The organism is Paenibacillus sp. YIM B09110 (genome assembly GCF_037167145.1).
Taxonomy (GTDB): Bacteria; Bacillota; Bacilli; order Paenibacillales; family Paenibacillaceae; genus Pristimantibacillus.
Map to the genome: position 1 here is coordinate 115,344 of NZ_JBANSP010000015.1, position 50,217 is coordinate 165,560.

66 protein-coding genes (1 of these 66 cut by a window edge) are annotated in these 50,217 nt (G+C 51.6%); 14 read left to right on the plus strand and 52 right to left on the minus strand.

Annotated elements, in window-relative coordinates; all coding sequences use genetic code 11:
- The 7 genes in view from nrdE to V8F51_RS20860 are tightly spaced (each overlapping or abutting the next) and all read right to left on the minus strand, a layout consistent with a single transcriptional unit that may run on beyond the window.
- Positions 1 to 333: the beginning of a class 1b ribonucleoside-diphosphate reductase subunit alpha gene (gene nrdE / locus V8F51_RS20830; RefSeq protein ID WP_337102362.1), read on the minus strand. It extends 1,758 nt beyond the left edge of the window; the window shows 333 of its 2,091 coding nt (coding positions 1-333); its start codon is at positions 331 to 333; the stop codon falls past the left edge of the window.
- Positions 308 to 679, minus strand: coding sequence for a class Ib ribonucleoside-diphosphate reductase assembly flavoprotein NrdI (gene nrdI, locus V8F51_RS20835; RefSeq protein ID WP_337102458.1), 372 nt, complete (start codon positions 677 to 679; stop codon positions 308 to 310). Before nrdI ends, nrdE begins: the two co-directional genes overlap by 26 nt.
- Positions 673 to 825 carry a hypothetical protein gene (locus tag V8F51_RS20840; protein ID WP_337102363.1) on the minus strand — a complete coding sequence of 51 codons (153 nt, stop codon included), beginning with the start codon at positions 823 to 825 and terminating at the stop codon, positions 673 to 675. Before V8F51_RS20840 ends, nrdI begins: the two co-directional genes overlap by 7 nt.
- Positions 822 to 1,346: a crossover junction endodeoxyribonuclease RuvC gene (locus V8F51_RS20845; protein ID WP_337102364.1), complete on the minus strand. Its 525-nt coding sequence runs from the start codon at positions 1,344 to 1,346 to the stop codon at positions 822 to 824. The genes V8F51_RS20840 and V8F51_RS20845 overlap by 4 nt, the downstream gene beginning before the upstream one ends.
- Positions 1,327 to 1,524 (minus strand): hypothetical protein, encoded by a 198-nt coding sequence (locus tag V8F51_RS20850; protein ID WP_337102365.1) that lies wholly within the window; start codon positions 1,522 to 1,524, stop codon positions 1,327 to 1,329. The genes V8F51_RS20845 and V8F51_RS20850 overlap by 20 nt, the downstream gene beginning before the upstream one ends.
- On the minus strand, positions 1,524 to 1,775 hold the full coding sequence (locus V8F51_RS20855) for a hypothetical protein (protein WP_337102366.1): 252 nt from the start codon (positions 1,773 to 1,775) through the stop codon (positions 1,524 to 1,526). The genes V8F51_RS20850 and V8F51_RS20855 overlap by 1 nt, the downstream gene beginning before the upstream one ends.
- Positions 1,775 to 2,365, minus strand: a complete 591-nt coding sequence (locus tag V8F51_RS20860; protein ID WP_337102367.1) for a hypothetical protein — start codon at positions 2,363 to 2,365, stop codon at positions 1,775 to 1,777. Before V8F51_RS20860 ends, V8F51_RS20855 begins: the two co-directional genes overlap by 1 nt.
- A gap of 84 nt (positions 2,366 to 2,449) precedes the next feature.
- On the opposite strand from V8F51_RS20860, the gene V8F51_RS20865 reads away from it, so the two are divergent.
- On the plus strand, positions 2,450 to 2,776 hold the full coding sequence (locus tag V8F51_RS20865) for a hypothetical protein (protein WP_337102368.1): 327 nt from the start codon (positions 2,450 to 2,452) through the stop codon (positions 2,774 to 2,776).
- A 42-nt stretch (positions 2,777 to 2,818) separates the two neighbouring features.
- On the opposite strand, the gene V8F51_RS20870 is transcribed toward V8F51_RS20865, so the two are convergent.
- From V8F51_RS20870 to V8F51_RS20935, 14 genes are all read right to left on the minus strand, one after another.
- The gene (locus V8F51_RS20870) at positions 2,819 to 3,160 is read right to left on the minus strand and encodes a hypothetical protein (protein ID WP_337102370.1); all 342 of its coding nucleotides are present in this window, start codon (positions 3,158 to 3,160) and stop codon (positions 2,819 to 2,821) included.
- A complete protein-coding gene (locus tag V8F51_RS20875; RefSeq protein ID WP_337102371.1) occupies positions 3,157 to 3,429 on the minus strand; it encodes a hypothetical protein in 273 nt (90 codons plus the stop codon). Before V8F51_RS20875 ends, V8F51_RS20870 begins: the two co-directional genes overlap by 4 nt.
- Positions 3,429 to 4,082 (minus strand): hypothetical protein, encoded by a 654-nt coding sequence (locus tag V8F51_RS20880; RefSeq protein WP_337102372.1) that lies wholly within the window; start codon positions 4,080 to 4,082, stop codon positions 3,429 to 3,431. Before V8F51_RS20880 ends, V8F51_RS20875 begins: the two co-directional genes overlap by 1 nt.
- A gap of 17 nt (positions 4,083 to 4,099) precedes the next feature.
- Positions 4,100 to 5,185, minus strand: a complete 1,086-nt coding sequence (locus V8F51_RS20885) for a DNA polymerase (protein ID WP_337102374.1) — start codon at positions 5,183 to 5,185, stop codon at positions 4,100 to 4,102.
- Positions 5,185 to 5,346, minus strand: a complete 162-nt coding sequence (locus V8F51_RS20890) for a hypothetical protein (protein ID WP_337102376.1) — start codon at positions 5,344 to 5,346, stop codon at positions 5,185 to 5,187. The genes V8F51_RS20885 and V8F51_RS20890 overlap by 1 nt, the downstream gene beginning before the upstream one ends.
- 1 nt (position 5,347) lies before the next feature.
- A complete protein-coding gene (locus V8F51_RS20895) occupies positions 5,348 to 7,021 on the minus strand; it encodes a DNA polymerase (protein WP_337102378.1) in 1,674 nt (557 codons plus the stop codon).
- Positions 7,022 to 7,168: 147 nt separating this feature from the next.
- The gene (locus V8F51_RS20900; RefSeq protein WP_337102379.1) at positions 7,169 to 8,437 is read right to left on the minus strand and encodes a hypothetical protein; all 1,269 of its coding nucleotides are present in this window, start codon (positions 8,435 to 8,437) and stop codon (positions 7,169 to 7,171) included.
- 32 nt (positions 8,438 to 8,469) lie between these two features.
- Complete coding sequence (locus tag V8F51_RS20905) at positions 8,470 to 8,667, minus strand: hypothetical protein (RefSeq protein WP_337102381.1); 198 nt, start codon at positions 8,665 to 8,667, stop codon at positions 8,470 to 8,472.
- Entirely contained in the window at positions 8,660 to 9,049 is a 390-nt protein-coding gene (locus V8F51_RS20910) for a hypothetical protein (RefSeq protein ID WP_337102382.1), read from the minus strand. The genes V8F51_RS20905 and V8F51_RS20910 overlap by 8 nt, the downstream gene beginning before the upstream one ends.
- Before the next feature lie 19 nt (positions 9,050 to 9,068).
- The gene (locus V8F51_RS20915; RefSeq protein WP_337102383.1) at positions 9,069 to 9,323 is read right to left on the minus strand and encodes a hypothetical protein; all 255 of its coding nucleotides are present in this window, start codon (positions 9,321 to 9,323) and stop codon (positions 9,069 to 9,071) included.
- A gap of 20 nt (positions 9,324 to 9,343) precedes the next feature.
- Positions 9,344 to 10,138, minus strand: a complete 795-nt coding sequence (locus tag V8F51_RS20920) for a hypothetical protein (protein WP_337102459.1) — start codon at positions 10,136 to 10,138, stop codon at positions 9,344 to 9,346.
- 171 nt (positions 10,139 to 10,309) lie between these two features.
- Entirely contained in the window at positions 10,310 to 10,876 is a 567-nt protein-coding gene (locus V8F51_RS20925) for a hypothetical protein (RefSeq protein WP_337102384.1), read from the minus strand.
- The gene (locus tag V8F51_RS20930; RefSeq protein WP_337102386.1) at positions 10,873 to 11,034 is read right to left on the minus strand and encodes a hypothetical protein; all 162 of its coding nucleotides are present in this window, start codon (positions 11,032 to 11,034) and stop codon (positions 10,873 to 10,875) included. The genes V8F51_RS20925 and V8F51_RS20930 overlap by 4 nt, the downstream gene beginning before the upstream one ends.
- A gap of 195 nt (positions 11,035 to 11,229) precedes the next feature.
- Positions 11,230 to 11,829, minus strand: a complete 600-nt coding sequence (locus V8F51_RS20935) for a hypothetical protein (protein WP_337102388.1) — start codon at positions 11,827 to 11,829, stop codon at positions 11,230 to 11,232.
- Between the two features lie 93 nt (positions 11,830 to 11,922).
- Between V8F51_RS20935 and V8F51_RS20940 the strand changes: the two genes are divergently transcribed.
- Positions 11,923 to 12,141 (plus strand): helix-turn-helix transcriptional regulator, encoded by a 219-nt coding sequence (locus V8F51_RS20940; RefSeq protein ID WP_337102390.1) that lies wholly within the window; start codon positions 11,923 to 11,925, stop codon positions 12,139 to 12,141.
- An 80-nt stretch (positions 12,142 to 12,221) separates the two neighbouring features.
- Here the strand turns inward: V8F51_RS20940 and V8F51_RS20945 are convergent, their stop codons facing one another.
- The 9 genes from V8F51_RS20945 to V8F51_RS20985 form a co-directional block, all read right to left on the minus strand.
- On the minus strand, positions 12,222 to 13,166 hold the full coding sequence (locus tag V8F51_RS20945) for a toprim domain-containing protein (protein WP_337102391.1): 945 nt from the start codon (positions 13,164 to 13,166) through the stop codon (positions 12,222 to 12,224).
- Positions 13,167 to 13,169: 3 nt separating this feature from the next.
- The gene (locus tag V8F51_RS20950; RefSeq protein ID WP_337102392.1) at positions 13,170 to 13,553 is read right to left on the minus strand and encodes a hypothetical protein; all 384 of its coding nucleotides are present in this window, start codon (positions 13,551 to 13,553) and stop codon (positions 13,170 to 13,172) included.
- 247 nt (positions 13,554 to 13,800) lie between these two features.
- Positions 13,801 to 15,168, minus strand: coding sequence for a DNA helicase (locus V8F51_RS20955; RefSeq protein ID WP_337102393.1), 1,368 nt, complete (start codon positions 15,166 to 15,168; stop codon positions 13,801 to 13,803).
- 721 nt (positions 15,169 to 15,889) lie between these two features.
- Complete coding sequence (locus tag V8F51_RS20960; protein WP_337102394.1) at positions 15,890 to 16,666, minus strand: DNA replication protein; 777 nt, start codon at positions 16,664 to 16,666, stop codon at positions 15,890 to 15,892.
- Between the two features lie 2 nt (positions 16,667 to 16,668).
- Positions 16,669 to 16,857, minus strand: coding sequence for a hypothetical protein (locus V8F51_RS20965; protein ID WP_337102395.1), 189 nt, complete (start codon positions 16,855 to 16,857; stop codon positions 16,669 to 16,671).
- Positions 16,857 to 17,042, minus strand: coding sequence for a hypothetical protein (locus V8F51_RS20970; protein WP_337102397.1), 186 nt, complete (start codon positions 17,040 to 17,042; stop codon positions 16,857 to 16,859). Before V8F51_RS20970 ends, V8F51_RS20965 begins: the two co-directional genes overlap by 1 nt.
- A 154-nt stretch (positions 17,043 to 17,196) precedes the next feature.
- Positions 17,197 to 17,355: a hypothetical protein gene (locus V8F51_RS20975; protein ID WP_337102399.1), complete on the minus strand. Its 159-nt coding sequence runs from the start codon at positions 17,353 to 17,355 to the stop codon at positions 17,197 to 17,199.
- A gap of 154 nt (positions 17,356 to 17,509) precedes the next feature.
- Positions 17,510 to 17,707 (minus strand): hypothetical protein, encoded by a 198-nt coding sequence (locus V8F51_RS20980; RefSeq protein WP_337102400.1) that lies wholly within the window; start codon positions 17,705 to 17,707, stop codon positions 17,510 to 17,512.
- 64 nt (positions 17,708 to 17,771) lie between these two features.
- A complete protein-coding gene (locus tag V8F51_RS20985) occupies positions 17,772 to 17,963 on the minus strand; it encodes a hypothetical protein (protein WP_337102401.1) in 192 nt (63 codons plus the stop codon).
- Positions 17,964 to 18,415: 452 nt separating this feature from the next.
- Here V8F51_RS20985 and V8F51_RS20990 point away from each other — a divergent pair, with 452 nt between their 5' ends.
- Positions 18,416 to 18,613: a helix-turn-helix domain-containing protein gene (locus tag V8F51_RS20990; RefSeq protein ID WP_337102402.1), complete on the plus strand. Its 198-nt coding sequence runs from the start codon at positions 18,416 to 18,418 to the stop codon at positions 18,611 to 18,613.
- Here the strand turns inward: V8F51_RS20990 and V8F51_RS20995 are convergent.
- From V8F51_RS20995 to V8F51_RS21045, 11 genes are all read right to left on the minus strand, one after another.
- A complete protein-coding gene (locus V8F51_RS20995) occupies positions 18,610 to 18,789 on the minus strand; it encodes a hypothetical protein (RefSeq protein WP_337102404.1) in 180 nt (59 codons plus the stop codon). The genes V8F51_RS20990 and V8F51_RS20995 overlap by 4 nt on opposite strands.
- Positions 18,790 to 18,804: 15 nt before the next feature.
- Entirely contained in the window at positions 18,805 to 19,248 is a 444-nt protein-coding gene (locus tag V8F51_RS21000) for a hypothetical protein (protein ID WP_337102405.1), read from the minus strand.
- A gap of 194 nt (positions 19,249 to 19,442) precedes the next feature.
- Positions 19,443 to 19,781: a hypothetical protein gene (locus tag V8F51_RS21005; protein WP_337102406.1), complete on the minus strand. Its 339-nt coding sequence runs from the start codon at positions 19,779 to 19,781 to the stop codon at positions 19,443 to 19,445.
- Positions 19,768 to 19,986, minus strand: a complete 219-nt coding sequence (locus tag V8F51_RS21010) for a hypothetical protein (RefSeq protein ID WP_337102407.1) — start codon at positions 19,984 to 19,986, stop codon at positions 19,768 to 19,770. Before V8F51_RS21010 ends, V8F51_RS21005 begins: the two co-directional genes overlap by 14 nt.
- Positions 19,983 to 20,270, minus strand: coding sequence for a hypothetical protein (locus V8F51_RS21015; protein WP_337102408.1), 288 nt, complete (start codon positions 20,268 to 20,270; stop codon positions 19,983 to 19,985). The genes V8F51_RS21010 and V8F51_RS21015 overlap by 4 nt, the downstream gene beginning before the upstream one ends.
- A complete protein-coding gene (yyaC, locus tag V8F51_RS21020) occupies positions 20,270 to 20,926 on the minus strand; it encodes a spore protease YyaC (protein ID WP_337102409.1) in 657 nt (218 codons plus the stop codon). The genes V8F51_RS21015 and yyaC overlap by 1 nt, the downstream gene beginning before the upstream one ends.
- 62 nt (positions 20,927 to 20,988) lie before the next feature.
- The gene (locus tag V8F51_RS21025) at positions 20,989 to 21,390 is read right to left on the minus strand and encodes a hypothetical protein (protein ID WP_337102410.1); all 402 of its coding nucleotides are present in this window, start codon (positions 21,388 to 21,390) and stop codon (positions 20,989 to 20,991) included.
- Positions 21,391 to 21,408: 18 nt separating this feature from the next.
- Entirely contained in the window at positions 21,409 to 21,981 is a 573-nt protein-coding gene (locus tag V8F51_RS21030; protein WP_337102412.1) for a hypothetical protein, read from the minus strand.
- A gap of 18 nt (positions 21,982 to 21,999) precedes the next feature.
- Positions 22,000 to 22,794: a hypothetical protein gene (locus V8F51_RS21035; protein ID WP_337102414.1), complete on the minus strand. Its 795-nt coding sequence runs from the start codon at positions 22,792 to 22,794 to the stop codon at positions 22,000 to 22,002.
- A gap of 145 nt (positions 22,795 to 22,939) precedes the next feature.
- Entirely contained in the window at positions 22,940 to 23,290 is a 351-nt protein-coding gene (locus tag V8F51_RS21040) for a helix-turn-helix domain-containing protein (RefSeq protein ID WP_337102415.1), read from the minus strand.
- A gap of 133 nt (positions 23,291 to 23,423) precedes the next feature.
- Positions 23,424 to 24,005, minus strand: a complete 582-nt coding sequence (locus tag V8F51_RS21045) for a DUF4352 domain-containing protein (protein ID WP_337102416.1) — start codon at positions 24,003 to 24,005, stop codon at positions 23,424 to 23,426.
- A 451-nt stretch (positions 24,006 to 24,456) separates the two neighbouring features.
- Between V8F51_RS21045 and V8F51_RS21050 the strand changes: the two genes are divergently transcribed.
- The 5 genes from V8F51_RS21050 (at position 24,457) to V8F51_RS21070 (ending at position 30,957) form a co-directional block, all read left to right on the plus strand.
- Positions 24,457 to 26,229, plus strand: a complete 1,773-nt coding sequence (locus V8F51_RS21050; RefSeq protein WP_337102418.1) for a sensor histidine kinase — start codon at positions 24,457 to 24,459, stop codon at positions 26,227 to 26,229.
- Positions 26,226 to 27,761, plus strand: coding sequence for a response regulator transcription factor (locus tag V8F51_RS21055; RefSeq protein WP_337102419.1), 1,536 nt, complete (start codon positions 26,226 to 26,228; stop codon positions 27,759 to 27,761). The genes V8F51_RS21050 and V8F51_RS21055 overlap by 4 nt, the downstream gene beginning before the upstream one ends.
- Before the next feature lie 105 nt (positions 27,762 to 27,866).
- Entirely contained in the window at positions 27,867 to 29,147 is a 1,281-nt protein-coding gene (locus V8F51_RS21060) for an ABC transporter substrate-binding protein (protein ID WP_337102421.1), read from the plus strand.
- 86 nt (positions 29,148 to 29,233) lie between these two features.
- Positions 29,234 to 30,118 (plus strand): carbohydrate ABC transporter permease, encoded by an 885-nt coding sequence (locus V8F51_RS21065; RefSeq protein ID WP_337102423.1) that lies wholly within the window; start codon positions 29,234 to 29,236, stop codon positions 30,116 to 30,118.
- A complete protein-coding gene (locus V8F51_RS21070; RefSeq protein ID WP_337102424.1) occupies positions 30,115 to 30,957 on the plus strand; it encodes a carbohydrate ABC transporter permease in 843 nt (280 codons plus the stop codon). The genes V8F51_RS21065 and V8F51_RS21070 overlap by 4 nt, the downstream gene beginning before the upstream one ends.
- Before the next feature lie 111 nt (positions 30,958 to 31,068).
- On the opposite strand, the gene V8F51_RS21075 is transcribed toward V8F51_RS21070, so the two are convergent.
- The 3 genes from V8F51_RS21075 to V8F51_RS21085 all read right to left on the minus strand — a co-directional run bounded on the left by V8F51_RS21075 (position 31,069) and on the right by V8F51_RS21085 (position 38,910).
- Complete coding sequence (locus tag V8F51_RS21075) at positions 31,069 to 35,349, minus strand: fibronectin type III domain-containing protein (RefSeq protein ID WP_337102426.1); 4,281 nt, start codon at positions 35,347 to 35,349, stop codon at positions 31,069 to 31,071.
- A 42-nt stretch (positions 35,350 to 35,391) separates the two neighbouring features.
- Positions 35,392 to 37,803, minus strand: coding sequence for a hypothetical protein (locus tag V8F51_RS21080; protein WP_337102427.1), 2,412 nt, complete (start codon positions 37,801 to 37,803; stop codon positions 35,392 to 35,394).
- A 213-nt stretch (positions 37,804 to 38,016) separates the two neighbouring features.
- The gene (locus tag V8F51_RS21085) at positions 38,017 to 38,910 is read right to left on the minus strand and encodes a LysR family transcriptional regulator (RefSeq protein WP_337102428.1); all 894 of its coding nucleotides are present in this window, start codon (positions 38,908 to 38,910) and stop codon (positions 38,017 to 38,019) included.
- 275 nt (positions 38,911 to 39,185) lie between these two features.
- Here V8F51_RS21085 and V8F51_RS21090 point away from each other — a divergent pair, with 275 nt between their 5' ends.
- Positions 39,186 to 39,527 carry a hypothetical protein gene (locus tag V8F51_RS21090; RefSeq protein WP_337102430.1) on the plus strand — a complete coding sequence of 114 codons (342 nt, stop codon included), beginning with the start codon at positions 39,186 to 39,188 and terminating at the stop codon, positions 39,525 to 39,527.
- A 91-nt stretch (positions 39,528 to 39,618) separates the two neighbouring features.
- Here the strand turns inward: V8F51_RS21090 and V8F51_RS21095 are convergent, their stop codons facing one another.
- The 3 genes from V8F51_RS21095 to V8F51_RS21105 form a co-directional block, all read right to left on the minus strand.
- Complete coding sequence (locus tag V8F51_RS21095) at positions 39,619 to 40,968, minus strand: FtsW/RodA/SpoVE family cell cycle protein (RefSeq protein ID WP_337102432.1); 1,350 nt, start codon at positions 40,966 to 40,968, stop codon at positions 39,619 to 39,621.
- Entirely contained in the window at positions 40,965 to 41,297 is a 333-nt protein-coding gene (locus V8F51_RS21100; protein WP_337102434.1) for a PadR family transcriptional regulator, read from the minus strand. The genes V8F51_RS21095 and V8F51_RS21100 overlap by 4 nt, the downstream gene beginning before the upstream one ends.
- A gap of 67 nt (positions 41,298 to 41,364) precedes the next feature.
- Positions 41,365 to 41,553: a hypothetical protein gene (locus V8F51_RS21105; protein ID WP_337102436.1), complete on the minus strand. Its 189-nt coding sequence runs from the start codon at positions 41,551 to 41,553 to the stop codon at positions 41,365 to 41,367.
- Positions 41,554 to 41,780: 227 nt separating this feature from the next.
- Here V8F51_RS21105 and V8F51_RS21110 point away from each other — a divergent pair, with 227 nt between their 5' ends.
- Positions 41,781 to 42,137 (plus strand): DUF4870 domain-containing protein, encoded by a 357-nt coding sequence (locus V8F51_RS21110; protein ID WP_337102437.1) that lies wholly within the window; start codon positions 41,781 to 41,783, stop codon positions 42,135 to 42,137.
- A gap of 53 nt (positions 42,138 to 42,190) precedes the next feature.
- Here the strand turns inward: V8F51_RS21110 and V8F51_RS21115 are convergent, their stop codons facing one another.
- On the minus strand, positions 42,191 to 43,039 hold the full coding sequence (locus tag V8F51_RS21115) for a MurR/RpiR family transcriptional regulator (RefSeq protein WP_337102439.1): 849 nt from the start codon (positions 43,037 to 43,039) through the stop codon (positions 42,191 to 42,193).
- 181 nt (positions 43,040 to 43,220) lie between these two features.
- Between V8F51_RS21115 and V8F51_RS21120 the strand changes: the two genes are divergently transcribed.
- The 4 genes from V8F51_RS21120 to V8F51_RS21135 are packed head-to-tail and all read left to right on the plus strand — an operon-like array spanning position 43,221 to position 47,538.
- On the plus strand, positions 43,221 to 44,102 hold the full coding sequence (locus V8F51_RS21120) for a cell division protein FtsQ (RefSeq protein WP_337102440.1): 882 nt from the start codon (positions 43,221 to 43,223) through the stop codon (positions 44,100 to 44,102).
- Positions 44,099 to 45,925 (plus strand): ABC transporter ATP-binding protein, encoded by a 1,827-nt coding sequence (locus tag V8F51_RS21125; RefSeq protein ID WP_337102442.1) that lies wholly within the window; start codon positions 44,099 to 44,101, stop codon positions 45,923 to 45,925. The genes V8F51_RS21120 and V8F51_RS21125 overlap by 4 nt, the downstream gene beginning before the upstream one ends.
- Positions 45,906 to 46,739, plus strand: coding sequence for an energy-coupling factor transporter transmembrane component T family protein (locus tag V8F51_RS21130; RefSeq protein ID WP_337102443.1), 834 nt, complete (start codon positions 45,906 to 45,908; stop codon positions 46,737 to 46,739). The genes V8F51_RS21125 and V8F51_RS21130 overlap by 20 nt, the downstream gene beginning before the upstream one ends.
- Before the next feature lie 43 nt (positions 46,740 to 46,782).
- Positions 46,783 to 47,538 carry a PHP domain-containing protein gene (locus tag V8F51_RS21135; protein WP_337102444.1) on the plus strand — a complete coding sequence of 252 codons (756 nt, stop codon included), beginning with the start codon at positions 46,783 to 46,785 and terminating at the stop codon, positions 47,536 to 47,538.
- Positions 47,539 to 47,591: 53 nt separating this feature from the next.
- Here the strand turns inward: V8F51_RS21135 and V8F51_RS21140 are convergent, their stop codons facing one another.
- The 4 genes from V8F51_RS21140 to V8F51_RS21155 form a co-directional block, all read right to left on the minus strand.
- Positions 47,592 to 48,659 carry a hypothetical protein gene (locus V8F51_RS21140; RefSeq protein ID WP_337102445.1) on the minus strand — a complete coding sequence of 356 codons (1,068 nt, stop codon included), beginning with the start codon at positions 48,657 to 48,659 and terminating at the stop codon, positions 47,592 to 47,594.
- Positions 48,660 to 48,834: 175 nt separating this feature from the next.
- Positions 48,835 to 48,981, minus strand: coding sequence for a small acid-soluble spore protein P (locus V8F51_RS21145; protein WP_337102446.1), 147 nt, complete (start codon positions 48,979 to 48,981; stop codon positions 48,835 to 48,837).
- Positions 48,982 to 49,008: 27 nt separating this feature from the next.
- The gene (locus V8F51_RS21150) at positions 49,009 to 49,185 is read right to left on the minus strand and encodes a hypothetical protein (protein ID WP_337102447.1); all 177 of its coding nucleotides are present in this window, start codon (positions 49,183 to 49,185) and stop codon (positions 49,009 to 49,011) included.
- A gap of 15 nt (positions 49,186 to 49,200) precedes the next feature.
- Positions 49,201 to 49,548: a hypothetical protein gene (locus V8F51_RS21155; protein WP_337102448.1), complete on the minus strand. Its 348-nt coding sequence runs from the start codon at positions 49,546 to 49,548 to the stop codon at positions 49,201 to 49,203.
- Positions 49,549 to 50,217 lie beyond the last annotated feature (669 nt).

Genomic DNA, 50,217 nt, shown 5'->3' on the forward strand with positions numbered 1-50,217 from the left:
GTCTTCGAGGTATTGCGCCTTATCGTCCGTCTTCAACGCGTAGTCCGTATAAAATTTCGACGCGGCCATGTATGAGGCGAAACGGAAGCCGCACGAATAGCAGACGTCATGTAGCTCGATAACGTCGATCTCGGAGTATTGCGTATAAACGTCGTAATAGAAATCGTTATCGATAAGCCAGCGGATACGTGTAATTTCGTCGTGAAATCGGCGCGTCTTCGCGGCCACATCCGCCAGGAATGCGTCGACCGCCTCCGCGTCCTTTTCTAGTCGGAACCATCCGGATTCGTCGCGCTGCATGATTTCGTTATTGAGTTCGATATATTGCGTCAAGTCGCGTCACCTCTTCGTTAAATTTGCGAACGTCTTCGTCTGTGCCCGCGAGTTCGAAGCGGTGTAATATCGGTACGTTATATTTTTCGCAAATTCTATCGGCAGCCCTCGAATAGTTGGCGCCCCAATTACGGTTACCCGACGCAGTTACTCCGCGAAGGAGAGCTCCGTTAATGCGTAAGAATTTCCCTACTGCCGGCGGAACTTCTCCGAATCCATTCGTCGGCGTAACGATAATAAACGGTTCTGTTACGTATTTCTCGAGTGTAATCTCTTGCGCCGGACGCCCCGTTTTCTCAACGAAGCGCCGTACGTTTCCGGTCAGCGAATAGTATACGATTAGGATTGCGCATCACCTTCCGCTGCTTCCGCTAATCTGCGCTCAAGGTCCGCGCGCCTTTTGTACATTTTCGCGAGGAAGCCTTCGCGCAGCTCAATCGCGTAAATGAGCTCGTCCAGTTCACGTTGTAACAGCGCGGTCAACGGCGTCATGTATCGATCAGTCCTTCCCGTATCAGATACGCTAGAATTACGGCACACGCGTCCGAGTCGTCATAGCCCGCCTTGAACGGATAATCATCGCCTAAACGTAAGAACCTCCGTACAGCCGCCGCTACTTCGTCCTTTTCCGCGCGTCCATTACCCGTTACGAGCTTCTTAACGGACGTTGGACTTAGTGGAGGCTTCGTATCAAACACGGTCAGGCCGTACGTATGGAGTGCCCGATCAGCCGCCGACCACGCGCTAAATATCGTTTGTGTCGCGCGCTTATTTCGGCCTGCCGTAAAGTCCTCGCGTAATACGAGGTTAAACGGTCTGTGTGCGTAGACGTGCTGCGCGATGAACGATTCGACTACGGAAGAGCGGATGGCGTCGTTATCGGCGGTCGACGTTGCGATCGATTCCGCTGCGATTAGGTACGCGCGTCTGTTACGGACCTCTATCGTTGCGATGCCGGGACTTAACGAGAGGTCTAATCCGAGGTAACGTTGCTTATCGGATGCCTTTGTCATCAGCACGCTCCTTCGGTAGACTTCCGATAACGACCGCGATGAATGCCGCAGCGGCGAGTAACTGCGCCCATAACGGGATACTCACTATAACCGCGTAAGTGACGATGAGACCGACGCCGACCGAGGCGCATACAGCGATATAGACGATCGCTTTTAAAATAGCGTCAACATAGCGCATTAGGACGTCGCCTCCTTCCGGAATGTGTAAATCGTATTTCGCGTCTTAACCGTGTCGCAGTCCGTACCTTTTCCGTCGTAAGCTATTACGTTCGACGTTTGGAGCACCGCGTCGCCGTCGTCAACGTAAACGGCTAGTAACGGAGAAAACAGCCCTAATTTAACGATAATTATGCGTTGACCCTTCCGTCTGAGTTCGCGTTCGTGTACGCTGCCGTCGTGGTTGCGTACGGATTCGATAACGTAGGTCATTAAACCGCTCCCCTCAACGTTTTCACTTGTTCGTAAGCCTCCGCAAACTGGCGCTTCTTAAAGTCCGGCAGTCCCGAACGTTGCATCGCGGCCACTTCGCGTTCCAATTGCGTCATTTCTTCGTCAGAAAGTCCGGCAGCACATGCGCGCTTAAAGTTGTTGAACGTCCAGTTAGCGATATCAAGCGCTGGCGGTTCGCCACTTTTCGCAGCCTTAACGATATTCGCGAAGTTATCGAGTACGTCGCGCCGCATATCGTCCGTAATTTCGATCCCGAACGCTTTGATATCCGGATTCTTCGCGAATTCGTCCGCGCTCATCTCCCACGATTTCTTCGACGCGTTAACGTAGAGGATGACGTAGTAATCGATCGGCTCGGCGGCCGTCCCGTACATGAGCGAATAACAGACGCATTGCTTAACGTGGTCTTCCTTCGGACCATTACGCGTCGAGTACTCGGATGTCTGCGCCGACGTGGTTTGCTTCGATTTCACCTCGAGGCCGACGCGTAGGACTTCGCCGTCTTCGGACACGTAACGCATGATACCGTCGCATGTTCCGAATAGCGCGAACTGGACGCCATTGTGCATTAGGATCGCGGACGTCTTCGCGAAATCTTCGAATACCGGTTCGCCGCGGTCGTTACGCTCGAATTTGAAACGTGGCTTGTCCGCATGTTTCTCCGCGAAAAGGATATCGCGCTGGATGACATCGCCGATCGCCGTCCCGATTCGCGTCCAGCGTCCTTGGTGCGCAGGCTGACCGCCGCCGTCCTTCTTCGCGCCGCGCAGCTTTTCGTAGAGACTGCGCTTATCCGCGTTGGCGCTCGACGGCGAGAAGTACGGAATGTTCCGCGGCGGCCATACTTGACGTTGCCTATTCGTCAGTACGTCCGCGTACCATCGGTGAATCTGCGCGTCGAGATCGTTGTCGTACGTCTCCGGCTGCGAATGCCATGCGTTGAGGAATGCGGTAAAGTCGGCCGCAATTTGTTCGTGTAGCGGACGTTGGACTGTCGCGCCAATTCGTGTGAATACGCTAATTTAGACCGCCTCCTTTTTCGTGACGTATTGGATGACCGTTACCTCTTTCGGAACTACCTCGGTAAGCTCGTACGAAAAATCTCCGCCGTCTTGCATCTCAGTCGCGGGCAACTCGCGCCACAACGAGAAGTACGCAACTTCTCCGGCTTCTTCTACGCGATAGACCTTCGTACGGTAATTCGTCCAGCGACCACCGTCTTCGTATTCCTCGTCTACTTGTTCGACCGAGTATTCGACGCCTTCACAATATCCGTCAAAGGCAACGTCGATTTCTTCGTAAGCCGCGTCCCACACTTCGCCTTGTCTGCCTACGTGTTTACGCAATAACGTAATCGCGCTCATATATCCGCCTCCTTCGTTTTCTCTTCGTCAATAAGCCGTTGTATCTCGCGCCCAGGTACGCCGTCATAGCGCGGACTCGCCAGTAACGCGAAGCTAAACGCGTCCCAACCGCCGCCTTTTACGTATTCGCGGATATCGGTGCGGAGTTGGGCCAAATCTACCGACATCCATCCGCATTGGCATCCGTGGTCGCCGACCTCGTCCGCTAGTGTGCGGATTTGACGGCGGCATTGCGGACATCTGTACGTTGCTATCTCACGGTCACTCATTACACCGGCCTCCTATACGGAAGAACAATCGCGTCGATTTCGTTTTCTTCGTCACGAAGGACGATCGGAGACATTGCGCCGGTCAGACCGATAATTACGCGCTTGCTGCCGGCATCTTTGAATACGTTGAGTGCCGCGAGGAACAATTCCGCGTTGAACGCGACGGTCATGTCTGAACCGCTTATGTCCGCACCGATACCGACGGTTAGTTTAACGCGTGGGAAGTCGCTGTCAACGGTTAATGTGACCGATGAGCCGACGTAAGCCAGTTCCGCACAGAACGCTACGCCTCCGGCCACTTTCGCAGCTTCAACCGCTAGCTTAACGCGGGCAATTGCGTCCTTAAGGTCATCGCGTTTGAGGCCGTCGTTAATTAACGTAATCTGCGATGGCAACTCCATCGGAATAATACGCGACGTGTCCGGGAATTGACCGTCAATTGGCGCACCAGTTACAGCATGCGACGTGAACGGTTCTGCAAAGCTATGTGCGCCGCCTATGCGGAGTAATTTATGTCGGTCCGTTACGATAAGCGAACCGTCCGCAGCGTAATGTACGCCCTCTAATACCGGAGTACTTCCGTTCTGCTTGGCGGCAAACTTTCGTCCGTGCTTCGTGATTAATTCGAGTTTCTTCGCTTGCGAAATTGCCATGTGTATACTCACGCTCCCTATTCGTATTTATTCGCATACTCCGGCAGCGGACGACAGTTAACGAAGTCCCATTCGGACGGCGCGTACTCCTGCATCCATCGCGGCTCAATTACGATGTCCGTCACGAGCGGCACCGACAATTCGCACGTCTTCGTCATGATATCGTCGATTAGTGTAATGGTATCCGGCGTCAAATCCGCGTTCGGTACGCTGTTCTTAATTTCATCGTGGATCGACGCGTTAAACTCCCAACCGCGGTCCATACAGACGCGGGCGTTGCGGTTACCGTTCATCTTAAGGATGTCGGCGCCAGTCCCTTGGATGACCGCGTTAAATGCCGCGCGCTCCCAATATCCGATGAGGCCGCGTTTTTCCGCCAGTACGTCGATTTCGTCTTGGACCGCGAGTAGCCGCTGTTGGTCTCGCGCCGTCAGCGTAGTTTTACCGCGTAATTGCTTGCGTTCGGTATACAGCCGGATCAGCCGTTGCTCATTACGTTGTTGGGCCGCCGCGACCGAAGCATAGTCAGGAAAACGCCGCTTGCGTCCGTACAGCGTTTCGACGTATCCGTGGCGCTTCATAAACTCGCGGATTTCCGCCACCATAACGGTAAAGGACGGAAATGCACGGTCAAAGTTTTCGAAGAACATCGCGGCTACGTCTTCCGTTACGTTCATTTTCTTCGCGAACGCCTTCGGAGACTGATCGTAAGCTTTCGCGAGTACGCCCGTTTTCATCATTGAACGTGGCTTAAACGTGCCGGTCGGATCATACGCCTTGTCGACGCAATATTCCTCCGCGAGTCCGAACGTCATTTTCGCTTGTGTCGTGTAGAGGTCAACGCCGTCTACGAAAATCTGCCGCATGGAGTTATCGCCGTATCGCGTCCACATGATATGCGCCATGATGCGCGGCTCTATCTGACCCAAATCGGCGCCGACGAACGTATAGCCTGCGCGTGGTACGAACTGGTTACGTACGAGGACGCCGCCGCCTTTGCTCGGCATGTTCTGCAGATTCGTCCCTTTCGGCACCTTGCGTTCGTCGGCGATGAGTTTACGGACGATTGCGTGGTAATTGGCGTCAGTTACAGTCAGCGCCATCAAACATACGTCCTTGCGTTATAAGTTTCTTTTAGGTAATCGCGTACAGATACGTACTCTTCCCACGTAATCCCCCAGCTCTCTAAGAAGTCAACGAAGCTGTCTTGCGCTGCATGCTTCGTCAACGCGTAGAACAATTGCCCTAACGCCTCTTTTTCCACGCTACCCCTCCGTTTCAAATTCCGCTAGAATATAGATCGGCCGTCCGTTATATCCCGCGCTACTATACCGGCCTGTCGACGTTCCGCCCGCCTTGAACTCCGTATGCAGTCGTCCGTCACCTTCGAGCGCATTCGGTATCTTCGTCACGTACGTATTCAGCAACTTCTCGTACGCGGCTACGGTCGCTAACGGTCGCAACGCCTCTTCTTCTTCGTAGTACGCGTCCAGGACGTCGGCCGCCGTTGACCGCGTTTTTCCGCGCTTAAATTGACCTGTCCGATCACGAACGCCGAGGTAATCGTAGATCAGATACGCGAGGTGATTACCGTTCGTAATCGTAAACTCGTCCGTAAATACTGGCGCGTGTTCTTCATCGGCCGCCGCCAATACTTCCGCCTCGAGCGCCTTCAAACGTTCGACTGCGTCAGCATAACGTTTCAGCCCCGTTTTGCCCGCCGCTTCGTCCGTTGCTACTTGCACGCGCCACTTCGTCAGAGCTTCGTCACGTTTCGCAATCTTACGTTGCTGTGCCGCGATCCAATCCGCTACTTTTTTCGCGTGGAGCGACCGGTCCATCTTCCGTACGAACGCCGCGTCTATTCCGTACGATTCGAATACCGCCGCACGCGCCGCTTCCAACTTCGGTTTAAACTCGGTCGCCAAACGCGCTAGTCCTGCGCGGTCAATCTCGAAGCCGCAGCGCGCCATGAATACGTCGGTTTCCGGCAGCTTCGAATCGATTAGCGCGTAGCATTCGAGTAACTTGCCGCGTCCGTTTGCCGAAGGTGCTGCCGCCATCTGCGCGAACTGCCATTCGAATAGTCGCCAGCCGTATTTAACGTCGTTGATCGCGTAGATTCCGACGAGCTCCGTATTAAATGGCGCCGGACTACGATTGCCGAACAGGTCCTCGAACGTAAATACCTCACTGTCGATGCCGAAATAGCGTCCATACTTCGCGATTAGCGGTTTCAAACCGTAAGCCGGTTCGTGCTCGTTCAGCGTATTCATCGCGTCGAGTGTGTCCCAAACGCAGCCGCGGATTTCGTAACCGTCCTTTACCGCAACGTGGAGGTCGTAACGCGCCGATCCCATATGAAACGTCTTTCCGTGCTCCGGACGCGATAAGTACGGTGAGATTGCCGCGAGCACTTTGGACCGCGTCAACTGCGGGTCAGACGCCTTAAACGCGCTATCGTCCGTTAGAAACTCGAAGCCAACAACGCTTCTCATATCAACGTGTCCGTACGGTAAGTAGTAGCCCTCGTTAAGTAACGGCAGCCACACGGAAAAGCCGATCGACAAGTCAATGTACGTATCGACACCCGTACCCTCGAAGTCGCCCGCGGTCATCGTATCGACGCCGAGAACGCGGAATTTATCCGTCCACTCCGCCATTTGACGCGCACACTCGGTACGGAGACGACTAACGAACGCCGGTAATTCGGAATCGCGTGTCAGGACGTAGTAGTTGGCGGGCTTCGAGGAGAGAACGGACTGAATCCGCGCTCCCCTTTCCGCTTCTTTCTGCGTCGCCAATACGCGAAGCCCCGCACCTACAACGTCAGCCTTCGTCCATTTGCCACCGTCAGAGCGGACGTTGCCTATTCGTCCGTCTGCGTGTGCCTGGCGTGCTGCGTTAAAGGCCGCGCGCTCCTTATCCGTTAGTGACATCGCGCCAATTCGCGCAAATGCTTCGGCGGCTGTTTCCGGCTCGGCGGCCTGCTTACGTTTGGCGGCGGCAACTACGGCTTCGTTCGCGCGCTTATCGTCGTCGCTGCGTGCGTTTAACGTTAGCTTAATTTCGATAACGGCCGCCTCCTAACGGTCGAAACGTTGCTCTACCGGCGTTACGAGTTTTACACGCGTGTACAAGTTAATAATTCTATCACCGTAAGGCGCACGCACTGACGGAAAGCCGTCACGATCATCGTCCCGTACGTCATAAACTACTTCGCCGATAACGTCCGCCTTGTGTCCGTTACATGTTCCGAGCGACTTAACGATATCGCCACGTTTGTATTCGTTCACCTTACGGCCGATCGCGGACCATTTTGCGGTAACGGCTTCCTCCGCTTCCTTGCGTTCGAGCTCGGCGCGGACTTCGGCAACTTCTGCGTCAGTGGTGCGAGCGATATCCGCCACCTTAAACCATTGTCCGCCTGCTTTGGAGATGCCGACCGGTTCTCCGTAGAACGGAGCGGTACCGTTATCATCCTCAGTGATTAAGTAAATATCGCCTACCTTTACGGAATCATCGTTGAATCCCGAAATATTCACAACTTTCGCGTACTCTCCGACTTTCAAACGCACCGGCTTAGCGGGTTCAAGCGGTTCGAGAACAACGTACGTTCCTTCCTCCGCAGTAGCGGCGTCACCTACGCTATCCGTTACGGTGATATCTGCGCCAGTGTAATCCGCGTGGCCCGGATCAACTACACATTTTGTTACGAGTCCATTCGTGACATCTCGCGCGAATACCTTCGTCGAGGCTTCTGTAATCAGCACAACCTCGCCTACGTTAGCCTTGCGCGCCACTTTACGGTAACGACGGCCTTCGTGGACAATTACGTCATCTGCGGACGCGACCGGCTGCTTCTGCGCAAGGAACTCCGCTTCGGTTGCGCGGACAACTTGATAATCGCGTAGGTAATTACCCTTTGTTCCGTCAGCTCTTTCCGCCTCGTATAATTGCCGGCTTCCTCTCCCTTGATTATCGTAAACGATCCTAACGAAACTGCCGATTTCGTAATTATTGGTGTTGTCATTTGGGCCGATGACTCTCGCGTAATCCCCAACGGTCAGACGCATAGGTTTCGGTGCTTCAACCGGAACCCTTTCGTACACTTCGAAGCGCTCCGGATGCTTGTCCAGCGGAATTCTGCGCTCGTCACTGTCATTATCAATAAACGCAGGCCTACCGTCACTGCCCGTATATACCGCGTAAAAATCACCGATCTTATACCCGATTCCGCCGGATTTCCCTACCTTAACGACATCGCCCGCCTGAGCCTTACGGTCAACTTTGCGGTACTCAATGCCGTCTACCAATACGTCTACCGCCGGAATTACTACGTTCAATTTCGCCATCTACAAATCGCTCCCTTTTCGTATAAATTCGTTTAATTTACGTCACCGTTCGCGTCTATTACGCCATCGTGGTCATACACGCGCTCCATTGCGTACTCAGCCGCGCAATTCGTTCCTGTGCCGGTCCATCCGTTGTGCACGAATGCTTCACCATCGTCTATCCGCTTAACCTCGTCGCCAACGTATACCTCGCCGCGGCAATACGCACACGTTGCTACTTCGTTACTCAACGTTAGCGCTCCGGTTCAACGCGATCGACAGCTCGATCCACCGCTCCGACGCGCGGGCTTCAGACGCCCAATATTCGCCGAGCATACGGTTTTCGAACATGAACACGCGCGGTATCTCGCCGTCGGCCGCCCACACGCCAACGATATAGTCAGCGTCGGCGCGGTCGTAGGTGCTTCCGTTCCCTTTCTTCGCGTAAACTACGAGGTCGCCGCCGCGGTCCAAACGTTGCCTAATCGTTTTGACCTGCAGTTTAACGTGGTCGCCGCTCAGCGGATCGGTCGCGAGAATATCGTATGGCTCGTCCGTTGTGGGATTGTGCGGTATCCAACCGTTAGCCAAAAGCGCGAGCCGAGCCGCCATTTCCGAATACTTACCGGTCACTTCCGTTATATGTGCGATGTTATACGCCCTCCCCTTCGTGGTCGCCCCGCTGATCCGGAACGAACACGATTTCGATATCGCGTTCTTCTTTCGGATACTCAATCGGCCCAATCGCGGCGGAATCCGTAGGGTTTACGGAAACCGCCAGACTAACGTCGAACGGGCCGACTTCGGGCTCTAGCGCTCGGAAGAACGCAGCCAGCCGCTCCCCTAATTGCGGGAGACTGGCCGGACTCTTAACGTTGATGCCTACGGTGATCTTGCGTTCGTTCATGGCGCGTCCTCCCTTCGTTATTAAAAGTTAAGCGGCGGCGGTGCGTCCCCGTCAGAAATCGGCGTAGACTCTTCCGTAGTTGCTGGCGTATTCCCCGTCGTTGCACCGATCGAGAGACCGAGGCGCCCGATGTCGAAGCCGGCGATTACGAGATTCTTTGTTTGCTCAACACCGTCGGCTACGTACAAGCACGTTTCGAACGATTCGAGATCGAACGGAGCCTCGGACAACTTCGCGTAATTCGCGCGTTCGGCGTCCGTCAGGTCCTCGTCCATATCAATGATCGGACTAAGCGCGACTGCCGCGTTCGTGGACGTGCCGGTTTTACCGAGTTCGAACGCGATTGTGCCGAGCTTCTTCGCGTATTTCGCGATGACCGCTTTAATCTGCGTTTCCTGCTTCGGACTCAGGTCGACGACGATATCCTTACCGGTCGCCAGGTCGAAGAAAGCGCGCAGGTAACGTTTTTTGCCGCGGAACAAGTACGCTTCGTCCCTAATCGGTTTGACGTCCGCCTCACTCGCGCCGCCTTCTTCCGCAGCTTTTGCGTCTGCGTACAACAGGTCAGCCGCGCGATCCCATACGGTCGGTGCCGAATCAATAAAACCGCGGCTATTACGTACGGCCGGATTCTTCGGTACGAACGTGTTCACCTTTTTGTAGATTCCGTAACCGTAGTACTCCGCGACATCGTTAACGGACTTAACGCCTACCTTCAACGATGTGCCGGACTTAAACGATACGATCGGACTCTCCTTCGCGCCTCCTTCGTTATTACTTGCTTCCGCAGCTGCCGCGCCAACCTTCGTAAACATTGACAATCCGCAACACTCCTCGATTTATATTCGGACTTCTTGCGTCCGCTAGACGGCATTAGCCGTGGCCCTCTCGTACGTTCACCTCTACTAACGAAGCGGAGCGTTACTAATACGGACAGCTAACACCGCCTAGCCGACGCAGGAAATAATCCCGCGGGCCTTACGTATTTACACGAACACAATTACGCTATTTGCCAAATTCGTCGTCTCACGTTTGATCTCGAGCAATTCGCGTTCCATTTCGTTAATACTTCGTCCGATTTCCGCCTGACGTTCGGTAAGCGACGCGATAAGACTGATCGAATTCGACCGTACCTTACGCAGCTCACACTCCGCGCTCTCAACGTTAAGCTGCGCGATTGCGACTTTGATGCGTTTTTCGGCCGCGTGCTCCTTACGTGTAGCGGCCTTGAGTGCGCGGATCAGGACGCGTTGAACCGATTCCATGAGCGTCGGATTCGAGTTGTGGCGCGGATATACCGTAATAACCGTGTCGGACTCCGGCGCGACTACGAATGCCATGCGTCGGTATCCGAACAGGCGACCAGGGCGTCCGTCCTCGTTGACTATGTTAGAAATAAACGCAGCCTTACGTAGATGGTCCATCACGTACATTGGCGCTTTTGCACGTTCGACGCCGAAGTCTTTGACCGCTTCGTCGAGAGCGTGTGGTGTCACGAATATTTTACCGGTGAAATGCGTGCCGGCCTTCGGATCAATCGCGGTTACCGTCATGCGAGCCGCACCCCCTTTCCGATTAAATTGCGCGGAACTAAGTCGGCTGCGTCGTAGTCGCCGGGAAGAGTACCGTTATATTGCGAAATAATTCGGGACAAGTGCGTATGATTAGCGTTCGTTCTGCGTATACTGTTACGAGTAAGTTCGTTAGACATGCGTCAGACCTCCGTTAAATTTCTATTGACAATAGTCAATGAATGATGTTATTATCGGAATTGTAATTATAAGCCAGTACATCAATGGGCAGACTTGTAGTAGGACTTTTTCGCCGATCTTTTCGACTCAATGCCTAAGAGCCGGAAACACCGTGAAAATTTACTAATTTTTCAAGTTTCGCTTATGTGCTATACTTAAGATGTTAAAGGGTATGCCAATGCCTTTTGACAGGTGGTTCTGAAACGGTTAATGAACTTTCGGTGTGATTCGGAATTACCACCGTATCGTTTCGCCAAAAACGACGCGGTATCTGAATCGTTATACTCACCGTTAGACCATGCGTTGAGGATCGCCAATTTCCGGGAATCGTCCTCCGCCAAGAGGGCGATTTTTTCATGTACGAGAATGCTGTCGTCTATAACCGCCAAGTTATCTTCGACCTCGTAGTTGTTGCTTCGTTCATCTTCTACGTCAGAGCTGCTTACATCGAGCGAGTCAATTTCGTAGCCGCGTCGGCGCTTCTTGAGCCTCGTTGTTGATCGCCATAACGCTTGACGAAAACGGTAGTTAACTTGTGTAGAGAACGCGCCTTTTTCTGGATCGAAACGTTTGATAGCGTCTTGAATCCCGACTAAACAGCTTTGTTCGAAGTGCGTCTCATTGACCACCGAGTGCCAAATGTTTTGAGACATTCGGTAAATTTTCGGTAAGAAGTGCTGCAGAATCTCGTGATAGGAAACTTCACTGCCTTCTCGCGCTTTAACTGCTAGAATATTTAGTTGTTCGTTATTCAACATTTATCACTCCTCATATTAGTAAGTACATACTCTAACCAAATTGGGACATTGTTCTAATAAAAACTTAATTCTTTTTCGGAGGGCTCCGCGATGCCGTCGATTTCGTACGGTCGCTGCCTTATTCCGGACCTTCTCGCAGCTCGCGGCTGGACTCAACGCCAACTGGCGGAACACTCCGGCGTCAACGAAAAGGTTATCTCGTTCTATACGACGAGAACACGCGGACGTATGTCGTTAGTCCTCGCCGTACAGTTAGCGGATGCCTTAGAAGTTAGTCCACGCGATCTATACGAGTGGCCTCAGGAATGAGCGCTCGACCGGTCGAAAATTCTACGGATTGTTAGAAAAATGTGCCGTTCTAATATTGTACATGCCCGCGCCTTCCGACTTCAACGTATATTAAACGTCATCGTTCGACATTTTCGTTCTCGTCCGTGTCGAATCGGTCCTTCTTCGCAATGCCACTCGTTTACGTCCTTGTATGGCCGCCGCACTAACGCCAGCTTTACGTCCATTTCGCCGCCCAATTCCGCAACAATACGGTTTCGCCAGGCGCGGCCAGCAGCGTCATTATCACGGTAAAGCGTAACCTCTTCGATCGGTGACCGTAGTAAGAGCTCCGCTTTCGTCCGATTAAACGCCGAGCCGCCCGTTGCTATTGCGAATATACCCGCTGTACAAAGACTATGCGCGTCTACTTCCGCCTCGACCAACGCAGCCTTACGTATTTTCCGCTGATACGCGATGTGGATTCCGTAGAGCATTTCGCGTATAGGCCGCGCGCCCCGTTCGTACCAAAACGTCTTACTATCGACGCGCCGGTACTTTACGTTGCCGAGCGAGCCGTCCGCGTTGTACCACGGAATAGTGACCGCTTGCCTAGTGCGGTCATATCCGATGTTAAATAAGCGTTGCACTGCTTCCGATATGCCTCGTTGCCCTAAATACGGATGCCTGTACGTGTATGTATCGAGGATAGCGGAATCAATTCGTGTTACGCGCGGCTTGTCCACGTTTAATCGCGGCATGTTCAGTACGATCTCGTCCGTGTCGTTCGGCAGCTCGCCGTACCTAGCGCGCAAATAGTCGGCCGCCTCTTCGTACGTTTCGTCGCGTAGGAATGCGAGTAGCTGAGTGAAGCCGCCGCGTTCGCCAGTTCCGCTATCGCCCCAACAACCGTAGCCTTCGTCGAGCTCGTCCAATATAACGTAGAACGACGGGTGCCGATCGTACCGGAACGGGCTGGCTGCGATTAGGCGCGTTTCTGTCCACGTCGCGTTGATCCACGGGAACGGCTCGAGTTCGGCTCGTATGTCTATAACTTGCCTCAACATAGCCTAGTCCTCGTCTGTTTTTTCGTAGTCTGAATACGGAAGCAATCCACGTACAACAGCAGCATAGGTAGGTTTCAGTGAGGCGCCTTTAGTTTCTTCAGCAGTCTTCGGTAATTCTGCATCCGTTAATATTTCCCAACCTGTAATGCCAAGTAATTTTTCTGCGTCACTCAAAGCTGCGGATATTAATTCACGGGCCATTGCAGCACGTTTTTGTCTCATAATTACTGATATAAAGTCTAATCTTCGCATATCCACCTCTGACAATATAACCGTGAATCTCGCGTCTTGATAATTCTTTCTAACACCATCTTTAAGCGCATCAACGTAAAGTTTTTTCAATGTAGCTTCTGTGCCCTTTAGGTCTTCAATCTCTCTGATATCCATAGCACACCTCCCATTACAATATAAACCAATTAATTTGCCTTGTAAATAGAGTCGTAATACTTTTTCGTAATTTGAATTTGATTTTTGTAACAGAATTCAAAATTAGTATTACAATACTGTTACCACACTAACTGTATTGACTTATCGACACCTATCCACTGTGCTTTAGGCATTGAATGCTATAGGTATTTTAGATACCTATTTAGTATAGTATCATTTTATTATAGTATTTTAAATACCTTCGCAATTAATATTTTCCCGCAAACTTCGCCGCCACATCCGCCGTGTCCGGTTCGCGCACGATGCCCCAATTCGGTAAGTATACGATTTCAACGCGCGTATCCTCGCCGCCGCTGCGCCCTTTGCCGATTTCGATTACGCCACGTCCTTCGTGTGCTAACGTATCGAGTCCGATGAGAGCCGCGCCATCTTCGAGTAGCTGCTTCGTTTTCTTAACCTCGGCGCGCTTCGGCGGCTTCAACTCGCGAATACCGTCGTCACTCTTTTCGGATTCGTCCTCGTCGGCCTGCGTAATGGCTAACTTGAGTACGCCGAGTGAGCCCGTCATGATCCGGAGTTTCTTGGACGTTGCCGCTGCGTCGCCGCCCGCAGTCTTCGACGTGTTCGTTTCGTAATCAAGGTAGTAGAACGGATCGACTACGACGACGTCCGCGCCAGTTTCGATGATGTCCGACTTCAACGCGGCCAAGTTGCGTTCGGCAAAGCCTTCGTCATCAGTCGCGCGTAGGATGATCTTGCCTGGGATAATCGCGTTGAGCTCCGCAATGAACTTACGGAAGGCTGCTTCGTAGTCGTCCGGTAATTTCGCCGACTGCAGCGCGCGGTTATCGAAGCCGGCCGCGTAATCAACTCCGTCAATGGTTGCACTAGCTAATCCGCTTCGAGCGCTAATTGACGAGAACGAACGCGCCATCCATTCGAACCATCCCATTTCGAGTGCCCATACGAGGACGACCGCACCTTGGAACGCGAACTCAATCGCCTCTTCCATCGTTAGTATCGATTTGCCGCGACCCGATCGCGCATAGAACACGTACATGTTCGACGAATAGTAGCCGCCGCCGAGCGCTTCGTTAATGGACGGAAACTTCGACCGCCATATCCGATGTGACTGACCGGCTGCGCGCGCTTCGTATTCCGCGAGAAACTTTTCGCCACTCTCCGCTATGTTCGCACCTGACATACGAACACTTGTTCGCATTTTAAGTTTAATCTCCGCGAGCCTGTTCGTCAATCCCGTAAAAAATTCGTCTACGCTCGCTGTCTTACCGATCGCGTCGAACATGTCCGGAATCGCCTTACCGCTGAACAATTCCGCGATCTGACGTTTGCCATACGTCTCTTTCAGCGTGCGGGCCAAGTACTCGTACGAGTCCGATACCGCGGGTATGTACGTAAAGTCCGGCACGTTCGCTACGAGCGTCGCGTATGACGGAGCTTGTCCGCCGTTCTCTTCGGCATGTTTGCGTGTGAATTCGTACGCACTTCGTTCAACTTGCGTCTGAAAATGGTCCGCTACGATGCCGAATCGGTCGAACGCCGAGATATCGTTCGCGTCGATCACCTTCGATATTAACGTTTCAGCTACGCTCAATTACTGCTCACCTCCGATTATATTCACTTCCGCTGTTTACGGCAAAGACCGTTTATGGCCGGTTTCACATAACCGTGTCAGGTTACGTTGTCGAGTTCGTGTTATACCGACGTCGGCGCCTGCGTGCTTCGCGTTTATACTGTTACGTAGAAAACCGTATTGAAAGCGATGTTTTCTCGCGATTTCTCCGTTTTTCTCCGTTTTTCAAAACCGACTATCTAGTCGTAGTATATACGCAATAGGGCGATTGCTCAAACGTCATATTCCGCCGAAAAACCTGTAAGATAATATTAGAAATTTCGTTTGTTCCCTTGGTAATTTTTAGTTACTTTTGTATCATTTGATTAAATATATGATAACTGAGGTCTTATTTGAGGTGTTATTTCTGTCTTATATTTTATCTTACAAAAGCAAACTCAGAATACCGCGATCTCACGAATACTCCCGTTTTCTCCGTTTTTCATTTCGTAAATTTATACTTGAAGTATACTTGCTACATGCGAAACTCATCAAACGTCAAATTCAGCGATTAGCAAAAAATCCCGACAGTTTTCAATTAGTACACTAGGTCTGTTTTTGAGAACAATAGATACCTTTAGATTACTTTAAGGTCTTTTAAGTGTTCATTAGTTCCCGTTATGAGTAACACAGACATACGCACATTTTTAGTGCGATCTCCGTAATTCTCACTCACGCTCACTCTTACGCAGTTTTCCGTATTTTACCGCATTCCGCGCTTGCTCTCGCCCTTAAACGTAAGCTCACCGCATAGCTCGCGCATCCGATCCGCCAGCCTTCGATCAAACAGCGCGCCGATCTCGTTAAGCGGAATGTTTGACGTATACACCGTAGGCAAGCCCGCCGCCACCCGCGAATTAATCACCGTATGAAGGTCGGCCCGGAACGCTTCGGATGCGTCACGTACTCCGATATCGTCCGCGACCAGGAACGGTACAGTCTGCGCAATCCGTTGAGCTGCGTAGTAACGAGCGGCTGCTGGCTCCGCTATCTCCTCCGGTATTCGCGGCCGATTGAATCCGTTATAGTCCGTCTGCCACGCGTTAACATCGAGGAAGTACGCCGGTCTCTCTAACGGCTGCCGTCCGCGTCTGATGCTGCCGATATAATGTACAGTTATATACGCGTTCAGTAACGCAGCCGCTGTCGTTGTCTTACCCGTGCCGGGCTCGCGCGAGTAAAGGTACAGCGATTTAATCTGCGATTTACCTTCCGCTCCGCCTTCGTCAAACTGGCGCGTAAACGTCGCCGCGTACTGTTCGGCTAGCCCGTATATTTGCGGCTGGCCTTCGCGCGCTGGCGAGTTGTCCAACGTAATTAGTCGGTAAACGTCCGGTACATTGGCCGCGCCTGACCGTCCGCCCGCGCCATTCAGACCGTGAAGCGCAATGTAAGACGCGCAGAGCTTCGTGCAGGCTTCGGTATCGGCCGCTGAGCACGGTCCGCGTAGGAGACAGCGGTCCGCGTGCGTTTTCGTCATCGTCAATTAGCGTCACTCCCCGTCATTTCAATCACGCGAGCAGCCGCTTGGAACTCCGTCCTTTTTACACGCAGCTCACGATCGCCAACGTAAACTCTAACTTCGTCTCCATCGCCTTCTAGCCGAAGCTGATCGCGATTGTACGAATTGTTGCTATCGTACGTTGGGTATAACGTAACAGCTACGTTCATCAGCGCACCTCCGTATCCTGTACGAGAATGGCTTCGGTCGCTCCGTCATGCGCGCCGAATATGGCCGTCCCTTTTGCGTGAGCTACCATCACGTCGTCAGCGCGAACAAATCCGATAGTCGTCCGACCTCGCATAATAGCGAATATCCGCGGCGGCAAATACGCGATCTTCTTCGTTACCATCATATGCGCGCCTCCTTCAACCTTCTGACAATGCGCTTGGTAGCCGAAAGAGACATGATGCCTGCAGTTTTAAAGTAACGATAATCACCATTCGTTAACTGGACCACGATGAAATGCGTAAGATTACAGAAGTAAAACGTACTAATATGGATCTTTTTCATACGTGCGCTCCCCTTTCGTCCGTCAGCCGTAAATACTGGCGCTGCCACATCCGCCGCAACCGGTCATTACCGCGAGCCTCCGCTATGTCAACGAGCTCGAGCAACATTGCCGCCGGTCGCCCTACGTAATCAATCGCGCGTTTCATATGCCCCATCCGCGTCCTACCTCCCGTTTTAAATACGCACGATACCCTAATAACCGTTCGTACCGCCGCGGCTTCGCTTTGCCCGTCGCCAACTGCCACGTGGTATGTTCGTTTACCTTACGATAAAAATACGTCAGCCGATCCGTTAATGTCCTCCGCCGCGTCATCGTTTCTTACGTTCAGCCAACGCGATAAGCCGGTCGGCCTGTTGCCGCGTGTAGCCGCAAAGTGCGATCCACTCCGCCCAGCCTCCGATCGAATCCGCGAGGCCCGTCCGTTTGACGTGCGCCAAGTGGCGACCGATTGCGAGCGCGTTGGTTACGTTTGGCTTCGCGTTTTTCTTCGTTAATACTGCGTTCATATTGCGTCAACTCCTTCGTGGAAAAGCATTGTGTACGCTGATCCTGCGTAATGTACTTCCGCATTCAAAATGTTGTATCGTCGGTTAGTGTGATGTTGTCTTTACCGGTGCAAGTAATACGGGCAATTTTCATGTCTCGATCTCTGATCTTCACGGTATGTCTATCCACTAGCTTTATCTCCAACTTCTCTGTAATGAATCTTGCTTCCAGCCATTTCAAAATATAATACTGTTCAATTGTTTCAGCTTCCATCATCACAAACACCGCCTAGTCGTTTATTATGCTTCGATAATCGTAGTATAGCACGGAATCTAAACGTAATTTGTTCCATAATTGTTCCCTTGTTTCAACGCGAAAAGCCTCGCGCATAGTTACGGACCGGTGGGCGATCCATTACCGTCAGGCCAGCGTAAGGGGTACGCCGAGACTGCGATATTCTTTGCGGAGGTTTCGTTACGTAGCGGACGGTGAGGGTGTCCGTGTGATGTGCGGGGCGTTCGTTGTGCGCGAGGTGGGTGCGCCGTGTTCGTGGAATAAATCTACGCTATGTGCTATAATATACGTTATGGAATAACTTTCTAATACGCGATTCGCGTACCACTTATTTCCTAATACTAATACGCGTTTTGCGTATTGTCAAGGAGTGTTTTACGTTGTCCAACGTTTATTTTGCAGCTCGCGTAAACCTAATTCTTGACGGGCTCGGTATGACACAAAAGGAACTGGCACTAGCGATCGATGTCCGCCCGCAAACGTTTAACGGCTATATGACTTCTTATCGCGATGTTCCCGTTGAAATCCTCGTTAAAGTCGCTGATTTCTTTGGCGTTACTACGGATTATCTCCTAGGACGCACCGACAGCACAGTAGACAAAGACGGTAAGCTAATCGTCGATCCTCGTTAGTTTGCCGCTCTCCGCCGCGGCTTCCTACGCTCCAATTCCGCGCCCCACTCGTTTAGCTTCGTATTCAATCGCGTATATCTAGCGCTGCTGATTTCGCCCTCCGCCATCTTATCGAATATCCGCTGGCCGTACATCGCAATCCTACGCGCACATTTATCGTAATCTTCTCGATTCATACCGTAGCCTCCTCGTTATAGTAGCGCCCCTAACGCGCCATAGTCCGTTTCACCATCCGCCTGCAACTCCGCAGTTCTCCGTTCATCATCCGCACGCCGCGCCATTATCGCCGGTATCAGCGCGTTAATCCGATAGCTCACCGCGAAGCCAGCCGTCAGTAACGGATAGTCACGCGTTGGCCGATACGATTCGAACGCAGCTTCGCATGCCTCGCGTAGAACGTCCGGACGATGCGCGGCGATTGCGCGTTTTAATACGCCCTGCTCGAACGACCAATTACGCATTGGCACGTACGTTTCGGCGCCGTATAGCTCCGCGTTCCGATCGGTGAAGAACGCAAGGAAGGTCATAACGTTCCAGTCGCGCGTCGGTAAATTGCGCCAGTCACGGCGCTGCTCGGCGGTGATGCGCGGCTGCTTCGGAGGTTTTGGCGGCTTGTCCGTTTTCTTACGTGGCATCCCCTAACGCCTCCCTCGCGACTCTTTTCATATAACGGATCATATCGTCCTTCGACGCGAACATCGACATGGTAGCGGTTTGGATACGCTCAAGTTCCGACTGTAGACGTTTAATATCCGCGTTTAATTCGTTTACTTCGTCAGAATGCCGACAGTCAACGCAATGTCTACGCCAAGCTTCGGGGTATCCGTGGCTACACTCGGTCATCTTCCGTCACCTTCCCGTCCCATCGCTCAAATTCCGCCCATTCGCGAATTTTATATTCCGCTCGATCATGTTCCGCTACGGTTTCTGCATAACAACGTCTTACCGCAATAGAGGCCGCTTTTGTAACGTTGCCAACGTTGTCTTGTCCGGTGTAGGTACGTAGAAGGCGGAACGGAAACCACCGCGCGAGCTTACCCGTTCGCTTTTCGTAGACCTTTACGCTAATGGACGGTATATAATAATAGCCGATCGATTCTACGGATTTTCTGACGGTTACGCGATACTCTTGCCCGCGATAGGTTACCGGAAACTTACTCGCTTTCATTGCGCGCCTCCTTCCGTAATTCCGCCACCCTCGCGTCTATTTTCTCGCGCAATTCGGCGGGCATATTCTCGGTCGATCCGAATGATCTACGCCACATCATCGAAAAGTAGCGTAGTGTGAACATGCCGGCAACGTTTAAGCGCCGTTCAATCCACGCGGTAAGCGACGCAATCTCACTCGCGTCATCTTCGTACATACGCGTCATACTACCGACTCCTCCGTTTTCACTTCGAACACGCCACCGTAAACCTGCGCTGCAGCGGTCGCCATTACCTCGTACGCATCGGCCACCCCCGTATTGTACAGCGCCATAAACGGCGGACCTGCGAGCGCAATCACCTTACGTTGACGCGCGAAGTCACCTAGCGCGATTATGTTCGAGCGCAGACGCTTAACCTCCGCGTGGAGTTCCGCAATCCGCTGCGCGTTGTAGTCTTCGGCCGCTTGCGTTGTCTCTACGAGTTGTTGCCGCCGGTACTCCGAGCACACTACGCCGACACTCCTTCCGTTTTAACCTTGCGTGGGCGGCCGCGTTTCTTCTTAATCGGCGCAGGTGAGACCGTGTTTTCTTCCGCAACCTTACGCGACTCTCCGCTAAGTGGGAACGTATTTACGAGAGCCGACGTAATGTCCTTCGCGATTTTGATTACGAGTGACAAGCGCGTATTCTGCAGCACGAAATATTCCATGAAGCCGCTAACGTTGACGGTCGCGTTAATCGAATAATCGCCGACATACGGAAGGTCTTTGTTAACGCCCGCGCCGGGCTTGAGTGGTCCGTTAATTACGCCCATAGTTCCGATATTATGAATCGCGCCAAGACACGCGTCGATTGCGATAACCGTTTTGTCCGCCGGCAGCGACGTAATTGTTACTTCGAGATTCATCGCGTGCACCGGTTCGTCAATCGTACCGTAGACGTTCGTATAGCCGAGTCCGGACAGGTACGTTCCTACAAACGGTCCTACCGCATCGCCCGTACTACGGTCAGTTCCGATACATACGAACACTATGTCGGCCACCGTAAGGCCCGCCGGAATCAACGCGGAAAGCGCCGTCGTCAATTCCTCTACCGTTCTGACGCGGCCAATCTTCGCGCCTTTGTATACGTCCTCATGTGCCGCCGCATCTTTTACGTTATTCATTTACACCGTCTCCTCTACGTTAAATTAACGGTCGGAACGCCGACCCTTCCGATATTCCGATACTACTCCGCGACTATTAGCGCGCCTATTTCGTGTGGAATTTGCGTGGATGAGACGTGCTTATGTGCGGACTCAATAAGCACGCTCAGCCGTTCTGTCTCCGCCTTGTATTCCGCGAGTAATGCCGCGATGGTTCGCGCCTCGGTTACGCTATTAACGTCACGTACAATAGCACTGCGTACTGCAGACGCGAATCCGTCCGGTGTTAGCGAATAGTAACCGGCTGGCCGCCATTCCTCACGTATAGTTACGTCGTCGCCCGGCTTAAGCCACGGTGAACGCATCGGATCAACCGTATGGCGGCGTTGTAGCGTGTACTCGCGGTCGTTAAAGGTGAGAGCGTAATTTTGCGTGATGATGACCGGTTGCTTGGCGGATTTTTGTTGCGTGTTTTCTTCGTTCATGCTGCGTCACTCCTTCGTTTATTTTTTCGATGCTTTAGCTTTGCGAGGACGTCCGGGCTTTTTGCGACGCGGTGCCGGTTTCTCACTTACATTGATGACTCCGTTGTAATTCACAACGTGTTCCCGTAATTTCTCTCCGTACCCAAGACGTATGTAAGCGTCAATTTTTATCTCTGACTCTAGTAACATCTCGTTAGTTACGATAAATCCATGATCCGCCAAGAAGTCGTTATAAATAGCGGTGTAAACAAGTGCTCGGTGGTACGCATTACTATAGCTGAGACTTACTTTTTTCATATAATCAGCAATCGCCGCTTTGATAATTAACGCAAGTGTTCCGGAATCCACCGTCCTTTTATTAGAGGATGTAGTCTGCCTTTCTCGAACCAATAGCGCGTCCATCTTACGTTCCATTTCATCTAATCGTAACATCACTGCTGCTCCAATAGATTCAGTCGATAGCTTTTTTACAAGCAAGAGTATAGGCCCGATTATTGCAATTTCATCCATCGAAAGCGGTGAGTTAAACTGATAGGTACCGTCTCCGATAGGTGTTACTCCTGGAATAACTGCGTGTCTTTGAACTGTCATGATTATCACTTCTCCTTTTTAATGGTCGATTATTATGTTACTCCCGCTTAAAGCTCGGCTGACAGAACGTGTAAACTTTTCAAGCGCATCAACAACGGTTTTTAACTCCTCCGTAGACTTCTCGTTTAACTCCGCAACTTGACGGTCATAGTACGCGAAGTATCCGTAGCTCTCGATGAGATCGCCGACTGCCTCCGATAATTGCTGAACGTTTCCGTTAATACGTACGTTACTCGTCACCTTTAACGGATCGTTATCCTCCGTCTGTACATAGACGTACTCAACCTGCGGAGGCTTCTCCGTTACTGATTCGAGCGTATCACGTATTGTTTCGTAGTCCGCCTCCGCTTTTTCCGCGCGTGACTCTGCGGCCTTCAACGCCGCTTTAACTTCGCGCAACTCCCGTACAGTCATTTCGTCTACCGTTTTGACTGCGCCGGATGATGGGATTGTGTGCGGGCGTTCGCGTTCTTCGGGCGAGAGCGTAGATATGTGATATAACGCATCTAACGTGTGTCTTGTCGACAAGACGCTGGGCCTTAAGCGCTCAAACACTTTAATGAACCTATCCGCATGACCTCGCGTGAAGTCGACGTGATCCAAAAGCCAGCGAATCCAACCACCGGCTTCTTCACGTTGTAACGCAAGCGCCTTCTCTTCTGCTTTACCCGAATCAGTCTGCGCATCTCTAACCGCCTTCAACCTACGTCCAATCTCGAATATCGCTTCTCCCGCGATTCTCTTATACGTGTTGATCTCCGCGGTAATAACGTGAATATCCGAAGATAACGTTGTATCTATTTGCGTTGTCATTTATCACGTATCCTCCTTTCACGTTTAACTTTGTTCGGTGTGATTTATCGCGCCGATAATGTTTATGGTTCTTCTTACGTATGGTTCTCGTTATTATAGTTCTACTTAGTGTGACGTTTGCCGTGTGACGGTAGCCATGTGACGTTTACGACGTACCGAATATGCCAACGTTACTCACCGGATGAACCGTATAAACCGTATTCGCCCAGGACTGCGTAGTTGGGTCGCGTTGCTTTTCCGCGGTTACTAGTGGCTGCCCTCGCCAATGATACCGGAGTAACGATTTGACGCGCCTATTTGCCGTCTCACGCGCCACGCCTAACGCTTCGGCAATTGCGTATTGTGTCGGATAGCAGCGGCCGTTAGCATCCATATATGAGGCGAGAACGAGTAGCGTCTGCAAGCGTTCGGCACCTATATCCGCGACCATACCGGAGCGCACGGCATCAACGTAAAATTTTACGAATATGCGCTTGTCGGCGGTCAATCGCGTCATCCCCTTCCGTTAACTTTTCGCTTTATATTGTAGTAAGTACACGTTATCCGCAGATTGGGACATACACGCAAAAAAAAAATAACGGCCACCCGACGGAGGTTAATCCGTTAAGTGACCGTTATCGATTCGTATTCTATTTTAACGTAAACTCTACCGCTGTTTCCGCCGCGAACGCCACTCCGTCCTTTAACCGCAGCTTCAATCCGCTAATGCCCGCCGGCGTCTCGAACGCGATCTTATATGAACGTGTGAGCCCCGGATTTACCGTCTCGTAATATAAGAAGCCATCGCGCAGAAAATCGGACGCTTTATATTCAACTCCACTACCGTCGATGAGCGTCGCTATACTGTGGCTCAAGTCTCGCGCGCGTGTATCGTTATTTTTAAACGTGAGGTCGACAACTACGAATTGATCTACCGTCGTATTGCCGGCGACTTCCTGCGTAATAGACGAAGCTCCAACGGTTACAGCGAATTGTCCTAACGCAGTTTCAACGCCAGCCTGCGCCGTCTGTATCGGTGCTTCCGTCGGTACTACCGTTGTTGGTGCCGGCTTGACTGCGGATTCCTGCGCCACGGTGTCCGTACCTTCCGGAGCGAACAAGTAAATCAGCGCGAACACTACGACGACTGCTCCGAGCAATATGAGGCTATTACGTTTTGTTTGCTGACCGTATGTCATTTCGTTAGATCGCGGTGTTTGTCTATCGTCCATTAGCGCGTATCCCCCTGCGTATATTTCCGTTATATGGATATACGTCTATTATCGCAGAGGGTAGCAAATTCTTCAATTAGAACATCGCTTGTTTACACGTTAAATTTACGGTAAAATCGGTATAACGTAAGCAGGTCGCTTACACTATAGGTCTACGTCAGATTGTCCGTTATAGGCACCGTAAGGGCTACGGAGTCCTACCGATACCCGTTGCGTTTCCTAAACGATGGGTCGGGGGTTCGAATCCCCCCGCGGCGCGCCATCATATTTCTGCCATTTTACAATCCACAAAACCTCGCCGCGGCGAGGTTTTTTTGTTTTTTTGAGACGGACCGCAATTTTACACCTTCTCCAAATGCCAGCCATCGTTTATGCTACGAAACAGAACCCCTTATGATAGTCACCGTTCTTTGCAGCAACAATACTCCAGTGAAGGAGGCTTCACGAATCAATGAAATGGCATTTCAGCTATCGAAATAAACTAATCCTTTCTTTCATGCTCGTCAGCCTGCTGCCCGTCATCGTCGTACAGATTGTCTCTTACTACGTCTCGACGGACGCCATGAAGCAGAAGACGGATGTGCTCGTTCAAGCGAACCTGCTCCAGACATCCAAAAATTTAGACACGTCGCTGAAAGCCTACGACGATTTGTTGTTCCAAATTATTACGAACGACGAAATCGTCGGTCTTCTGCGTGAAATAAACAATCCAACAGACAGCCTCGAGCTAAGCAAGCGCAAACTTATTAACCTTCTTGTCTCCTACTCCTATGCCAAGGAGGGCATACGAAGCGTCGCCATTCTCACCAAGAACGGAACCCAGATCAGCTATGATCGGCAAACAGGCTCGCCTTACGGCAATCTGTGGACGAACGTGCCTGACGTTACGCACCTTCCCTTCTACGAGAAAGCCGTGAACAACCGAACCGGCAGCATCATGACCGTCCCGGAGAAGATGGGTTCGATTAACCCCGAGGACGAATACAGCTTCCATCTGGCCCGCAAGCTGACCGACTATCAAGCGCTTAGCCTGGAGAGCATGGGTGTGGCCGTTATTACGGTTTACGAATCCATGCTTGCTCAAGCTATTAATCTAGACGTGCAATCCCCTGGTGATAACGGACAGGCCAGCCAGATCGACAACCGCAACTTTCTTACGGACAAGAATGGAATCATTATTTCTGCCGCCGAGAAGAGCTATATCGGCAAGTCGATGAGCGAGGTAAAGAACAGCTCGACGATCAGCAACCGCTACGTGAACGGCCAGAGCGGCTGGACGATATACAACTTGATCGACGAGAACAAGCTATTCGGCGAAATGTATACGATGCAGCGGTTGACGTTAACCGTCGGAGTCATCGCGATTGTGTTGTCCACCCTGTTCATTCTGTATTTCTCCAGCCGATTGTCGGGCTCTATACGGAAAATCGTTAAAGCCATGCGCAGCGCAAGCCTCGGCTCTCTGACCGTGCATGTCGACGAGCCGTCCAAGGATGAGATTGCGGCTATCGCCTTCAACTTCAACAAAATGATGAATACGATCAACGAGCTGATGAACGAAGTGAAGGTGACGAGCGAGAAACGCAAAGAAGCCGAAATTCGCGCGTTGGAAGCTCAGATTAATCCTCATTTTCTGTACAATTCGCTCGATTCGATCAATTGGCTGGCCATTGAAAAGGACGAACATCAGATCAGCCAAATGTTGAAAGGGCTTGCACAAATATTGCGCTACAGCATCAAGGACAGCAATAAGCTTGTCTCCGTCAAGGAAGAGCTGGAATGGATGGACCGCTATATTTATTTGCAGCAATACCGGTTCCGTTCCTCCTTCTCTTGCACGGTAGAGCAAGACGAGCTCGCACTCGATTGCCTCGTACCGAAGCTGATCATGCAGCCTTTTATCGAAAATGCGATTATTCATGGCTTCTCTGGCATTAAACAAGGCGGACGATTGCATATTGGCATAACGCTGGCGGAGGGACACGGCCTTCAATGTACGATTCGGGACAATGGCATCGGAATGGACGAGTCGAAGCTCGACCAAATATTATCTGATGACCCGATTGGCGGCAGCGCTCGCGGTATCGGCATGCGCAATGCGATCGACCGCCTTCGCATGTATTACGGCGAGTCGGCATCCTGTACGATCCGCAGCCGCCTCAGAGAAGGAACGGAAGTTACCATCAGGATGCCTTTGGGGCAAAGAGAGGAGTTGGTACAATGAGAATCGTCGTTATCGAGGATGAAGATAATACGCGGTATGGAATTATGAATCTAATCAACAAGCTGGGGGCTCCCTATGAGGTTGTCGGCGATGCGGATAACGGCGAACAAGGGCTGGTGCTCATCGAGCAGCTTCGTCCCGATCTCGTCATTACCGATATTAAGATGCCTCAAGTGAGCGGCATTGAAATGCTCGAAGCGCTCAAGCGCAAGGGACATCGCCATCAAACGGTTATTCTGACCGGCTTCTCGCAATATGAATATGCCAAAAAAGCATTAGGTCTTGGCGTTCTCGAATTTCTAGAGAAGCCGATTACCGCCATGGACTTGAAAGAAACGCTGGAGAAGGCAACCGAAGAGCAGAAGCTTCAACAGATGGCCGGCATTCCGCACGGCCATGCCGCAGAACGTCTGGAGCATTACTTGCAGCAATCTCTTTCGCAGCAGCAAGCACCGGACCTCTCCCTTCTCGCGCCGCTAGCCGAGCAGGCCGCAGGCTTCAAAGTCGATGAACCATTCGGTATATGCACGATCTATGTTGGGGATGCATACGACCGTACAGCCGCCCGTCTCAAGTCCGGCATAGAGCAGAAGCTGAATGCCGCAACGCATTCAGACAAGCACTGCGTATTTGCCGTGGCGCAGGATCGCTCGCTCATCATACTGTCCCAGCCTTCTGCTCCCGATACGCTCGCGGCATTCATTCGCTCAATCGTACCGAATGCGGCGATCACCGTATCGAGAATACGCGGCTTGCACGAACTGTATGAAGCCTTCGCCTCGCAGCAATCGATTCGTAAATGGACGATTACGATGAATGAGAACGCAGTCATTCTAAGCGACTCTGTAATCGGCAATTTCGCCGCAGAGGCTCTTTCATTCCCTCATAACCTTGACCATAAGATCCGAGCGGCGATTCAAGAGCGTAAGGCAGACGATATTCACCGCTCTGTTCAAGAATGGCTGTTGTTCTGTTACGCAGGCCATTATCATCCCCAGCACATTATCGACAGCTGCATACGTCTCTTGTCCTCCATCCTTCGCGTCATTGGCGAAACGTACGGAGACGAGACCGTATTTCACTATCAGAAGGAATGGCTGCAGCCCGTGTTAACCGCACAGACGCGATCGGAGCTTAAAGCGTCAATCGAACGGGTAGCAACCGACATTTCGGCCCTTGGACAAGCATCCGACACGCCTGCGTACAGCCTTATTGTGCAGAAGGCTGTACGCATCATCCATGAACGCTACCGCGAAGGCGTTACGCTTGATGAGATCGCAACGATGCTCCATATTACGCCGGAATATTTAAGCACATTGTTCGCCAAAGAAGTGAAGAGCAACTTCTCCGCCTACATCAAAAACATTCGCGTGAGCCAAGCGAAACATCTTATGCTGACCACCGACCGGAAAATGTTCGAAATCGCCAAAAGCGTCGGTTATCCCGATCCTAAATATTTTTCGCGCGTATTCAAGGAAATGACCGGTTTATCGCCTGCCGAGTACCAGAAGATTCATAACGGAGACTCTTAATTCGGTTTAATATCGTCCACCTTTATTAAATAATTAGAATTTTAGCAGCGCTTACATTCTTATAAACTTAGGATGTCGACAAAACAAGACTTAGGGGGAAGCACAATGAGGCGTTCAAGTTTACTGCTGTTAAGCATTCTGTTGATCGTTATGCTAGCGCTTGCAGGCTGTGGATCGAATAATAATGCCGCTAACCAATCGGATAACAAGTCCGGAACGGAAGACAACAAAGGCGGAGACAAGGCAGCGCAAGACAAGAAGAAGTTAACGCTTTGGTTCTATTTCGAAGGCAAGCTGCAATTCGATATCGTCAAGTCGCTCACCGACGGTTTCTCGGAGAAAAATCCGAACATCGAGGTCGAGCCTGTGTACATTCCGTTCGCGGACTTCAAGAAACGGCTCTCCGTAGGGCTTGCCGCTTCCGATCTGCCGGACATCGTCATTATCGACAACCCGGACCATGCCGCATATGCCGCAATGGGTCTGTTCGCCGACATTACCGACAACCTGGCCGATTGGGCCGATAAAGACCAATATTTCGAAGGCCCTTGGAAATCCGCTTCCTACGACGGCAAGCAATACGGCATTCCGCTCGGAAGCAACAACCTTGCGCTGTTCTACAATGAACAAATGCTAGCCGACGCCGGCGTACAGCCTCCGCAAACGTGGGATGAGCTTCGCGCAGCGGCGAAAGCGCTGACGAAGGGCAATGTGAAAGGACTTGGCATCGCCGCTCCGCAGAACGAGGAAGGCACGTTCCAATTCCTCCCGTGGCTGCTGTCCTCCGGCGCAACCTTCGATCATATCGCAGGCGACGGGGCAAAATCTTACGGCATACTGGCCGATCTTATCAAGGACGGCTCGATGAGCAAAGAAGTCATTAACTGGACGCAAGCAGATGTCATGAAGCAATTCGCTTCCGGCAATCTGGCGATGATGGTCAACGGTCCTTGGCAAATTCCAAGCTTGAAGGAATCCGCTCCCGACCTGAAGTACGGCCTCTCGTTCGTACCGAAAGACAAACAATTCGCATCCGTGCTTGGCGGAGAGAACCTCGGCGTTATCGCCGGCGACAACGTAGACGCCGCTGTCGAGTTTATCAAATACGCGGCATCGCCGGATGTGAATAAGAAGTTTGCGCAAGACTTCGGATATTTCCCTGCAAGACGCGACGTAGCGAGCGACCCGTACTGGTCGGAGAATCCGCAGCTGAAAGTGTTCGCGCAGAACATGGAAAACTCGCAGCCGCGCGGTCCGCATCCGAAATGGCCGGAAATCTCCAACGCGATTTCCGAAGCGCTTAGCAAGTCGCTTACGCTTAGCGTGCCGCCGGAAAAGGCAGCCGAGGAGGCGCAAGCCAAAATCGATAAAATTTTAGGCAAATAATCCATAAATCCAGAAGAAAGGCGGAGTACCTTGACGGTCAGGAGATCAACGGGTGCTCCGCCTTTTGCATGAAAGGATGTACAACTATGACCCGTGCACAAGGACGCGTAGCCGGTTACTTATTCGTGCTTCCGGCGCTTCTCTACATGATATTTTTTGTCGGGTATCCGATTATCGATAATATTCGATTAAGCCTGTTCGATGTTAACGTGATGAATATTTCCAAGGGACATCAGCCGTTCGTCGGATTCGACAATTACGTCCAGCTGTTCCAAGAAGGCACTTTGCAACAGGTGTTGACGAATACGCTTATTTTCACGCTCGCGTGCCTGGTGCTTCAATTCATCATCGGCCTCGTCTTCGCGCTGCTGTTCAATTTGCAATTCCGCTCCGCCGAGAAGCTCCGCGGCTTCGTCATGATCAGCTGGCTGCTGCCGGCCACGATAACCGCCATGATGTTCAAGTTCATGTTCAGCACCGGCGGCATCGTTAATGACTTGCTCATGCAACTGCGGCTGACGGACAGTCCTGTCGAATGGCTCGTTAGTTCGGGTACCGCGATGTTCACGCTCGTGCTGGCCAATACGTGGATCGGCATTCCGTTCAATATGATTTTGCTTACAACCGGCCTTACGACGATTCCAAAAGATATTTACGAGAGCGCTTCGATCGACGGAGCGACGATGGTGCAACGTTTCTTCAAGATTACGCTGCCGCAGCTTAAGCCCGCGATTATGTCGCTGCTCGTGCTCGGATTCATCTATACGTTCAAAGTATTCGATCTCGTGCTTATTATTACGAACGGCGGGCCGGTCAATGCAACGCAAATGATGTCGACGTTCGCCTATAAGCTCAGCTTCGACCAATTCAAGTACAGCCAAGGCTCGGCCGTCTCCAATGTCATGTTCGTCCTCCTTCTGATCGTTGGAATGGTCTATCTAAGATTGCTTAAGAAGGAGGAGCAGCTATGAAGACGCTTCGCAAGCATTCCCATTGGCTTATGCCGCTGATTAGCATAGTGATCGTCGCCCTCTTTCTTTTCCCGCTGTATTGGCTGGTCGCGACCTCGTTCAAGACGGAGGCGGAAATATTCAGCACGCCGCAAACGTGGTTTCCGCAGGAGTGGCAGTTCAAGTCCTATACGGAGCAATTAACCGGTTCGAGCTTCGATATAGCGGCAGGCTTCCGCAACAGTTTGTTCATTGCCATTGGCTCGCTGCTTATATCAACCTTGTTGTCTATTCCAGCCGCTTACGGCATTGCCCGCTTCCAATTTCCCGGCAGGCATTCGTTTATTTTAGTGTTCCTCGTCACCCAGATGCTGCCGGCCTCGCTGCTGCTGACGCCGCTGTTTATTCTGTTCAAGACGATCGGACTCATCGGACCAAGCTATTGGAGCACCATTCTCGCGAACGCGACGGCTGGCATTCCGTTCTCCGTCATCTTCCTGCGAACCTACTTCGCGACGTTGCCGAAGGAGCTGGAAGAATCGGCGAAAATCGATGGCTGCAACACGTTCACGACATTCATCCGCATTATGCTGCCGATTGCGATACCGGGCGTCGTCGTAGCGATGGTCTTCTCGTTTCTGTTCGCTTGGGGCGACCTGATCTACGGCATGACGTTCATCGGCAAGGAATCTCTGCGACCGATTACGGCAGGCATTTACAACTTCCTAGGATTCCAGAGTACGTCCTGGAACAACACTATGGCTTTCGGCACCGTAAGCATGCTGCCGGTTGCGCTATTATTCATTTTCGTACAGCGTTACATCGTCAGCGGTCTGACGAACGGCGCAGTGAAAGGATAGGGAGACGGAACTCCGATGCCGGGCTTCCGATGATCCGCTTGTTAGCCATAGAAAGAATACAGGATCGCCCCACTAATGGAGCGATCCTGTTTTGTTTTATGCTGTTATTTGTTATTGATTGCCCAGCGCCTTAAGCAAGATAGCTACCGCTTCCGCTCTGGTCGCTTGATCGTTAGGAGCAAACAAGTTGCCTCCGCGTCCCGATACGATGCCACGCTCCCTTACAGCTTCTACGGCTTCTCTGGACCAAGACGGAATATCGTTTGCATCAGCAAAGCTGCCTTCCGCTGCCGATTCTGTCCGTGCAAAACCAAACGCTCTGCTAATCAATACTGCAATCTCGGCGCGCGTAATTTCTGCGTTTGGCCTAAAGCTGTCGTCGTTGTATCCAGAAATGACCTTCGCTTCAACCGCTTGAGCTACCGCCTTCTCCGCCCATGAGCCAATGGACTCCTTATCCGTAAACGATAGGTCAACGCCTTCGTTTTTCCAGTTCAGCGCCTTAGCCAAAATAACGATGAATTCGGCACGGGTAATCGTTTGGTTAGGCTTGAACGTACCTTCCGGATATCCCGTAATGAGCGACTGCCCTACAGCCCGCTTAATCTCCAGCTCCGCCCAGTGTCCGGCAATATCGGAGAACTCGGCCAACGGCTTCGGAATTTCCTTGTTCACCGCGAACACGGCAAACTTTGTGAAATGGTCTACTTGTACCGTTATGAATCCATTATTGACTTCGCCGCCGATTTCAATCCAGCGTTTCTCCGTCTCGTCATAGTAGAACACCGAGACAGTCAAGCTTTCGTCCTGCAGAATCTTCTGATCGAACGCAAATCGAAGCGTTACCGGATTTTTAAAGTTTTCGGTAAAGTTTTTCAGCAGTTCGAAAATCGGGCTGGCGAGCTTTTGAGTGTCCTCGATTAAATTAGCGCTGCCCGGAAGCTTCTCCACCTTAATTTGAATCGGCTGATCCGATGTTTCGCTTGGAATAGAAACCCACACTTCCTCATTCAGCTTGACTTCGCCCGCTTCGTTGGCAGGAATAGCCGTTTCCGCAGTTGTAGGCGTTGCCGTTGGCTCTACTGTTGGTTCTATCGTTGGTTCTACCGGTGTTACGGGAGTCGAAGAGCCCCCGCTTGTCGGTACAACTGATGCGGAAGAATCCGATGGCAGCGAGTCCCCTACGCCATTGCTCGCAACGACCGTAAATGTATAAGCGATTCGATTAACGAGACCGGTTACCTTGATCGGGCTGGCAATGCCGGTCGCCGTCTTGACCGCCTCGCCGCCGCTCCATGCCGTGACCGTATACAAGCTAATATCGCTGCCGTTTCCTGACGGAGCTGTGAATCGTACCATCGCCTCACGGTTGCCTGCCGTCGCCGTTACGTTTGTCGGCTTGGCCGGCGCGCTTGCCGGCGTCTCGGCTGCTGTCGGCGTGATCTCCCCCGACGGATTGGAGGCTAAGGAGTTTCCGACTCCATTGGTCGCAACAATCGTGAACGTGTAAGCCGTACCATTCGCAAGTCCCGTTACCGTTATCGGACTTGATGATCCAGTCGCCGTCTTGACCGCCTCGCCGCCGCTCCACGCCGTAACCGTGTATTCACTAATATTGCTGCCGTTCGAAGACGGCTCGGTAAAGCTTACCTCCGCTTCGCCGTCTCCCGCCGTCGCCGTTACGTTTGTCGGCTTGGCCGGCGCGCTTGCTGGCGTCTCGGCTGCTGTTGGCGTGATCTCCTCCGACGGATCGGAGGCCGATGAATTTCCGACTCCATTGGTCGCAACAACCGTGAACGTGTACGGCGTACCATTCGCAAGTCCCGTTACCGTTATCGGACTTGATGATCCAGTGGCCGTCTTGACCGCCTCGCCGCCGCTCCACGCCGTAACCGTGTAAATACTAATATTGCTGCCGTTTGATGCCGGCTCGGTGAAGCTTACCTCCGCTTCGCCGTCTCCCGCCGTTACCGTTACGCCCGTCGGCTTGTCCGGCGCACTTGCCGGCGTTTCCGGAGCTGTCGGTGTGATCTCCTCCGACGGATCGGAGGCCGAGGAATTTCCGACTCCATTGGTCGCAACAACCGTGAACGTGTAAGCCGTACCGTTCTCGAGTCCCGTTACCGTTATCGGACTCGTTGATCCAGTGGCCGTCTTGACCGCTTCGCCGCCGCTCCATGCCGTAACCGTGTATTCACTAATATTGCTGCCGTTCGATGCCGGCTCGGTGAAGCTTACCTCCGCTTCGCCGTCTCCCGCCGTTGCCGTTACGCCCGTCGGCTTGTCCGGCGCGCTTGCCGGCGTTTCCGGCGTTACCTCTTCAGAAGGCTCGGATGCTGGCGAGTCGCCGGTCGCATTGGTTGCAACTACCGTAAAGGTATACGCTGTGCCATTGTCCAACCCTGTTACGATTATAGGGCTGGATGCTCCGTTAGCCGTCTTTACTGATTCACCGCCGGTCCATGCCGTCACCTTATAATCCGTGTTTATGCTGCCGTCCGGATTATCGGACACATTGAAGCTAACCTCCGCTTCGCCGTCGCCAGCAACCGCGCTAACTTGGACAGGCGCAAGCGGATGAAGCGGAACTACTTCTACAAGCTGGCTCGCTACAGCTGGTGATTGTTTAGCTGTCGTATTGGGCTCTACAACTGCAGTCAGCATTGCAAAACCTAACTTATGCGCCGTCAATTCTCCTGTCGCAGCATCTAAGGAGATGACGCTCTCATCGGAGCTGCTGAACGTAATGCTGTCATTGCCCTCACTGAGAGCAGCAGTAATGACTGCTTCCTCCCCGAAGCTGTACGTTTCCTGCAAATTCGTAAAGCTCACCGTTCTTTTCAGCCAATCCGCGGTCAGCGAAGAGGATAAATTGCCCGTATTGCCCGCTTCCAGCTTGGAAGCTCCTGAGGTGATTGCAATGAATTTGGCTCTGTATAAATCACCGGATGAAGCCGTAATCGTCAACTGCGACGGATCGTCGGCATTGCCGGCAATAACCGCCGGATTGGAGCCTGCTCCTTTATACCATTCGACCGTGTAATCCGTACCATAAGCAAGGGGATATCCGCTTTTGTTTACTACGGAATCCAAATTCGTAACCGACAAAGTAATCGGCGTTCCGTAATAAAAGTGGCTGTCTTCTTCAACATCAGCCTGAACCGAAATGACCGGCAATGTGCTCAGCTCGCGGGAAACCGTTGCGTTGCTGTTCGGATAAGTGCTCGTAGACGTCGTTGTCGTAACTTGTCCATAGTAAGTCTTTCCGGAAGGTTTTAACGTAATATCAACCGGAATTTTGCCCGATGGAAGGAACAGGTATACCGTTCCAATGCTCAATATAGACGTGTCCAGCGTGTGGTCTCCGTAATGTACGGTTACGGCCGTACCGTTCGCAGGAACGGTTGAAACGTCCACCTTAATCGCCGTAGCATATACCGTCTGGCCGTCCTTATTCACAGCCTGCCTGCCATAGAGAAGAGGGATGCCGTTCGTAAACAGTTGACCGCCATTAACGATTACGGTTGTCTTCAGAACATTGTCCGCTCTGTTTGCGGTGGAGGCGTAGCCTGATCCAATCGCATCATAAAAATAACTGGCAGCATTGGTAGGGACCTTGGCTGTAACCGTACCGCCATTAATCGTAACCCGCGTCGTCTTGCCGGGATAAGTCGAATATACGTCGCCGCCGCCTATCGCCGCTGCTGTACCGTTGAATGACGACGCCGTAATGACTCCGCCGTTAATGACGATGTTGCCGCCTGCGCCTCCCTTGCCGCCGCCAATTGCGGCGGCACCGCTGTTGGTCACTCTGAATCCAGCTGTAATCGTTCCGCTATTAATTGTAATGCTGCCCGCCGTTTCCGAAATATTTCCGCCTATCGCCGCCGCGCTGCTATGGCTGCTGGCAGTCAGAGAATGGGTGTCCGAACCATCAATAGAATCGATAATCAGCTCCGTTCCCTCTGGCACGCTAATAGCAGCTTTTTGGGTAGCTCCATTATAAGCAGAAATGGTATTTGCGCCGCTAAGGGTCAAATATGCCTTCGTGCCGTTGCCTTCAATCGAAACGGTCGGAATAGACGAGTAGGCGCTGTCCGACTTGGTTATTGAAGCATTCTCCAGCGTCACATGCTGCTCCACGCCGCCTTTGATCGTCACTACGTTGGCGGAAGATGCGCCCGTAATAATGTAGCCATTCTCATTGTAAGCAGCCGTTCCGCCGCTTGTCGTTTTCCCCGTAACGGTGCCGTCGCCGATTGTAATGCTGCCCTTGGAAATATCCAGCGTCGTTCTCAGCTCGTCGGCGGATGCATGCGGGACTGCCGATGTAAGTAAATTCGCAATAATGGCAGCCGCAAGGCCAAGTCGCAACCAGTTTCCTTTTCTCATTGCGTATGCTCCTCTCATGATTGGGATGTGTCCGGTTCTTCTCTATTCAATCCGCGTAGCGTTAATGACGATTCGGGTATCGCTCGTAATCGTATCTAGGCTTAATAATCCCGTTTCACTGTCATAGCTATAGTTGGCGTACTTTACTTGAATGTCGCCATCCTGTATTTCATAGCCGTCTTGTGCATGCACGTAAAATTGCGCGCTGCCTCCGGCCACGACATCTACTGCAGCTGTCTCCCATACAACGGAGTCGGATGCTACGGGAGTTACCGTCCATTGAGCGGTTTGAACCCAAACATAATAACGATAGTCTGATGCAATCGTATATACATCGCCATCGTAAGAGGCTTTATAACGGATGCTGTAAAGGCTCGGAAACGCATTTTCAATGACATTTCCAGTAACCGAATAGATTTGCTGATTGGTCCCGATTTGAGGAATCCATGTGATATATTCCATTGATTCATCTACGCCATAGATTTTCCCATTCGTCGTGCCCGTCTTGGCTGCAATCGTCGTAAATCCTGACGGCCTCTCCGGCTTTACAACCGTGAAGCTTTTGCTGTAGCTCGCTCCTTGGTAGGAAACGGCCTTTGATTTGCCGCCTTCGTAAACGATGCGAATGGTGTGCTCGCCCGGTAATAGCGCGTTAAAGGTAAAGCTGATAACACCTGCTTTGTCTCCTGTACCCGTAACTCTCGTATAAGAATACTTGGAGCCGTCTTGATAGAACCGCACTGTAGCTCCCTCAATCGGCGTGTCTAGACCGTCGTCTGAGGTCAGCTTTACGGTATACGTAATTGCTCCGGCGGTTGGATCCGGCTGCCTCGTAAACTCCGCCTCCGAGGTAACGCTCAGTTTGGCAGGCACGCTTGGAATGGAACTGCCGCCTTCCTTAGGAGCAAGTGCCGTCTTGACCGCAGAGAACGAGGTGGAACCGATGACCTTGCCGCCGGATACGGCTATGAACTTAGCCTTGTACACATCGCCTTCAATAGGAGTAACAGTTAGTGTCGCCTCGTCCTCCAAATCTCCGGAGATCGGTTCGGAGCCCTTATACCACTGCACGGCATAATCAGTGCCCGGTTGAAGCAGGTAGCCTCCTGCATTAACGACTTCATGGTAGTTGGAAACGGCAAGCACGCTTGTTTTGCCCTCATTTAAATCCGCATCTTCCGGATCGCCATTACTAACCGTAAGAACAGGTGCACTCTTAATCGTGCGGGATGCGATGCCGGGAATAAAAGAACTGCCGATGCCTCCTTCTACGATGTTTACAGTTCCGTAATATACCGTCTCTGCAGCCTCGCGAGTAATCGCAACATCATTAGCGCCTACCGGTAAAAACAGATAAACATATCCGCTGTTCACTAGGTTCGTCTGTACGCTGCCCCCCTCGTACTGTACGTCAACCGCTGTGCCGTTTGCCGGTGCGTCTTCCAGCTTAATGCCTGCTGCATACAACGCCTGCCCCTCTTCATTAACCGGCTGCCGTTTGTATAGAAGAGCGGTAATGTTATTGCTGTCATTGCGATTGACGATATTGCCCCCGTTAATGACCACTGAAGTTGAGCCCTGTATCGATGCCGTATAACTAGAACCGACTTTGCCGTAGCCGATAGAATCGTACGCTGCTGCATTCGGAATTTTTGTTGTGACCGTGCCTCCATTGACAGTTATTGCGGTCGTTTTGCCGTTATAACCGGTAGAGGAGTTGCCGCCCCCTATAGCTGCGGCATAGCCGCCATACGACTCTGCCGTAACCGCGCCGCCGTTAATGACGATTTTGCCGCCAGCTCCGCCTTGTCCGCCTCCGATTGCCGCTCCATAGTTGCCGCTGCGGACAAACTTGGCATTGATTGTACCTTCGTCGATCGTTATTGTGCCTGATGCGGCAGCTTCGTTGCCTCCGATCGCCGAGGCGTAGCCTCCATACCCGTTGGCCGTCAATATATGGCTGTCTGTTCCGTCCACCGTACCGATTGTCAGCTCCGTCCCTTCGGCCACGCCGAGCGCTGCCTTTTTCGGATTGCCGGATGTGAGCAAGCTCGTTCCGCTAAGCGTCAAATGGACGACTGTTCCCGCATTTTCAATCGATATCGGGGATAATCCGTTATAGCCGGTGCTAATTTTCACGTTTTTCAGCTCGATGTCATTGATTCCGCCGCCAATTGTGACCGTATTAACGGTCTCAGAACTAGAGCTGCTTGTAATGACATAACCATTCGCGTTATATACCGCCGCAACCCCTGCAGTCGTTTTACCGGTAACCGTACCATTGCCAATCTTGATGCTTCCCTTCGATAGATCAAGCGTTGTCTTTGGCGTCTGCGCCGATGTGTAGGGAGCCGGGGCGATAAGGGAAAGCAGAAGCGCGATAACACCTACGAACGCTGCCAGCTTGGCACCGCCGGCCTTAGAAGCTGTCCGCAGCTTTGATTGTTGTTGCATAGTCAACATCCTCTCTTTTTATATATAAATAACCCTATACGCATAGTCGGAATTAGAAACAAATAAACAATGCTCCGACGCATTTCCATACTAATCTGCTTATCTCCGCAAGCTATCCATTCATACGGGAAGCGTCTTCCATGGAAAAGGATAGAATATGATCCTAAGATTATCACCCTGGATAACATACGTCCAATAAGCATTTACAGTCGATTAATAGAACCGTTCTATCAACTTCAGCTCTTTATTGATCTCTAGGACGGCCTCGAATATGGAAGGAGCACCGCCTTTGGGCATAATAAGGTTGGTCACCAGCGACAGCTCCGACAATGAAGGAATCGTGACCGGTATGAGCAGTCCATCGTTAATCTCCCGCTTAATGCACAACGTAGGCAAAAAGCTGATACCTTGACGCTCAAGGACAAGCTTCTTCGCCGTCTCCATATTATCGATATGATAATCGATTTTTGGAGGCTGGCTTAACGTTTCGAATAAACGATGAATTTTGGTCCAATTGAGTGATCCGCATTCATAAAAGACGAACGACTCCGACTCCAGCGCTTCGATTGATAACGGCGGCTCATGCAAAAAGGGATGACCTTGATAAACGCATAGTTTAATGGGATCCTCCATAAACCTTACAGATTCCAAAGCCGGATGGGACACGCTCCGCACAAAGCCGAGATCGATTTCTTTGTTCAGCACCTTTTCTATGATGGAATCGCTGTTGTCCGTAATAATTCGAATTTGAAAATTCGGAAAACGTTCCTTAAGCTTCGGCATAACAAGCGGCACTACATAGTGGGATATCGTCTCGGTGCAGCCAAGCCGCAGCGTCTTCACCTCCGCCGTTTTGCCGGACATCAACTGCTCCGCTTTCTTGAAGGACTTGAGCGTCTGCTGGGCGTGGGGTAGAAACATTTCCCCTTTCTGCGTCAATGAGAAGCGTTTCCCTTCTCTGACTAGCAGCTCGACGCCGAGCTCTTTCTCTAGTGTCCGGATTCGAGATGATATAGACGGCTGCGTCAAAAAAAGCGCATCCGCTGCCTTGCGAAAGCTGTTGAAATGAACGACATATACAAAAGCTTCAATGTTTTCAAGGTTCATCTATTCCGTCGCCTCCTCAAGCGGTAGGGTTAGTCTGCAGGGCGATAATCCGACAATCGGATGAGACTTAAGGCCTGCCTTCCGGTTTGCCCATCACATCATTTCAGACTATTATACTATGTTTTATCGGAATTAAAACCATGAAATTCCTAACCTGTTAAAGTTCCTATCAAACTTTAAAGAGAAGATAGGTTGTTTGGTCGTCAATTTCGTTTGAACTGTCCATTGACTACAGAACAAATGTTCGCATATAATGGAAATGAGGTGACGAACGAATGGCTATGAACGCTTATGTAACAGAGCAACAACCTCCCCTGAGGGAGCCGAATGGACTGATTAAAGAATACATAATTCTTTCTTATACGCTTGCCGCCGTGAAGCGCAATCGCTTGGAGCTGGACAAGAAGGCAAGGTCGCTCCGACCGCTCTTTATTCAGGCGGCGAGCATCGTCGTCGCAAGAATCGAAGCCGATCTTGCGCTTGCCGAGCAGTTGCTTCGGAGCATGCATATCGATATGAGCATAGATGTTCCTCTCATGCCGCAAGAACGACTGAACGCCGAGATCAATAATCGTATTTCCTTCTACGTGACGGAGCTGTTCTCCAAGAAACAGTAGCGGACACCGGCACGACAAAAAAGCGGAAGACCGTAAACATTAACGCTGTGCGTTGAAGCCTACGGTCCACCCTAGTTCGGCCAAGCAGCCGCTATATGTTCTGTGAAGACAATGAATCGGCAGATTGCCCTACTATATCTTTTCGTCTATATGCGCCAAGCATCAGCCCCACAGCCGCCAGCTCAATGAAAGTATAGGAGCCCCAACTGATAAGCGGGAGCGATGTAGATGAGATGGGCATAAGTCCAAAGCACATGAGCAGATTCCAAACAAAATGAAAGCCCATTACCGACAACACCCCGACAATAATTCCTTTCGCATAACGATCTCTCAGCTTCAACGCCATGCTGACAATACGCGTAATAAACAAGAATGCCAACACGACTATAATGAAACCGAATACCCATCCCAAGCTGTACACTAGATAAGAATAGAGCACCTCACTGTAATAAAAAGGAAGTTTATCATTCACAGCTCCAAAGCCTTGACCCCACATACCGCCAGCTCGGATCGCTTCAATGGATCGATCTGTGTGATAATGGCTATCCGCATTTGGATATATAAATCCTTTTAATCGCAACCATACATAACTATATCTGTAGCTTCCTTGAACAAGCCATAGCGTGATGGCAGCCAATGCGCCGAATCCGGCTAATACCAGCTTGTATTTCTTGCCGATCAGGATTAGCATCAGGAACGTACCGAAGCAGAAGATGCTGTAATATAACAACGAGGATGTCGTCAGATAGAAGTACGTCGGCAGAAGGAAGAAGAAGACGATATCTCTCAGTAGTCGCGACCTTGACTTTAATCCGCTCAGCTCGGCAGCTCTTTCCCTAGTCAGTATCCCTGCGAAAGCAACCATGAACAGATAAGGAGAAGCGGCAGCAACATTAAAGGTAACCGAGCCGATAATAATCCATTGCTTCGCTCCGTTTATAGCGCTGCCCATTTGACCGGCGGCTGCCAGCAGAACAATCGTGAAGCCGTACAAATGCCAGGAGTAACGCTGCAGCTTGCGATAATCAAAGAAATAGAGGCAAACCATTGCACCTAAGCCCATCATCACGAAAAACAATTTTTTCTCTACAAAATAATTACCCAACCTTTCATTTCCCGTTGCCTGTACCGCCAGCATGGCAACGAGCCCAATGCCGATAAGCATCATGCAGATGCCAAACAACGTCCACTCCATTCTCGGCTTATGCGCTGCATGAAGCTGCTTGCCGATCTGCTCGGGGTCACCCATCTGTTCGATGGCGTCGGCTATGGCGTTTTCCTCGGATACATCACCTGCTTGAAGCCTGTCCTGAACCCGCTCTTCCAGATGACTGAGCATTTCCAACCTAATATCCTCATGCACTTCCTTTGCTTTCACTTTGCCGCATACGCTCTCTAGATATTGCTTGACCAAAGGATGCCGCTTAAGCTCATGGTTCATGCATGCCCCTCCCCGATCACGCGATCCACCGTCGCTCGGAACAAGGACCATTCCTTCTTTTTCTCGCCTAACTGCTTGCGGCCCAGCTCCGTGATCCGATAATACTTGCGCTTGCGCCCGCCCTCTTCGTTCCAGTAGGACTCCACTTGCTGCTCCACCTCGAGCGTATGTAAGATTGGATATAATGTCCCTTCCTTGAACGTGAACACGCCGCCCGAGCTTTGCTCGATCTCCTTCGTCATCTCGTAACCGTACATTTCTTTCCGATCCAGCAGCGTCAGAATAAGGATGACGGTGCTTCCCTTCATTAGCTCTTTATTGATTTTCACTGCAATCCCCCTCATGAGCGAACCAATACATAGATTAGCTATACATCGAATATCTATGTATATACTATTAAAAATCAACCCTTTTTGCAAGCAACTCTTTAAACGGCTTAATGCGACTTGTCCGCCGACGCGTATGCAAGCCCGTCGTACCAACAACCTTCATCTGATCTAAACCAAGATCCTTCAGCGTCCGCATCGCGATCGTCTTCATCAGCTTATCGACGGAAATACCGATCTGCAACCAACTGGCTTGCATTGATCGGAACAGCTGTGAGCGGCATATAGTGAACGGGGATAGAAAGAGGCAGCTTTTCATTCACAAGCCGCCGGGCATGCCGTCCCGATAGACGCCGCTCCATGTTGTCAATGCAACTTACAGAATATTACATGCATTTCCGAACCGCAGCTGTTATATTTATACATAAATGCTGTGCGTCCGCGCAGCGAACGACAGCTAAACGGACAAGAAAGGAGAATCGTTACTTGAACCATCCCTACACGCCTCATCCCGACGAGAAACAATTTGCGATGTTGGCCCACGTCATTGCCTTCGCTGGGTTCATCATTCCGCTTGGCAACATTATCGGCCCGCTCATCATTTGGCTGATCAAGAAGGATCAATCGCATTACGTGGACTTCCACGGCAAAGAATCGCTGAATTTCCAAATCAGCATCATGATCTATGGCGTTATATCCGCTATTTTGTGGCTGATCGTCATCGGCATTGTTGCATCAATCGCCGTCGGTATCTTCTGGCTCGTATTGACGATTATCGGAACGATCCGCGCTACGGAAGGACAGTACTACCGTTACCCGCTCACGATTCGGTTTTTTAAATAGCCAAAAAAAAACGGATTCTCTCGACAATCGAGGAATCCGTTTTTTTTATTCTGCTACTTCGGCAATTGCGCCGCATATTGCTTGCGCAGAGCATGCAGCTTATCAAGCTTGTCGAGCGCTTCGCGGCCGCGGCGCTTCGTAAGACCGACCGTCAAGGCGTCGATCAGCGCGACAGGAGCGGTCATCGAGTGAAAGCCCTCCAGCTCGCCGCGGTCCAGCTGCAGCACGATATCGCTTTGCGCCAGCATGTCCGATACGAGCAGATCGGTCACGAGCACCGTCGTATAACCCGCTTCGCGCGACTGCTCAAGCAATACCGTCAGCTCAGGCGACCGCCGCACGAAACCGAACATAAGCACCGTATCGCCATCTCCTGCCTGTGCCAGCGACTCAAGCAGCTCGCTCCCGCTTCCCGCCATGCCAATGACCCTTACGCCTAGCCGGTTCATACGGAACTTCAACAGCTCCGTTAAGCAGACGGAAGCTCCCGTTCCGAATACATAGAGCGTACTCGCTCGATCAATCGCCTCAACGGCTTGTTCGAACTGCTCCCTCTCCACCCGCTTCGACGTTTCCTCCGCGTTAGCCGAAGCAATGCCCATCATTTCCGTCACGATATCCGCTTCTTCATGCTCGACCTTGCTTAAGATCGACTTCATCTTGCGCGCCGGTGTTGCATGCTCATTTTGCAGCAAGCTTTTCTTGAACGCCTTTAGGTTCGGATAACCGATCGACCGCCAGAACCGGGAGACAGTAGCCGTGCTGACGCCAACAGCTACCGCGATATCCTCCTCCGTGCAATACGGGATATGCTGCAGTGCGCCCGCTACGTAATTGGCAATCGCCTGCTGGCTTTTCGACATCGACTCCAAATCCATCTCCAATTGAAAAGAAGTTGCCATCCTGGTTTCCACTCCCTCTTTCTACTTACATGGATTATAGCAAATGATTTTCAATTATGAAAGTTTTCTTTCACATGTACATTAGATGAAATTTATTTTACACAAACCATACAATTTGTTGATGATCCGATAACAATTGATCCCTATATTAGGGAGGAATCTAATTCGAGGAGGAATTACAATGGTTTCTGCGCCAAGGCGCCGATACGAGCTTACGCAATCCCAAAAACTGATGGTGTTCATACTCGCGATGTCGCTTTACGGAATTTCTAATATGTTCTCCGAGCTTATTCCCGAGCTCAAGCTCGGGCCGATTGAAATTAAGGTCGAATATTTCGCATTCATTCCTTTGACGCTTTGCATCTTGTTCAACCCGCTGTACGCCGCCCTGGGCGCCTCCTTCGGCGAAGTCATCTTCGGTGAGCTGCTGCTGGGCCAATTCGGCGGTCTTGGCGAGCTGGAGAAGTTTATCGAGTTCACTCTTGCGATGTACATAGCCGGCCTGCTCGTAAGCGATCCGCGCAACCGCAAGCAGCTTGCGCTCGCTTCGTTCGTTGCCGTCGGCATTGACCAAATGCTTAGCGCGATTGTCGATATTAGCAAAGTATGGTTCGGCATCGAAGAGCTGGAGGCCGTTCCCGGCATTCCAGAGAGCATCGTGTTAATCGAAGGTCTCAGTTTCTTGAATGCAATGGTCATTACAGGCGTCCTGTTCTCCTTGCTTCCTACGCTGTATCTTGTACCGCGTCTGTACGGCAAGATCGAGCCGCTGCTTGGCATGAAGCCGCGCGACAGCCGCGTTCAGATTTCATTCGGACAGCTTATGACGCCTCGTCTGCTCATTACGTCCATCCTGTTCGTCTTCATCGGCGTAACCGGCGAGTTCTTATCGGAAGCCGACATTAATATCGCCGTATGGGAGCCGGAGTTCTTAGAGCAGTACGGCAGCGGGTTCATGTGGGTAAGCGTTGGCGCTGCGGCGCTGATTCTGATTGTCACCTTATTCGCAGCCATTCGGGCCAAGTCCAAAACAAGTCAATCTCCGGAGGGAAAACAGATTTGAACGCACATCGGAACGACAGACAACAGGAGGGGCCGCTAACCGCGGCTCCTATCATCGAGCTGCAAGAGGTTAACTTTCAATATCCCGGTGCAGAGGTCATGGCACTCTCACATATCCATCTTACCGTACAGCCAGGGGAGTTCATTGCCATAGCGGGAACGAACGGCAGCGGAAAGTCGACGCTATGCAAATGCCTCAACGGACTGATCCCGAACTATTACGTTGGCGATCTTAGCGGCTATATTCAAGTCGCCGGTCTAATCGCCGAGAACGAATCCGTATCCTCCCTTTCTCGCAAGGTGGCCTACGTCTTCCAAGACTTCGAGAATCAGCTGGTACGCCCAACCGTCTATGACGAAGCTTGCTTCGCGCCGCTTAACTACGGCTTCGCGGACTACCGTGAGCGTGCTGCCCGCGCTCTAGCGATGCTGGGATTGGAGCCTTTGAAGGAGCAATGGATATGGCAGCTTAGCGGCGGGCAAAAGCACTTGACGGCGCTGGCCGGCGCTTTATCGCTTGATCCCGATATTATTATCGTCGACGAGCCCGTCGCTCAGCTCGATCCCTATCACGCTAGACTTATTTACGACAAGCTTAAGATGCTGAACGAGCAATATGGGAAAACGATTATCGTCATTGAGCATCATACCGAGTTCATAGCCGACTATTGCAGCAAAGTGGTGCTTATGGACAGCGGCACGATTCGTTGGGTGAAGCCAGTTCAAGAGGCGCTGTCTGCGGTTGAAGAGCTGGAGGCTCTTCATATATTGCCTCCGCAAGTTACGCTCGCGGTTAGGGAGACAGAGGCGAATCGACAACAGTCCCCACTCTATCCGATTACAATCCCGCAAGCCGTAGATTATTATCGCGCGAAGCTGCCTCGGAATCCGGATCACACCATATTCGATAAAGCTCAAACCGAGGATAACAGCCCATCTATTCCAGTTGCTGCTGCAGCAGTACCGCTCGTCCATTTCGATAACGTATCCTATGGTTACAAAACGATCACTCGAACCTTGCATCCCGTCCTTCGCGGCATCGATCTCTCCATCCATGAAGGGGATCGCATTGCGCTAGTTGGAAACAATGGAGCAGGCAAATCGACCTTATTGAAGCTCATATCGGGCATTCGGCGCCCGAATGAAGGTTCACTCTCGGTATGCGGTCATCTTACGAAGCATACTTCGCCAGAGACGCTATCCGACTACGTGTCCTATATTTATCAAAACCCGGAAGAGATGTTCATTGAAGATACCGTCCGCAAGGACGTCGAATATTTTCTCAAAGCCCGCAGCACCGAGGATTACCGTCCCTTTGTGGATGAAGTGCTGGAGCGGCTGCGACTCACTCCGCTGCAAGACCGGGATGGCCGGCTGCTCAGCGGCGGTCAGCAGCGCAGGGCAACACTGGCGATCGGGCTCGCCATGCAGCCTACCGTCATGCTGCTTGATGAACCGACGGCAAGCCTCGACGCATCCAGCCGCCGCGAGATGACTGCCATGCTGAATCAGCTGCAGGGGCGAGTGAAGGCGACGATCATCGCCACGCATGATATGCAGCTTGTCGCCGAGTGGGCGAACCGTGTCATCGTCATGCATAACGGCCAGGTTGCGCTCGACACCGATCAGCAGTCGCTGTTCGGCCATACGGCCGTGCTGGAGCTTGCGGGACTCATCGCTCCCCAGATCGCCCAGCTCAGCTTAGCGCTGGATTTACGGCCTCCTTCCTTGTCCGTGGACCATTTTGCCGCTCGTATACATTCGCTTATGGGGCAACATTACACTCGAGAGGAGGCTGCCTCCATTGGAACTGGAAGCCATTAAACAAAACATGCTCGACAAGCTAAGCGTAGAGCAAATCAAGATTGAGCTGATGCGCACTGCCTTCGGGCGTCAGTCCGTCCTGCTGTCCCGCTTCGACCCGCGCATCCTGATCATTTGGTACTCGTTCTTTGCCGTGGCGCCTTGGTTTTTCCACAACAAAACCGTATTGCTCGGCATGCTCATTCCGATGATTTTTCTTACGATCTCGTCCAAAGTCAGCCCGCTCGTACTTATCATTATGGGCATCGGCCTTGTCAGTGAGATCGCTTATATTTTATTCGGCTCGCTCCTGTTCGGAGGAAGCTTGGAAGCCGTCTGGCCCTTATTGACGCTAACGCTGAAAATACTCATCATATCGCTCGCCAGCATTGCGGTCTTCTCCAGCATGGATCCGGAAAAGCTCAGTGATGCTTTGCTCAGCATGGGGATGCCGGCGCAGTTCAGCTTCGGCGTTTCCTATGGCTACCGCATGCTGCCGATCCTGATCGAGGAGTACCATAACCTGATTCACTCGTTCAGGCTGCGCGGCCGTTCGCCACGCAAGAAAGGTTTCCTGAAATGGCGGTCAATCGTCTATATGGGCAAAATCGCGGTTTGCGCTTTTTATCCTCTGATCTTGAACACAGCCAAGCGTACGCGCACGACCGTAGAAGCCTTGGAGGTACGCGGCTTCACGTATGCCCTGATCAGCCCGGACGCTAAGCGGTTGAAGCTTGCTTACTTGCGTGTGAAGCCGCTGGATTTCGTTTTCCTAGGCTGCTCGGCGCTTTATATGATCGCATTGTTCGCTTTTGGCCACATGTTCGTCTTGTAATCAAATCAAACCAACACCACATTTATAGATTGGAGATATAACAATGAACATCGATTTGCATACGCACGGCAAGCTAGCCAAAAAAACGGATTTTTCGATGGATTACTTCCTATCGATGACACGCGAAGCGAAGGAAAACGATCTGCAAGCGGTAGCTCTGACCGAGCATTTCAATACGCGCAATTTCTTCGACATGCTGGATCAGCTCGATCGCGAATTTGAATATAACGGTGACCACTATGTAGTAAGCGGCCTTAAAGTGTTCTCGGGCATGGAGGTTGACGTTGCCGAAGTTGGCCACATTCTCGTTATCGGCAACCGTGCCGATATTAGGGATCTGCGCGGGCAGCTGGAGCCTTATAGCGGCAAAGACAGCTTTATCCCCTTTAAGGAGCTGCTTGATCGCACGGATAACTATGACGTTCTGCGTATCGGCGCTCATCCAATGCGCGAGAGCACGCCGCTAACCCATCACGATCCGCTCCAGCTGCAGCGCCTCGATGCGCTTGATGTGAACGCTAAGGATTTGTTCCAATACGGCTTCGGCATGGAGGGTGAAGTGCGCCGTTTCGCCGACCAGCTTGGCTTGCCGGCTTGCGCGGGAAGCGATTCGCATCAGCCGCTGCAATTCGGCAGCGTCTACAACCAGCTTCAAGCGGATTGCGACACAGCAGCGCAGATTCGCGATGAAATCCGTGCAGGTCGCTATAGTCTTGAGATTTCACAATGCCTCAATGTAAAGGTGAAGGCAGCGCAAATGATGAAGGAGCTGCTCAAGAAATCAATGGTGGTTGCGTGACAACCGAAAAAGGCAGGGACAGCGGTTATCCGCGTTCCCTGCCTTTCCTATTTTTACATGCCAGTTGGCGACTTGAATAGCTGAACGAGCTGCTCCAACGTGATTGTTTCGGTTGGAACTTCGTACTTCAGCTCCGGCGATTTGTTCAAATCCGTGTAGCTGACGTTCATATGCAGTCCCAGGTTCAGCTTCTTGCCCTCTTCCTTATCGCTTACCTTAACCGCCAAGTCCATCCCTAAATAAGCTAGATACTCGTCCTTAATCGCTCCAGTTGCTTTGAAGAGGTCGAGGGTAACGTCGTTTTTCAACATATCGAGCGCCTTCGCTTTGCTTGCATCCATTTCGGATTTCATTTTCTCGACATCTGCCTTCTCCAGCTTCAAGGCCGGCAGGGCCGCCTCGTTCGCTAGCAGAACATCGATCAGCTTCGGCAGCGTCTGATTAACAAGCGTTTCAACCGTCTGCACATAATTGCTGTCATTGATTTCGAATTGAACGATTTGGTCCGCCTTCATATCCTTCGGCAAACCCGCATCAGCACCTTTCGGCTCGCTGAAATACGTCTTCTCGTCGAATGACTCGAGAAGCGTGCTCACTGCTTCCTTGCCAAGCTTCTGCTGCGCTTCAACATCCATCTCCGTTACGTTCTCTTGCTCCGCTGAAGCTGAAGCTTGGGTTAAATCGAGCTTCATGTATTTATCCTTAATCGCTTCGGGCAACTGCAGCATCGGAATTTGCGGAAGCTTCACGTAAAGCGCATCCTTTGTCATAATCATCGGCACGCTCAGCTTCATTTCCATGTCGCCGGGAAACACGATTTCCATATCCACGTCCATTTGCATCGGATCTTTGCGATACACGCCATCTATGGTAATCTTCGCATCTTTCAACATGCCGACAAGAGCTGCCGCTACAAGCGTATTAGGCTGCGTTGTCGCGCCCCCCGTCCATTCCAAATCATCGATGTCGACATCCATATGAATGGCGTAGGAGTCAGCCGCCGCATTGTTGCTCAGAGCTTTCAAGAGCGCTTCCTTAGGCGGCGTGCTGGAGCTGCAGCCCGCTATGGCGAAAATCGTTACCGCGATAAGCAGCAACGTTAATTTTTGAAATTTGATCATTACGAAGTTCCCCTCCGCCCATTAGTTCAAGCACCTCCATTCTATACTAATAACCTGATCATTTGAAGCGCATAGGAAAAAAACCGTTCCGAAGGACTCGAAACGGTTCCAAAGTAATATTCCAAAAGCTGCTGCGGGCGAACGGTTTTATTTGTTCATCTCGCTGCCGAGCTAGCTAGCCTTGCGGATTGTTATGCGACACATGATTATGCTGCTTGGTCTTCTTGGATCCTGAATTCGGGGCTTGCAGGCCGCCGCCGGATCGTTGCTTCTGCTGCTGCGTATTCGCTTCTGGTACCGGAACGCTATCTGGCTTGCTCAATCGTATAACCCCCTTCTTCCAAGCTTGTTAGTTGCGCTGATGCTCCAAGTCGGTAGGTTGATCGAAATTCAATGAGTCTTGATGACGGCGATCGTTCTTGTCCTGCTGCAGCTGTTGCGCATGATGGCTGTTAACCGGCTCGGTCTCCAGCGCCTCAACGACGTTCTGCAGGTTTTTGTCGGCAGTGCCCTTTGCTTTCGTCATAGCAGCGTGTCTCCTTTAGGCATGCGTCAATTGCTGCAGTGCTTGTGCGCACTCATGCAAATGACGCTTATAATCGTGTATCAGCTGCTGCATCATATCGGTGCGCTCGTCGACAGCCACTTTGTCCTTTTCCACATCGACCAGCTCCACCAGCACCTCGCGGCTATCCACGTAGGAAACCTTGAAATCGAACGTATACATTTGATGACCTGCCGAATGAATCGTTACGCGCAGCGCTTTCGCGTCTGCTTCATCGGGGAATACCTCGCACTTATCGGAGCTGTTCATCGTCTCCGGCAGCGTATTGCGCCAAGCCTCGGCAAGCTGCTCAGGACTCGTGCGAAGCTCGTCTATTTTAGCCATGATTGAAGCACCTCCACATCGATTAAGATGCGAAGAATGACGATGTTTTATACGATGAAAAAACGCCTAAGCGGCTAGCGCTCAGGCATTGTCATTTGTTGTTGGAATATAAAAAACGATTCCTTTTCAGGAATCGGCTTGTTTTTTGTATATGGCGGAGAGGATGGGATTCGCTCCGTCGCTGCGTAAAGGTGCTAATCTGCACCTTTACGCTTATTGCGACTATCACGCCGGGGCCTACGGACATGCCTTGGGGCATCTCCGCTTCACGGCCCGTTCGAATCCCATCCCTCCATACACAAAAAAACGATTCCTTTTCAGGAATCGGCTTGTTTTTTGTATATGGCGGAGAGGATGGGATTCGCTCCGTCGCTGCGTAAAGGTGCTAGTCTGCACCTTTACGCTTATTGCGACTATCACGCCGGGGCCTGCGGACATGCCTTGGGGCATCTCCGCTTCACGGCCCGTTCGAATCCCATCCCGCCATACACAAAAAAACGATTCCTTTTCAGGAATCGGCTTGTTTTTTGTATATGGCGGAGAGGATGGGATTCGCTCCGTCGCTGCGTAAAGGTGCAAGTCTGCACCTTTACGCTTATAGCGACTATCACGCCGGGGCCTACGGACATGCTTTGGGGCATCTCCGCTTCACGGCCCGTTCGAATCCCA

Coding starts and splice junctions, on each gene's coding strand:
- V8F51_RS20840 (WP_337102363.1), bottom strand. CDS start 825: ATGACGCCGTTGACCGCGCTGTTACAACGTGAACTGGACGAGCTCATT.
- V8F51_RS20845 (WP_337102364.1), bottom strand. CDS start 1,346: ATGACAAAGGCATCCGATAAGCAACGTTACCTCGGATTAGACCTCTCG.
- V8F51_RS20850 (WP_337102365.1), bottom strand. CDS start 1,524: ATGCGCTATGTTGACGCTATTTTAAAAGCGATCGTCTATATCGCTGTA.
- V8F51_RS20855 (WP_337102366.1), bottom strand. CDS start 1,775: ATGACCTACGTTATCGAATCCGTACGCAACCACGACGGCAGCGTACAC.
- V8F51_RS20860 (WP_337102367.1), bottom strand. CDS start 2,365: ATGCACAATGGCGTCCAGTTCGCGCTATTCGGAACATGCGACGGTATC.
- V8F51_RS20865 (WP_337102368.1), top strand. CDS start 2,450: ATGTTTCTCCGCGAAAAGGATATCGCGCTGGATGACATCGCCGATCGC.
- V8F51_RS20870 (WP_337102370.1), bottom strand. CDS start 3,160: ATGAGCGCGATTACGTTATTGCGTAAACACGTAGGCAGACAAGGCGAA.
- V8F51_RS20875 (WP_337102371.1), bottom strand. CDS start 3,429: ATGAGTGACCGTGAGATAGCAACGTACAGATGTCCGCAATGCCGCCGT.
- V8F51_RS20880 (WP_337102372.1), bottom strand. CDS start 4,082: ATGGCAATTTCGCAAGCGAAGAAACTCGAATTAATCACGAAGCACGGA.
- V8F51_RS20885 (WP_337102374.1), bottom strand. CDS start 5,185: ATGGCGCTGACTGTAACTGACGCCAATTACCACGCAATCGTCCGTAAA.
- V8F51_RS20895 (WP_337102378.1), bottom strand. CDS start 7,021: ATGTCACTAACGGATAAGGAGCGCGCGGCCTTTAACGCAGCACGCCAG.
- V8F51_RS20900 (WP_337102379.1), bottom strand. CDS start 8,437: ATGGCGAAATTGAACGTAGTAATTCCGGCGGTAGACGTATTGGTAGAC.
- V8F51_RS20915 (WP_337102383.1), bottom strand. CDS start 9,323: ATGAACGAACGCAAGATCACCGTAGGCATCAACGTTAAGAGTCCGGCC.
- V8F51_RS20920 (WP_337102459.1), bottom strand. CDS start 10,138: ATGTTTACGAAGGTTGGCGCGGCAGCTGCGGAAGCAAGTAATAACGAA.
- V8F51_RS20925 (WP_337102384.1), bottom strand. CDS start 10,876: ATGACGGTAACCGCGATTGATCCGAAGGCCGGCACGCATTTCACCGGT.
- V8F51_RS20930 (WP_337102386.1), bottom strand. CDS start 11,034: ATGTCTAACGAACTTACTCGTAACAGTATACGCAGAACGAACGCTAAT.
- V8F51_RS20940 (WP_337102390.1), top strand. CDS start 11,923: ATGCCGTCGATTTCGTACGGTCGCTGCCTTATTCCGGACCTTCTCGCA.
- V8F51_RS20945 (WP_337102391.1), bottom strand. CDS start 13,166: ATGTTGAGGCAAGTTATAGACATACGAGCCGAACTCGAGCCGTTCCCG.
- V8F51_RS20950 (WP_337102392.1), bottom strand. CDS start 13,553: ATGGATATCAGAGAGATTGAAGACCTAAAGGGCACAGAAGCTACATTG.
- V8F51_RS20960 (WP_337102394.1), bottom strand. CDS start 16,666: ATGACGAAAACGCACGCGGACCGCTGTCTCCTACGCGGACCGTGCTCA.
- V8F51_RS20965 (WP_337102395.1), bottom strand. CDS start 16,857: ATGAACGTAGCTGTTACGTTATACCCAACGTACGATAGCAACAATTCG.
- V8F51_RS20970 (WP_337102397.1), bottom strand. CDS start 17,042: ATGATGGTAACGAAGAAGATCGCGTATTTGCCGCCGCGGATATTCGCT.
- V8F51_RS20975 (WP_337102399.1), bottom strand. CDS start 17,355: ATGGGGCATATGAAACGCGCGATTGATTACGTAGGGCGACCGGCGGCA.
- V8F51_RS20980 (WP_337102400.1), bottom strand. CDS start 17,707: ATGAACGCAGTATTAACGAAGAAAAACGCGAAGCCAAACGTAACCAAC.
- V8F51_RS20985 (WP_337102401.1), bottom strand. CDS start 17,963: ATGATGGAAGCTGAAACAATTGAACAGTATTATATTTTGAAATGGCTG.
- V8F51_RS20990 (WP_337102402.1), top strand. CDS start 18,416: ATGACACAAAAGGAACTGGCACTAGCGATCGATGTCCGCCCGCAAACG.
- V8F51_RS20995 (WP_337102404.1), bottom strand. CDS start 18,789: ATGAATCGAGAAGATTACGATAAATGTGCGCGTAGGATTGCGATGTAC.
- V8F51_RS21000 (WP_337102405.1), bottom strand. CDS start 19,248: ATGCCACGTAAGAAAACGGACAAGCCGCCAAAACCTCCGAAGCAGCCG.
- V8F51_RS21005 (WP_337102406.1), bottom strand. CDS start 19,781: ATGAAAGCGAGTAAGTTTCCGGTAACCTATCGCGGGCAAGAGTATCGC.
- V8F51_RS21010 (WP_337102407.1), bottom strand. CDS start 19,986: ATGACGCGTATGTACGAAGATGACGCGAGTGAGATTGCGTCGCTTACC.
- yyaC (WP_337102409.1), bottom strand. CDS start 20,926: ATGAATAACGTAAAAGATGCGGCGGCACATGAGGACGTATACAAAGGC.
- V8F51_RS21025 (WP_337102410.1), bottom strand. CDS start 21,390: ATGAACGAAGAAAACACGCAACAAAAATCCGCCAAGCAACCGGTCATC.
- V8F51_RS21030 (WP_337102412.1), bottom strand. CDS start 21,981: ATGACAGTTCAAAGACACGCAGTTATTCCAGGAGTAACACCTATCGGA.
- V8F51_RS21035 (WP_337102414.1), bottom strand. CDS start 22,794: ATGACAACGCAAATAGATACAACGTTATCTTCGGATATTCACGTTATT.
- V8F51_RS21040 (WP_337102415.1), bottom strand. CDS start 23,290: ATGACGCGATTGACCGCCGACAAGCGCATATTCGTAAAATTTTACGTT.
- V8F51_RS21045 (WP_337102416.1), bottom strand. CDS start 24,005: ATGGACGATAGACAAACACCGCGATCTAACGAAATGACATACGGTCAG.
- V8F51_RS21050 (WP_337102418.1), top strand. CDS start 24,457: ATGAAATGGCATTTCAGCTATCGAAATAAACTAATCCTTTCTTTCATG.
- V8F51_RS21055 (WP_337102419.1), top strand. CDS start 26,226: ATGAGAATCGTCGTTATCGAGGATGAAGATAATACGCGGTATGGAATT.
- V8F51_RS21060 (WP_337102421.1), top strand. CDS start 27,867: ATGAGGCGTTCAAGTTTACTGCTGTTAAGCATTCTGTTGATCGTTATG.
- V8F51_RS21065 (WP_337102423.1), top strand. CDS start 29,234: ATGACCCGTGCACAAGGACGCGTAGCCGGTTACTTATTCGTGCTTCCG.
- V8F51_RS21070 (WP_337102424.1), top strand. CDS start 30,115: ATGAAGACGCTTCGCAAGCATTCCCATTGGCTTATGCCGCTGATTAGC.
- V8F51_RS21075 (WP_337102426.1), bottom strand. CDS start 35,349: ATGAGAAAAGGAAACTGGTTGCGACTTGGCCTTGCGGCTGCCATTATT.
- V8F51_RS21080 (WP_337102427.1), bottom strand. CDS start 37,803: ATGCAACAACAATCAAAGCTGCGGACAGCTTCTAAGGCCGGCGGTGCC.
- V8F51_RS21085 (WP_337102428.1), bottom strand. CDS start 38,910: ATGAACCTTGAAAACATTGAAGCTTTTGTATATGTCGTTCATTTCAAC.
- V8F51_RS21090 (WP_337102430.1), top strand. CDS start 39,186: ATGGCTATGAACGCTTATGTAACAGAGCAACAACCTCCCCTGAGGGAG.
- V8F51_RS21095 (WP_337102432.1), bottom strand. CDS start 40,968: ATGAACCATGAGCTTAAGCGGCATCCTTTGGTCAAGCAATATCTAGAG.
- V8F51_RS21105 (WP_337102436.1), bottom strand. CDS start 41,553: ATGCAAGCCAGTTGGTTGCAGATCGGTATTTCCGTCGATAAGCTGATG.
- V8F51_RS21115 (WP_337102439.1), bottom strand. CDS start 43,039: ATGGCAACTTCTTTTCAATTGGAGATGGATTTGGAGTCGATGTCGAAA.
- V8F51_RS21120 (WP_337102440.1), top strand. CDS start 43,221: ATGGTTTCTGCGCCAAGGCGCCGATACGAGCTTACGCAATCCCAAAAA.
- V8F51_RS21135 (WP_337102444.1), top strand. CDS start 46,783: ATGAACATCGATTTGCATACGCACGGCAAGCTAGCCAAAAAAACGGAT.
- V8F51_RS21140 (WP_337102445.1), bottom strand. CDS start 48,659: ATGATCAAATTTCAAAAATTAACGTTGCTGCTTATCGCGGTAACGATT.
- V8F51_RS21150 (WP_337102447.1), bottom strand. CDS start 49,185: ATGACGAAAGCAAAGGGCACTGCCGACAAAAACCTGCAGAACGTCGTT.
- V8F51_RS21155 (WP_337102448.1), bottom strand. CDS start 49,548: ATGGCTAAAATAGACGAGCTTCGCACGAGTCCTGAGCAGCTTGCCGAG.